This window comes from Actinacidiphila sp. bgisy167, from assembly GCF_965342175.1.
In the GTDB taxonomy this organism is placed as follows: Bacteria; Actinomycetota; Actinomycetes; order Streptomycetales; family Streptomycetaceae; genus Actinacidiphila.
On record NZ_CBDRBL010000049.1, the window covers coordinates 1 to 48,109 of the forward strand.

Sequence of the window (48,109 nt, forward strand, 5' to 3'; positions counted from 1 at the left end):
CCCGGACATGTCCAGGGGCCAGGATCGCAGAAGTCCGCGGGGCGTCACTCGTACTCGCGCAACAGGTCCTCGATGCGGCGGTTCGCGACCTCCTGCCGGCCGTCGATGCACTTGGCGTACCGACTCAGCAGCACTTCCACGCTGTTGCCCGCCCGTTCGGCAACCTCCGTGGCGTCCACGCCCGCGTTCAACCAGGTCGACAGCGCCGAGTGCCGCAGGTCGTACGGCCGCCGGGCGAGCGGCGACGCAGCCACGGCCGGCGGCAGCGCCAGTAGCCGAGCCTCCTGCCAGGCCCGGTAGTAGGAAGACGAGGAGACCACTCCCCCGCCCTCGCTGAAGAACAGGCGCCCGTCGCCGGCGGTCCCGAAGGTGTCGAGGTGTTCCCGGAAGATGCCTACCAGGTGCGGGGGAATCGGGACCCGCCGCACGTCCTCAGCCGGCCGGTTCTTCAGCCTGTGGTCGTCGTGGCTCTCCCCGGAGTCGGTCCACTGCTTTCCGACGCTGGGACGCGTACGGTGCAGCAGTGCGGAGCCCCAACCTGTAGCGGGCAAGGTGAGGTCCGTATCGGCGAGGCCGACCGCTTCGGCCGGACGCAGGCCCCCGAAGTACATCGCGGCGAACAGGCCCACCAGGCGCCGGCCGCGGGCACGCCGGTAGCCGCCGATGTACGACACGGCACACAGCAGGCCGCGCGCCTGGTGAGGGTTGGCGACGACCCGGGGATCTACCTCGCTGGAAACCTTGGGCTTTTGCCACCGGACGCCGGAGAGCGGATTCTCTGGAAACGCGCCCAGGTCGACCGCGTAATGCATGGCGTTGACGAGCGTCCGTCGCTTCCGGCGCACGGTCTCAGCCGCCGCGGCGGTACCGTCCAATTTGAGCTTGAGGGAATCGAGCACGGCACGGCCGATCACCGGGTCACCGAGATCTATTGCGGGCAGGCAAGGAGCCAGCCCGATTCGCGGCCAGCGTACGGGCCCCGATCTCTCGCCCCATGGCAGCTCCCGTGCAAAGCCGCTACACCGACCTTTCGCGCTTTACTGGCGGCCCAAGAATCCGGCGAGCTGAGCGTGACGCTTGAGAGTGACTCGAATTGCATCCTTAATTGACGATGGGCGCGTGTTTTCGGTAGAGAATGCTTTCAACTCCACGATCACCGAGTTTTGCTGACTGTTGGGGCGTGACACGAGCACATCCGCCCTGACCCGGCTACTTGGGGTTTTTACCTCTTGCTCGGACTTCGCCTCAAATCCGATGGATCGCAAACAGAGCGCGATGCGCGCTCCGAGCTGAGTGGGTTTGGTTGTGACACTCTCGTACCACTCCCGCGCCTTCGTGGCACGCTCCGATTCACGCTCGCGGAGTGGACTATAAGCGGAAGGGTCCCAATTCTCGCCGATGATGGAAGCGAAGTGGGACTTCTCGAAGCGCTCCAAGTATGACCTGCTCGGCTCAAATTTGGGGTCTTCGAGGTCCCGGCAGAGCGGATGGAGGTCTGCTGCGGCGATTGGGACGAGCCGAACATCGAAGTAGAGGCGGGCGCGGTTCAGTTCTGATAGGGGTAGCGTCTGCCGATCGTCCTCGTTCAATTCCCGGTAGAAGGCATTCCAGTCGAGCTTATAGCCGTCGCGGGCGTTGGTGAACCCAGCCACACGCGTGATCCGCAGTCCGTCTGTTACTGGCCAGAGCATCACGACCTGATACCGGGAAATATCGTGAAGCTGGGTCGTATATGAGGCCAACTTGTCGCCGACCATTTCGATGGATTTCCCAATGGTCGGCGCTCTGTCGGCGATTGCGTCAACGTCCGACTTGAGCACTTCATAGTCGGCTAGGGGCTGACTTTGATTGTGAAACGCAAATGTCTCTTCAAGAATATCCGCCCAGTCATCCCTGGAAGGGCCGGCGAGCTCGAAGTCTGGTCTTAGCAGTATTCTCTCGTTGCGCGAGGTTGCCTTCGCAAGGTCTTCTTGAAATTCTCGACTTGTGGTCAGCCACAAAAAGAGGATCGGCCGTTGCCGCAATTCTCCCCTATCGAGAAGACTTAGCCTTTCTACGAACTGGGAAGGCAGGGCTGTCTTTTCGGCTACGCGCTCTTCGAATTGGTCTACAACGGCAATGATGAGCTGACTCTTGTCGCGATACCCTTCAACTGCGCGCAGCTCTTCAAGTAGTGTGGCTTCGGATGCGATCGCTGCGCGAGTTAGTTCGATCACCTTGCATTCAGGTAGGTGCGTTGCCAATTCACGGGCTGCCGAACTCTTCCCTGACCCGCTTCGGCCAAATATGGGGAGGAAACGAATGCCGCCCGTGATCTGCATACTGGCGTGGGCCCGCTGCACTTGCTCAAGAAGCGGCCTATCGGGACGCAACCGGCCACGGAAAGCGGGGTCAAGGTCTTCGTAACGTGAGGGAAGGCGAGCCACCATGGCGGAAGTGTAGAGGACGGAGGACTCCATTGCTGGGCCGTCTATGGGCCGTCCGACGGCAACCGACGACGACAGATGAACAGTCGCCGACGCTCCTTCCCTGATCAGGGGAGGTGCTCCGAACGCCGGCGCAGGTGCTCATCCCCGCACATCAGTTGAGGAAGTACACGCGTCGCGTGACGACCGTCACCTACCGACGACATCGACATCCGCCAGGACGACGAAGGCCAGGTCTGGGCTGTCCACGAGCGAGATCAAGGACGCCCGAGGGAAACTGAACTGGAGAGCGCTTCTTCCGCGCGGACGGATGCTCGCGCGTCAGATCCCGAGGCCCTGAAGTGTGGCCTCCACGAGCTTGACCGCCTCGGCGCTCTTCTTCGCGGACGCTGACAGGTCGTCCCATGCGGCCTGGGCCGTCTTCGCGTCGACCGCGTCGAGCGGCGGGATCAGGACCCTCTCGAGGTCGGGCTCGTAGAGCGCGTCGACGACTGACCCGCAGGCCAGCGCAGCGATCTGCTGCTGGACGATATCCGAGGCCATCGAGGTCCAGATCCAGCCGGTGTGACCGCTGTCCTTCGGGATCGCGCGGCCGACGTGACCGGAGGCGAACCAGTCGGCCCGCTCCTCCAGTACCACGGAGGGGTAACCAAGGGATTCTTCAGCCCGACCGTCGGCCTGGAAGGTGATCCACCCCTTCCCTAGGCCGTACCCGGAGCCCTTGTCGACCGATCGAGCGGCGACGTTCTTCGCGCCGACGACGTCGAGCTGCAAAATCTGCCGGCCTGACAGGAACGGCGTTCCCTCATCGGGGCCGACGTAGTAGAGCTTCAGCCGCCCTCCCGGCTTGAGGATGTCGGCCGCCTGGCCAAGCTCGACCCCACCCTCGGCCGCGAGGCGGTCGCGGAGGTCGCCGACGTGCTGAGCGTGGTACGCCGCATCGAGCCGGGTTCCGAGGCCGCTGGCCTTCACCGTCCAGCCTTCCCGGAACGGCTTAGCCGGCTCGCTGGGGTACTTCTCGTTGATGCTCTCGATGACAGCGCGCAGCGCAATGCGGGCGGCCCCACGGGTGTCAACCGCCTCGCGCATCAAGCGAGCGACCTCGTCCCGGATCGAGTCGATGAACGGGATCGGGACGTTGGAGACCTGGTCGGTGGTGATGTGGTCGATGACTGAGCCGTTGAGGTCGCCCCGGAGCAGCGCCTGGCCGGTTGGGGACTGGAGCACAGCCAGCGTGTAATAGCGATCCACCTCATCGGCGATGGTCACTCGGATCATGTCGTGCGATAGGACGAAGCGCGCGAGGTAGTCGTCGGCAATGGTGAGCGGCCCGAGGTTCCGGCCGGAGCATGTCTGGAGCAGATCGCCGGCCTGGATCCGGTAGTCCTCCAGGTCCTCCGTGCGGGTGAGCGAGAGCCGGTCGGCCTCGGGCGGCAGGAACTCGAACACGTCATAGGGGCGCAGGTAGGACACGTACTCCTCGCCCGGCGCGGCGTAGGCCCGCTTGAACCTAGACGGGGCCCGCACGTCGGCGTAGTCGCCGACCGCGCGCAGGTCCACCTCGGACGCGTTCTGCAGCACGACCTTGATGCGTACGGCGGGCGCGGCGAAGTAGCGGGCATCAAGCCGATTTCCCTCGAGGAGGGCGGAGGAGCGGACGGGAGTGAGCTTCATCGCTGCTCCCCCAGCCACTTCCGGTAGGCATCGGCTACCTCGGGCAGCTCGTCGTCGACCTGGCGGTCGGTCAGCTCTACCTCGCGGAGAACTTCGCTGCCGGTCTCCTGGTCGATCTCGGCGATGGTCTCGATCCGCTTGACCAGCGCGTCGGAGCCGTCCGCGGTCCGCCGCCAGATGACGTTGCCGCGCTTGTCGTGACCGATCTTCTCCGCGACGGCCATGAACAGAGGATAGTCGAGGCCGTTGGCCTCCGCCGCAGCCTCCTCCTCGGCCGAAAGGCGGCGCATGAGCACCATTGAGGTCTGCGTGTCGTTGCCCGGTTGGAACAGGTCGCGGTGCATGTCGACTACGGCCAGGATTTGGGCCTTCTTCAGAAGCCAGTTGCGGACGTAGGCGGTGCTCGGGTTGTTGAGGATGCCGTTCGGGATGACCATCGCCATCCGGCCGGTGCCGGGGGCGAGCAGCTGCAGTGCGCGCTCGATGAACAGTATCTCCGGCGGCTGGGACTTCTGCAGGATCCGGTTGCCGTGCTTGTCGAGCCGGATCGACCAGATGCCATTTTCGTCCTGGTCCCACACGGCCGCGAGGTCGTACTGAGAGAGGATGTCTTCATCGTCAATCGGGATTTTCGCACCGAACGGCGGATTGGACACGATGACGTCAATCGAACCCAGGGGCACGGCCTCGCGCAGGTTCCTGGACCACTTGTGGGGGTTCTCGAGGGTGTTGGCCTGGAACAGACCGCCGGAGCCGTCGTTGTTCATGACCATGTTCATCTTCGCGGCACGGACGAGCGCGGGGTTCAAATCGACGCCGAAGACGCACTGGCGGAAGTACTCGTCCCTGCGGCGGTAGAGCTCCTCGCGCTCAAAGTCGGTGCCCTGCGCGGGGTCGTCCCACTGCTCGCGCTCCGTGCGCTCGATGTACTCGAGCGCGTGGTTCATCCCGGTGATCAGGAAGCCGCCGGTGCCGCAGGACGGGTCGAGGATTCGCTCCCCGGGCTGCGGGTCGAGCATGGTGACCGCCATGCGGCAGGCGTTGCGCGGCGTGAAGAATTCCCCTCGGTCACCGCGCAGGTTCGACCCTACGATCTCCTCGTAGGCGACGCCCTTGACGTCGACCGGTGACCGCAGCAGAGAGTAACCCTGCAGCTCGGTGACCACGTACGCGACGACCTCGGGCTTGAGGTCGATGTCGGTGTCTTTGGCATCAAATATCATCGGGTACTTCTTGACGACCCGCTGCTCGAAGAGCCCCTGGATGCGCTTCTTCGCGGCAGATGCGACCGTCGAGCTCCCGCGCTCGGAGGGCGTCGCGAAGAAGTTCAGTTTCGGTGCCCGCTCGTCCTCGATCTTGGTGAAGATCAGCTTGAGCAGCTCCCAGAACGCCTCAGTCTTCTGCTTGCCCTCGTGCGCCGCGATGTAGTTGTGGCAGCGCCGGAACGCGAACAGTAGGTTGTCGGCCGTGGCGACCTTCAGGTCCTTGCGGCTGGGCCGTTGGGCGTCAGCCTCAGTCTGGCCGAATGCGGGGATGTCGATGATCTCCTCGAACGTCCAGCCGCCCTTGCCGTCGCCACGCTTGGCGAAGCAGAACCGGTCGGTGCCGTTCGTCCACATCCCATACTGGGCGTTGAGGCACGAGGCCATGTACGACTGGAGCTGACCGACGCCCTCAGTGCGGTGGGTCGGCTTGACGTCGGCCTTCTTGGTCTCGACCAAGATGTACGCGTTCGCCTGGGTGTGGTCAGCGCCCTTGCCAAAGACTACGATGTCGACGCGCTTGCGCGCCGACCCGACTCTGATGGTGAACTCCGGGGCGCAGTTGGCCGGGGCGTACTTGTACTGCCGGACGAGGGCCTTCTCAATGTTCTGCCGGACATACTCTTCGGGCGTGTCGTTGACGAACTTCCCGGTCAGGAAGTCGGCAACCTTGCCGTCCGGGACGGACCCGACCGGTGTCACTGACGGGGTGGGCACGGGCGTCACGACTGACACGTGTTTCCCTTCTTGGAGTCGCCGGCTGCAAGCTCACATCTTGCCGTACGAAAGAGGTCGTGCGCACGAGGCCCCCCGAGAGCAGGTCGACGAGACCTGGCTCGACCAGCTCTGGGTCATCGTGGACTATGCGCGGACGGCTGAAGGTCGGACGAAGCTTACGAGCCTGCCGACCAGCAGAGATAGGCAAAGCAGAGAGGGCCTCCGGAGCCGTGTGCGAAGGTTCAAATTCTGCCGGTGGCCCCTCGTGCGAGGCGCCACCGGCCTTGAACGCGGTCCGTCGAGTTGACCCCCTGGAGGGAGCGGAGCGCGGCTTCGGTCGTCAGATGGCGACCACGTGGACGTCCGTCGGCGCGAGGGCCGTCAGGTAGGCCTGGATGTCCAACGGGTCGGTGGTGAAGATCAACAGCATCGTAATACGCGTATGACGACAGCGGCGAGTGGCGGTCGGCGGAGGTGCGGCGCGTGCGCCACTTCCGGCGGGGCCATGCACACGGGCGTTCGCCTCCCGCCCACGCAGCGGTTCTGCGGTCCGTCGGCATCTCGGGACTGTCCGTGGCGCCGAGGCTCTGATCAGCACGCGCTCGGCCTCGTCCAGCACCTGCGGGCTGCTGCCGTCCGCATCGACATTGCGCTGCTCACGGCCCACCCTCGCACGGCGCGTTGTTTCCTCCGTCAGTAGCGGATCTCGACGACGCGCCCGTCCGCATCCCGTTCAGGCGCCTCCGGGAGCCGCTTCGCTGCCCCCAGCGCGATCCGGTGGGCCGACCAGGCCGCGGCGGCTGCGTCGAGCACGTCGTCCACGGGGACGCGGTCCGCCTCGCCGAGTTCGTCCGGGAGCACGAGGCCGGCTTCGGCGAGCAGCGCGCGGCGCTGGTTCTGGCCGCGCCAGGTCTTCTTGGCGTACGCCGGCGGCACTCCGCCGGCCAGCGCGGAGAAGGACACCTCGGGGTGCACCTCGTGGATGCGCTCATCGGCGAGCCAGCACGCCCGCGCCTCCAGCAGCTTCGGTTTCAGCGCCCACGCCTGCTGGCTCAGCCGGTTACCGGTGAGCTCCTGGCACCGGCCGGCGGCTGCCCCGTAGTCCTGCTCCTGCCACACCAGCCTTGGCGCTACCGGGAACACGCTGCTGCGCCGCGCTCCGAGCAACGCCCTGGCCGCGCGGTCCGCGGCGCGCCAGCCCTTCTCGACCAGGCCCAACGCCATGTCCACCGCGACCGCGTCCACCTCGGCGGCGCGCTCGATCAGCCTCTCGAGCCGGAGATCCACCAGGCTCCCCGCGTACGCGCCATCCTTGAGCCTGATCCCCACCCACCCCTGCTTGCCGCAGGCGTCGACCCCGAGGACGTGCATCCGATCCCCTCCTGCGTTTCCTACGGTTTTACGCCCTACTGCCAGGCACGCACCAGATCCTCGGGCCCCCAGTGCGCCGCGAGCGGCAGGTCGGCGGCGACGCCGCTGCGGGACACCGCCACCAGCGGGGTGTCCGGGCCGGCGCCTGGTACCGCCAGTACGTCCCGGGCCAGCGCGTCGTACTCGCGCCGGCCGAACCGCCGGGACTCCAGCCACTTGATGGAGCCGACGAAGTACACAGCGCCCGCCGCCGGTGCGCGGTCCGCGCCGACCAGGTCGATCTCGGGGTTGTTCCGGCGGTTCCACCAGCCGCCGACGGCCTCTGTCCCCGGCCATCGCTCATCGGGCAGCAGCCGCAGCAGCGACTCCCGGATAAGCGGCTCGACCGCGCGCCCGCGCCAGGTCGTCCAGGACCGCTCGATGCGCTCCAGGGCCAGATCGCCCCGGCCGCGCTCGATGAGCGGAAACCCCCGTCGCAGGAAAGCCAGCCAGAAGCGCAGATACGGGTCGGCGATGCGGTAGCGCTTGTTCCTGGTGTCGGCCTTCGCGGACAGCGGCAGGTCGGCCGCGAGCACCCGCTTGGCCAGCAGTGTGTTCAGCAGCGGGGACAGCGTTCCCGAGGGCAGGGCATTCGTCCCCCCGGCCGCTGCCGCGATGGCGGAGAAGGTCCGCTCGCCGCTGCCCACCGCCTCCAGCACCGCCCGCGAGTGCGAGGCCTCGGGGAACTCCCCCAGCAGCGACAGCTCGCCCGCCACCAGCAGAGGGGACAGCGGATTCGCCACCGCCTCGCGCAGGAAGTCCGTCCTTCCCATCCCCGGCCGCCACGACTGGACGATCTCCGGGAAGCCTCCGGTGATCAGCAGCGCGTCCACCGCGTCCGCCGCACCGAGCCCGGTCATGGCCCGCACATCGCCCAGGTGCAGCGGCCGTACGGTCATCTTCGTCGCCCGCCCGAAGAACGGACGGCCGTGCGACTGCAGCGCCTCCATCACCGACATGTCGCTGCCGACCAGGATGAGCAGGACCGGCTTGGCGGACAGGTGGCGGTCCCAGACGGTCTGCAGAGCCCCCTCGAACTCCGCGTCCTGCTCGACCAGCCACGGCACCTCGTCGATCACGGCGATGCTGGGGGTGTCGTCCGGAACCGCGACGGCCAGTGAGCGCAGGGCCTGGTTCCAGTCCGCGGCCTGCAGTCCGGCCACCAGCTCAGCACCCGGCAGGGCGGACTGGGCGATCGCGGCGGTGAAGTCCGCCCGCTCGGCCACCGCGTTGCGGCCCCGGGTCGCCTGGAAGACCACGTACGGCACCCGGGACCGGTCGCAGAACTCCTGGACCAGGCGGGACTTCCCCACCCGGCGCCGCCCGGTGATGATCACGGCTCGTCCGCGGGTGGCGCCTGCGCCGTCGACCACTTGGCCGAGCTGCCGCGCCAGCAGATCCAGGTCGGCCGCCCTTCCTCTGAACTCCACGGGCATTCCCTCGTAGGGCAGTTTCGATGTTACGTAGATTGCATCTTACTTAGCTTGCCCGTTTCGGCTGCGGGTCATGCGGCAAGGTCGGCCAGCATCCGTTCCGGGGCCGCGAGGATCGAGAAGTGGCCCTCGCCCGGGTGGATGTGCAGGCGGGCGTCCGGGATCGCCTCCGCGAAGCGGCGGGCGTGCGCCAGCGGGACGGTGGTGTCGGCGTCCCCGTGGTGGATCCAGGTGGGGACGTCGACCGACTGCAGGTCGAAGCCCCACGGCCTGGTCAGCACCCGCAGGTCCTGCCCCACTCCCCCGCTCCCGCGCTCGAACGCCCGCACATAGTTGGCCAGGAGGGACGCACGCGCCTGCGGCCCCGCAAGGGCCCGGCGGTCGACGGCGGGCATGCCACTGGTCGCCAGCCGCACGAACAGCCCCGGCGCGCGGCGCGCCGGCACGGCCAGGCGTCCCAGGAACCAGCCGCCGAAGGCGGGGGCGTGCCGGGCGATCGCCAGCGACACGCGCTGCCCGCCCGTCATCCCCCGGGTCGTCCAGGACGGCGGGCCGAGCGGCGCGACGAGCAGCAGGCCGCGCACGCGGTCGGGCAGCAGGGACGCGCAGGCCGCCGCGAACGCCCCGCCGCCCGAGACGCCGAGCAGCGCCACCGTGCCGACGTCCAACGCGTCCATGACCAGGGCCGCCTCCTCGGCCCAGTCCGCGACCCGCCGCAGCCGGCGGGCGTCGGTGCCGCCGGTCCCCGGACGGTCCGGGGCGATGACGCGCAGGCCCAGCGCCCGGGCCGCGCCCGCGACGTCGTACGCGGACAGCCGGGAATCGGCCAGCCCGTGGCAGTACAGCACCGCGGGCGCGTCCGGCTCGCCCACCACCTCGACCGCGGTCACCCCGCCGTCGGCGCGGCGTACGTCGGTCCTCGTGCCGTCTCGCATGGGCGCCCGTCAGGCGGCCTCCACGATCTGCTCCGCCCAGATCGTCTTGCCGTCCGGCCCGTGGCGGGTCCCCCAGCGCTCCGCGAGCTGGGCGACGATGAACAGGCCGCGCCCGCCCTCGTCGAAGGTGCGGGCCCGGCGCAGGTGCGGAGAGGTGTCGCTGCCGTCCGACACCTCGCAGGTCAGGCTGCCGCGCTCCAGGATGACGCGCAGCCGGACGGGCGGCCTCGCGTAGCGGATGGCGTTGGTGACCAGCTCGCTGACGACGATCTCGGTGGTGAAGGCCGCGTCAGCCACGCCCCAGGCGGCGAGTTGGCGCGCCACGTGGTCGCGGGCCTCCGCGACCACCGAGGGGTCGGCGGGCAGGTTCCAGGTGGCGACGTGGTCCGCGTCCAGGACATGGGTCCGGGCGATGAGCAGCGCCGCGTCGTCGGTGGGCTGCTCGTCGCGCATGGCCTTCACCGCGGCTTCGCAGGTGGCGTCGAGGTACGCCTCGGGCTGTGCGAGCACGCTCAGCAGCCGCTGCAGTCCGCTGTCGAGGTCGCAGCCGTGGGAGCGGACGAGGCCGTCGGTGTAGAGGGCCAGCAGGCTTCCCTCGGGAAGGTCCATCTCGACCGACTCGAACGGCCAGCCGCCGAGGCCCAGGGGAGGGCCGGGCGGAAGGTCGATGATCCTGGTGCTGTGGTCGGGCATGACGACGGCGGGCGGGATGTGCCCGGCGCGGGCGAGCACGCACCGGTGGGCGACGGGGTCGTAGACCGCGTACAGGCAGGTGGCGCCGACCTCCCCCGCGCTGTGGCCGGTGCCCGGCGCGCCCGGGCCGGCTCCGTCGTCCTCGCCCTCGACGCGGAGCCGGAGCACGACGTCGTCGAGGTGGGTGAGGAGTTCGTCGGGCGGCAGGTCCATGTCCGCGAGGGCGCGCACGGCGGCGCGCAGCCGGGCCATGGTGGCCGAGGCCTGCAGCCCGTGGCCGACCACGTCCCCGACGACCAGCGCGACACGGGCTCCGGACAGCGGGATCACGTCGAACCAGTCGCCGCCCACGCCGACGCCGGACCCTGCCGGCAGGTAGCGGCTCACCACGTCCGCCGCCGCGATGTCGGGCAGGTGCCGCGGCAGGCAGCTGTGCTGCAGGGTCAGCGAGGTCTCCCGCTCGAGGGTGTAGCGGCGGGCGTTGTCGACGCACACCGCCGCGCGGGTCGCGATCTCCTCGGCGAGGACCAGGTCGTCGGCGTCGAACTGCTCGGCCCGCTGGTGGCGCAGGAACAACGCCGCTCCGAGAGCGCTGCCCCGGGCGCACAGCGGCACCGCGATCGCCGAGTGGATGCCGTACTCGCGCGCCAGGGCCCTTCGGTGCGCGTCGTGCACGAGCCACTCGTCCACCTCGTCGCCGTCCAGGAGCCGGGCCCGCACCGGCTGGACCGCGGCCAGGCAGCGGGCGGGCAGCGCCACCGGCGGATAGTTCTCTCCCTCCCCCGTCTTCAGCGCGCTCTCCGGACAGCCCTCGAGCACGGACCGCTGTGCGACGCGGCGCAGCGGAACGAAACCCGTCATGGGCGCCCTGGGGGGTTCCTCGCCCCGCAGGACGGCGTCGAACAGATCCACGGCGGCGTAGTCGGCGAACTGGGGGACGGCGACGTCAGCCAGTTCCTCGGCGGTGCGTGCCACGTTCAAGGTGCCGCCGATGCGTTTGCTGGCGTCGCTCACGAGGGCGAGCCGGTCTCGGGCGATCATGACGCGCTTCAGGCGCTCCTCACGGTCCAGCCGGAGCCTGCAGACCTCGAGGCTGACGCCGAAGGACACCGCCACCGCCGAGACGACGACGGCCCGGCCGCCCGCGGAGAGCCCGTCGAGCAGGAATCCGTAGATGACGACGACGGCCGCCAGGCTCAGCGCGCCCACGATCAGCGTGCGCCGGAACGAGAGCAGCGCCGCGGCCACGAGGGGGATCAGCACCGAGTATCCCGACCACCGTACGAGGCCGCGGCCGGCGGTTTCGAACTGCAGGACCGAGATCAGCCCGAGGGAGAGGACGAGAAGCCAGAACACGCCGCGCCCGTCCCGCCACAAGGAAGTCATATCGCCTCCCTTCCAGTTCTCCAGACTCCCACAGGCCGGGACGCCGCGCCTGCGCCGCCGGGCGGAGGCCTCCCAGGTCAGCGGGCGCAAGCGGCGCGGGCGGCGACCGCGACGGCCCCGTCCCGGGTGGGACGGGGCCGTCGGTGGCGGGGGGTCAGCCCGACCTGGGAGGCGGCTGGGCGGGGGACTTGGGGTGGGCGGGGGGCTGCTTGTGCTGGGGCTTTTCGCCCGTGCCGCCGCCCGAGTCGCCGCCCGGTCCGGTGGACTTGGGCTGGGCGGGGGGTTGCTCCGGCTGCTGCTGCTCTGGTTGCTGGGGCTGCTCAGGCTGCCGGGGCGCTTCGGGCTTCTGGGGCTCGGAGGACGGCTTCTGCGGCTGTTCCGGCGAGTCCGGGGACGCGGGCTCCTCCTGCTTCGGGGACTCCTCCTTGTCCGGGGACTTCTCCTTGTCCGGGGACTTCTCCTCGCTCTTGGGGGGCTCGTCCTTCTTCGGCTCCTCGCTCCTCGGGGACTTCTCCTTGTCCTTGGGCGTGTCCTTGTCCGGGGACTTCTGCTCGCTCTTGGGCGGCTCGTCCTTCGGCGACTCCTCCTTGGGCCGCTCCTCCTGCTTCTTCTCCTCCTCCGGCGGCGGCGCCGTCTTGCCGGGGGGCTCCAGCTGCGAGCCCGTGGAGGGCGCCGGCAGCACCGGAACCGCGGAGTCGGAGGGCTGGCCCCTTGGAGGCTCGACCTTGTGGTCGCTCTTGCCCTCGACCGTGCCGCTGGGCCGCTCGAACCAGCGCTTGCCGTCCTGGTCGTAGAGCGTGAGCGTCTTCATCGGCTTCTCGGACGGAACGACCGCCACGAGGCCCGCCGCGCGGAAGGTCTCCCACTGCCGGCCGCTGTACGTCGGCGTGCCGCCCACGGCGTCAGGAGCGCTCATCGGGTTGCCGCAGGTGCAGCGGACCACCGGAACGCCGTGGGCGTCCACCATGACGGGGGTGCCCGCCTGGAGGATGGCCTGGTACTCGGTGACCTCACCGTCCTTGAAGCCGTGGCTGGTGACGCGGGTGTCCCAGTTCAGCTGGACGGGCGTCAGCGAGCGCAGGTGCGAGGGGATGTCCTGCTGCCCGATCTTCAGGGTGTCGGCGAAGGCCTTGCCGCGTTCAGGGTCGCCCGTGAGGTAGGCGATCTGCTTCTCGACGTCGCAGGCGGACTCGTTCTGCTTGCCGCTGTAGAGCCCCGGGTGCGCGCCGCTGACCTTGAGGGTGCCGCCGGGGGCCGAGGACTCGTTGGGGGTGATGGTGGGGGTGACCGCCTTGCCCGGCTCGCCCGCCGTGGACGGTGTGAAGGGATCGGGCCCGGCCGCGGAGGCGTTCTGCAGGAAGATCTCACCGCCGCCCTTGGTGCCGCCGAGGAAGGAGAAGGCGAAGATCACGGCGACCGCGACGACCATCGCCGTGCCCGCGGTGAGGAGGGTGCGGCGCGTCCGCCACCACGGGGAGGGGGGTCCGCGGTGCCGGCCGGGTTCCCCTGGTTCGGCGCCGTGTCCCGTGCCGTCCGGTGGGCCAGGTGGCCCCGGTGGTCCGGCCGGTGGCGGCGGGGCCGGGGGTGGCGCGGCCGGTGGGGGCGGGAGCCCCTGTGCCGCCGGCGGGTGCTCTCCCGACGGCCTGCCGGACAGCGGTCCGGCCGGAGGGCCGGTGGGGCGTTCGGGCGGAGGAGGTATGGAACTCACGGCACTCTCCCCAGAGGTAGGGCTTCGGGAATGGAGACGGATTCCCGTACGCCCTCCCACCCATTATGTGCGGCCTCACCTGGAGAGTGAATCGGCTGCGGGAATTCGGAAGGGCCGATGGTTCACGGGCATTTCGGGAGTGCGGCATCCGCGAAGCGCCTGCTTTCGACCAGCGAACCGGGGACCTGCGCCGCGGCGCAGGTCCCCGTCCTTTCGCAGCGGGACGTCCGCACCGGCGCTGACCTGCTGCGCAGGTGGCTCCGCGGATCCGGGACGAGAATCGGTGCATGGAAGCAGTGGGATACAGCAGCGCGAACACCGGCCTGTTGCTGATCGACCCGTACAACGACCTCCTGTCCGAGGGCGGGAAGCTCTGGCCCCGCGCGAAGGCGGTGGCCGAGCAGGTGGGGCTGCTCGACCACATGCGGCAGGTGCTCGCGGCCACCCGTGCCCGGGGCATCCGGACGTTCTTCGTCGCACACCGCCGTACGGCCCCCGGGGACTACGCGGCGTGGGAACACCTCTCCCCCGCCCAGGAGGCGGCCGTCGAGCAGCAGGTCTTCGCGCTGGGCTCCTGGGGCGGCGAGTTCCATCCGGACTTCCAGCCGGTAGACGGCGAGATCCTGGTGCACGAGCACTGGTCGTCCAGCGGTTTCGCCAATACGGACCTCGACTTCCAGCTGAAGCAGCACCGGGTGTCGCGCATCGTGCTGACCGGCATGCGCGCCAACACCTGCGTCGACACCACGGCGCGCTTCGGGCAGGAACTCGGCTACCACGTCACCTTGGTGCGGGACGCGATCGCCGCCTTCAGCACGGCGGAGATGGAGGCGACCTTCGACGTCAACGCGCCGGCCTACGCGCACGCCGTCCTCACCACGGAGGAGTTCCTCACCGTGCTGCCGCCCTGCGCCGAGGAGTACGGGGCAGGGCGGTAGCGACGCCTGACGTCAGGGCTGCGGGGTGAGCCAGCGGTCGTACCAGGCCAGGCTGCGGCGCAGCAGGTCCAGCAGGTGGCCGCGTCCGCTGATGCCGTGGCCCTCGCCGGGGTAGACGGCGAACTCGTGCGGGACGCCGTGGTGGCGCAGGGCGCGGTGGAGGAAACGGCCCTGGGAGACGGGCACATTGGTGTCCTCCTCGCCGTGGAGGATCAGGACCGGGGTGCGGATGCGGGAGACGTACGAGATCGGGCTGACCCGGTCGTGGAGGTGGGGTCCCGGACCCTCCCAGCCGATGCTGCCGCTGCCCGCCGACTCGACGACGGGTCCCTGCTCGCCGGTCGCGCCCAGCATGCCCCAGTCGCTGATGCCGGCGCCCACGATCGCGGCCTTGAAGCGGTCGGTCTGCGTGACGGCCCAGGCGGCCAGGTAGCCGCCGTGGCTCCAGCCGCCGATGCCGAGGCGGTCGGGATCGGCGACGCCCTGGGCGACGAGGAGGTCGATGCCCTCGGTGATGTCGGTCCATTCGGCGCCGCCGACGGCTCCGTCCACCGCGGTGGCCGCGAAGGCGTGGCCGCGGCCCTCCCCGCCGCGGGGGTTGGGGAGGAAGACGGCGTAACCGGCGGTGGCGAAGAGCTGGCCGGGGGGCAGGTCGATGTGGAACTGCCATTCGTCGGTGTAGCGCCCGTACGGGCCGCCGTGCGCGATGGTGATCATCGGGAAGGGGCCGTCCGCGCGGGTGCGGCCGGGCGGCAGGAGGAGCAGGCCGTCGAGGGCGAGCCCGTCGGAGGCCTTGTAGGAGAGGCGTTCCTGGCTGCCCCAGGGGATGTCGCGGAGCTCGGGGCGGGTGTCGCTGATCCGGGTGAGCGGGCCGTCGGGCGGTCCGGCGTGGACGTTCTTGGGCTCGTACGCGGTGCCCGCGAGCACGGCGACCGTCTCTCCCGTGCGGCTCGCGGTGAGCGCGTGGACGATGCCGGGGCGGGTGTGCAGGCGGCAAAAGCGCCGCTCGCCGGGGTCCAGCCGGAACAGCGCGGTGTCCAGGCCGTCGGCGAAGACGGCCAGGGGCGGGCCGTCTTGGACCTGGAGGAGTTCTCTGGGGCAGACGGTCGTGCCGGCGGTCAGGTCGCGTGCCTCGGGCGGTGCCTGGTGTCCCGGGTCGGCGGGGACCGCGCGGTCCAGGACGGCCGGGGAGCCGACCAGCCCGGGCGGGGTGGTGGCCAGGTGGGCGAGGTGCCAGCCGTCCTCGGCCCGCCACCAGACCGGGCAGCGCGCCGCGTGCCCGGCGGGGCCGAGGTCGTGGACGGCGCCTGCGGCGGTCTCGACGAGATGGAGCCGTGCGGTCAGTGCGCCGGGGTCCTCCTCCGCGCAGTCCCAGCTGAGGACGGCCAGCATGCCGCCGTCCGGGCGCTCGGCCACCTCGACGACGTGCCGGTCGCCGAAGGCGTCGACGGTGCGGACGGCGCCGCTGTCGAGGTCGAGCAGGCGCAGGCGGGCGGAGGGCTCGGGACCCGTCCGCTCGGTCCACACCATCACGTCGTCGCCCCCGTCCTCGGCCTCGTCCGGTTCGCCGGCGGCGATCAGGGCGACGGTGCGGCCGTCGGCGAGCGGCAGGTGGTTCTCGATGCCGCCCGGCCAGGTGGTGAGGGCCTCGGCGGGGCCGTCCGGTCCGCCGTCGGCGGCGAGGCGTACGCGGTGCAGCTGCCCGGCGGTGGTGAAGAAGACGGACGCCGAGTCCGGGGCCCAGCGCGGCGCGCCGATCCAGGTCGTGCCGTCGGTCAGCTGCCGGGGCGGTGCGCCGCCGTCGGCGGGCACCGCCCACAGGACACTGGCCGGGCGGTCCGCGACGGCGAGGGGCCGCGCCGTGTGGACGACCGTGCGGCCGTCCGGGGAGACCGCCGGGAACATCGGTATGACGCTGTCCACGACCGCTCGTGCCACGACGTCGCTCTGCGCCGCCAACACGCCTTGTTCAAGGCTCATGTGATGTGCCGCCCTTTCCGTAGGCGGCCCCATCCTGCCCCAGGTCCCCGGCGCGGGCGGACGGGATCGAGGAACGCGCGTCGCGCCGCACGCCGGCGGGCGGCGCTCGCCGGCGTGCCCTTGCCGAGACGACTCCGGCTGCCGGGGGCGCGCTCGCGCGCGGGGACGCCGGCGGCACCGGACGCGGGTGCGGACGCCGGTGCGGGCATCGGCGGGCAGCCCGCGTGCGGCTTCAACCACGAGCCGGGTCGGCTCCCGAGCGGCTCGCCGGGCTCTCCGCCCAACCCGCTCGAAAATAGCTCGACTGTTCGATTAACGCGTTACCCTGGACGCATGACGGCACCGCTCCAAGGATCGCTCTTCGACCAGACCGACGAGTTGCTGCTCGGTCCGCTGGACGGCCTGCGGCGGACGGAGCTCGGCGGCGGGGCGTGGCTCGACCAGCTGCCCGGATGGCTGCACGGGGCCGACGCCCTGTTCGGGGAACTGGCCGGTTCGGTGCCGTGGCGGGCCGAGCGGCGGCAGATGTACGAGCGGGAGGTCGACGTGCCCCGGCTGCTGGCCTTCTACGGGGAGGGCGACCGGCTGCCGCACCCCGTGCTCGACGAGGCCCGGGCCGCCCTCGACGCCCACTACGCGGACGAACTCGGCGAGCCCTTCGTCACCGCGGGGCTCTGCTTCTACCGGGACGGCCGGGACAGCGTCGCCTGGCACGGGGACCGGACGGGCCGGTCGGCGACGCAGGACACGATGGTCGCCATCCTGTCCGTGGGCGACCCCCGCGACCTGGCGCTGCGCCCCCGCGGCGGCGGCGCGGCCGCGATGCGGCTGCCCCTCGGACACGGCGACCTCGTGGTGATGGGCGGCTCCTGCCAGCGGACGTGGGAGCACGCGATCCCCAAGAGCGCGCGCGCCGTGGGGCCGCGCATCAGCATCCAGTTCCGCACGCGCGGCGTCCGCTGAGGCCCCGACGCGGCCTGGGCCGCGTCGTCACATGAGCGGCGTCCGCCCACGCAGCGCGCCGTCGTCCCCGGTTTCCCCGGTCGCCGTGGCGGCGCCGACCGTCTCCGTGTGCGTGTCCCTGATCGAGCGGGCATGACGTTCCCCTCGGGATGCGGGTTCGCTGGCCGACTCACCACAAGGCAGTACGTTCGGGATGCAAACGGAAACGCGAAACCCGCCCGTCGCCGCGCCCACCACCCCCGACTGCGGGACGGTGACGCAACCAGCCCTTCCCGTCACGGACCGCGAACGGGGGTGGGCAGGGCACGCCTGCGAGCCAGGCATTCCGAGCCGCCCCAGGACGCGGACGCCGGCGGCCGGGCGCTCAGTGCGGCGTCGCGCGCGAGGGGGCGCCGAGGCGCTGATGCCCGCCCGTCGCCAGCATGCGGACTTCGCCGCGGTCGCTGATCTCCGCCTGGACGATGCCCGTGTCGTCGCTGTACACCGGATGCCCTCCGGCTCCCTTGCGCTCGGTGCGCTTGACGACCACGGTGTCGCCGGAGACGGGGAAAGTCAGCTCGTACGTTTCGGCGTGACTCATGAGGGGAACCTCCTGCCTCCGCCCCTATGACGGTTTATGCCCAGAGAATCCGTGGCCAATGACACCGGTCATGACATCCGCTGTGGCGCCGGATCGACTCCTTGGGGGAGCATGGAGCGGTGTCGATCATCAAGGGGGAACGCATGTCCCACCTCACCCACGTCGCCGCTCCCGAGGGCGTTCCCGCGGGCCGGGGCTACAGCCACGTCGTGTGGGGCGAGGGCCGCTTCGTCGCCGTCTCGGGGCAGATCGCGGTGGACGAGCGAGGCGGGATCGTCGGGCCGGACGACCCCGAGGCGCAGGCGCGCCAGGTCTTCGCCAACCTCGACCGCTGTCTGGCGGCCGCGGGGGCGGGCTGGGGCGACGTGGTCAAGTTGACCTTCTTCGTCACCGACACGGCCTTCCTGCCCGCGGTCCGCGAGGCGCGCGACGCCTACGTCGACACCTCGCGGCCCCCGGCCAGCTCCGCGGTGCAGGTGGCCGCGCTCATCCGGCCCGAACTGCTGGTGGAGGTCGAGGCGTTCGCGATCGTCCCGGTCCTGCCCACGACTGCGGCGGCCGGGTCGTGACGCTGGTCCCGGAGCGGTTCACCGTGGCGGCGGCCCGGCCGCTCACCCCGCCGGGGCCCGGCGACCCGCCGCGGCTGTGCCTGGTGGACACGGCGGCGAACGCGGCCGCCGCCGTCCACCTCGCGCCCGGGCTGCTGGACCGGCAGGAGCGCGAGCGTGCCTCGGCCTTCCACTTCGACCGCGACCGCGTCAGCTACATCACCGCGCATGTGGCGCTGCGCCTGCTGCTGGCGGCCTATCTGGGGACCCGTCCCGGCGCGGTGCCGCTGACCCGGGAGACGTGCCCGATGTGCGGCGGCCCGCACGGCCGGCCCGCGGTGGAGGGCGGCGCCCCGCACTTCTCGCTCTCCCACTGCCGGGAGATGACGCTGCTGGCCTTCGCCGCAAGCCCGGTGGGAGTGGACGTGGAGGCGCTGCCGGGCCGGGAGGCCGTGGACGGCGTGTGGCGTTCGCTGCACCCGGCCGAGGTGGACGAGCTCGCAGTGCTGCCCCTGGAGGAGCGCCGGGTGGCCTTCGCACGGACCTGGGCACGCAAGGAGGCGTACCTGAAGGGCCTGGGGACGGGCTTGGCCAGGGAACTGTCGGAGGACTACGTGGGCTCCGGTCCCGCCCCCGCCGGCGGCCCGAAGGGCTGGTCGCTCACCGATGTCGCGGTCGGCGACGGCCACCGCGCGGCTGTCGCCGTACGGCTGGGCTGAGGCCGTCGCCGGCCGGGGCGAGCGGGGACGCGGGGCGGACACGGCGGCAGCCCTCGGCGACCCGCGCGGTCCGCGGCGTGCGCGCGGGCGTGGACGCGGACCCGTACAACCCCCGGCGGCGGGGCGTGGGCCGCACCCCGCCGCGCCGCCGGACGCTTCGCCGCTGTTGCCGCTGTTGCCGCTCAGCGACGGCAGCGGCGGTACTGGCGGTACTGGCGCATCGCCGCGACGAGGGCCGCGCCGGCCACGAGGGCGAGGCTCGCGACGCCGCCCACGCTGGTGAGGAGCTTGTCCCGGGGGCCGGTGTCGGCGAGCGAGGGGCGTTCCCCGGTGCCGGAGGCGGTGCCGCCGGACGCGGCGTCCGAGGCAGTGCTGTCGGCGGCCTCGCGGATCATCCGGGCGACGGTGTCGGGGTGGGAGAGCATCGCGACGTGCGAGGAGGCGACCTCGGTGGTGTGCGAGCCCGCGCGCTTGGCCTGGAAGCGCTCCAGCGCCGGGTTGATGGCATGGTCGTCGGCGGCGACCAGCGCCCACGAGGGGATCGTCCGCCACGCCGCGCCGGGCGCCTTGTCGGTGAACGCCCGCAGCGCGATGGGTCGTTGCTCGGCAGCCATCAGCCGGGTCCGTGCCGCGGGCAGGTCGGCGGCGAAGACCTTCCGGAAGACGGAGTCGCGGATGTAGACGTCGGTGCCGCTGCCCGAACCGTCCTGGTACGGGACCAGGCGCTGCGCCGAGCCGAGGTCGCTCGGCGCGAACCGGGCCTGGAGCCCCTGCAGGGTCTCCCCCGCCTCGGGCATGAACGCGGAGACGTAGACCAGCGCTCTGACGTTCGGGTTGCCCGCCGCCGCGGCGCTGATCACCGCGCCGCCGTAGGAGTGGCCCGCGAGCACGACCGGGCCGTCGATGCTCTTGAGCACACTGGCCGTGTAGAGGGAGTCGCTGACGAGCCCGCGCAGCGGGTTCGCGGGGGCGACGACCTTGTAACCGGCGCCTTCCAGGCGCTCGATGACCGGGCTCCAGCTCGACGCGTCGGCGAAGGCACCGTGGACCAGCACCACGGTCGGCCGGGCCCCGCCGGCGGCGGAGCCGTCGCCGACTGCCGACGCGAGGGCCGGGCCGGCGGCGAAGCCCGTCGCGGCGAGCGCCGCGGCGAGGGCGCCCGCGCTGACTATGCGGCGCCGGTTCTGCGGACCGGGGGAGGACGCTTCAGCCATGCTGCTCTCTCTTCGGCAGGAGGGACTGCTGTCGCCTCCCACCCTTGGCCCGGCACAGCCCTCCTGCCTGCTCCCGGGGGACGTACGGGTGACGGCGGGCCGTCCACAGCTCCCCCCGCGCTGCGCGGCGTCGGACCGCGGGCGTCGGACCGCGGGCGTCGGACCGCGGGCGTGAAACACCGGCGTCATCGAACACGGATATGATCCGCCTCACATTCGATCCGGACGGCCGGACGGTGTGCGCTCGCGCACGCCCTCCTGCCGCGCCCCATGCATGAGGGGAGCGTCCGATAGCCCTCCGAATATGGCTCAGCAGCGCGGGGGTGGCCTCCACCCAGGTCATGCGGATGCTGCGCGGCAACCCCGACTCCGTGGACGTCCGTGTCTACGGGACCAACGTCGACCCCTCGGCGCCGGCCCTGGCCGCGTGCGACGTGGCCGAGGTCGAGCCCCGCCGCGTCGGCGACGACGCCTACGCCGAGTTCGCCCTCGACTTCTGCCGCAGGCACCGGATCGACGTGCTGGTGCCGCCACGCCGGCTGACCGCGCTGGCCGGGCGGGCCGAGGCGTTCGCCGCCGCGGGCACCCGGCTGATGTGCTCGCCCGCCGCCTCGGTGAAGGTGCTGACCAGCAAGCGCCGTACGTACGAGGAGGCGCTCGCCGCCGGCATCCCCGTGCCGCCGTGGCGGGTGGTGCGGGACGCCGACGGGCTGCGGGCCGCGGTGGACGAACTCGCGGCGACCGGCGAGACGCTGTGCATCAAACCCGCCGGCGAGTACTCGGCCTTCGGCTTCCGCATCCTGGAGGACCGGCCGATGGGCATCCGCGACCTGCTCGCCCCCGCCCGCCCCATGGCCTCCGTCGACGCCGTCGCCCAGGCGATGAAGCGCGCCGCGGACGAGGGAGAGCACGTCCCGAGCATGATCGTCATGCCGTATCTGGAGGGCCCCGAGATCAGCGTCGACTGCCTGTCCGCGCCGGGCGGCCGGTTGCTGACCGCCATCCCCCGGGCGAAGGAGGGCCGTTACCGGCGGCTGCTGGACGACCCCGGGATCACGGACATCGCGCGGCGCCTGGTCGAACACTTCGGCCTCGCCTACCTGTCCAACGTCCAACTGCGCCACCGCGGCGGCGAACCCGTGCTCCTGGAGGCGAATCCGCGCCCCTCCGCCGGGATCTTCCAGACCGCCTTCACCGGCGTGAACCTGCCTTGGGCCGCCGTCCGTCTGCTCACCCGCGGCGACGCCGGGCTGCTCACCGCCCCCCGCCTCGGCGGCCGCGTCGCCGTGACGGAAGCGGCGACCGAGGTGCCGGAGACTGCTGCCGTCCAGGAGGCCAGCGTGGCGTGAGCGCGGGGCAGGGGGCACGCTGGAAGGAGGAAGGCAGGTGGCAGCTCATGAGCAGACTCGAAGAGCAGATCGACCTGAACGTTCCGACCGAGGTGGCGTGGCAGCACCTGCATCGCCTGGACGACTACCCGCAGTTCGTCGAGGGCGTCCGGGAGGCGAGCGCCGCCGGGGGCGGCAAGGCCAGGCTCGGCGTGTCGGGGACCGGCGGCGGCTCCCTGGAGGCGGAGTTCTCCGACCGCACCAAGGCGCACAGCGACACCCGCGAGATGACCTGGCGCACCCGCGGCGGCGCCGAGATCACCGGAACGTGCTCGGTCCTCCCGATCGACGAGCAGCACAGCCGCGTCCAGGTGCGCATGGAGTACGACCCCGCCGAAGTCCATGACGCCTTCGGCGGGCCCAAGGGCTTCGCCCAGGTCAGCGCGATCGAGCGCACGGTCCGTCACGACCTCGAACGTTTCAAGGACTTCGTCGAGCGCGAGCACTAGCCCGGTGGATCGGTCACGGGAGCCGACGTGAACGAGGGCGGCGCCCACCGCGCGGTCAGGCGTGCGGCGCGCCGCCACCCGCTGCGAGGCGGGTGAGCCACTCCCGCAGCAGGAGCCGCTCGCCGTCGCTCAGGGCGACGGCGTCGCCGAGGGCGTCTTCGCCCTCCGGAAGGGCCGCGCGCAGGGCGCGTGCCGCCGAGGCGAGGCCGGACTCCGCGGCGGGGACCGTCGGTTGGGCGCGGGTGACGGCGGCGATCATGGACTCCCGGAGGACGGCCAGCAGCGCCGGGTCGCGGCGTCCCGGCGGGGTGGAGTTCCAGGTGGCGACCGCGCCGAGGCCGGTCGCCCGGATGATCTGCCCGGCCAGCTCCTCGTCGACGCGCAGCCACCCCCCGGCCGCCAGCCGGCGCACCCGGCCGCGGAGGATCTCCAGGCCCGCGCGGTGCGCGAGGTCCGAACCGCGGCCGGTGGCCCGGTTCATCACCGCGAACAGCTCGGGGCGCGAGATCCCGAACTCCACCACCATGTCCCAGCCGCGGCGCAGCTCCTCCACCGGATCCTCCGGCGCGGGATCGAGCTGCGCGCGCTTGCTCTCCAGGAACTGCGCGTAGCCGTGCTCGGCGACCGCCTCCAGCAGTCCCTCCTTGTCGCCGAAGAAGCGGTAGATCGCCGGGGGCTGCAGGCCCGCCGCGGCGGCGACCGCGCGGGTGCTGACCGCGCTCGGGCCGCCGCTCTCCAGCAGCTCGACGGCCGCCTCGACGATGCGGCGGCGTGGGTTGTCCGGGGTCTCTGAGGTAGGCATGAACCGATGATACCCAACGAATAGTTCCATCGTTATTTCCGGTGTTACCATCGCGTCGATATCATCGATACCCGGATGGGGAGAGCCCCGTGATCATCGTTACCGGAGCCACCGGAAAGCTCGGCCGCCGCATCGTCGAACGCCTGCTGGAGCGCGTCCCCGCCCAGCGCGTCGGCGTCAGCGTCCGCGACCCCCGCAAGGCCCAGGACCTCGCCGACCGCGGCGTCCGCGTCCGGCAGGGCGACTTCGACGACCCGGCCTCGCTCGTGCACGCCTTCGAGGGCGCCGAACAACTGCTCCTGGTCTCCCTCGACCGCACGGGCGAGGAGTGCGTGGCCGGGCACCGCGCCGCCGTCGACGCCGCCGTGAAGGCCGGCGTCGGCCGCATCCTCTACACGAGCCAGATGGGGGCCGCCCACGACTCCCGCTTCGCGGCGTGCCGCGACCACGCCAGAACCGAGGACCTGCTGCGCGCCACCGGCCTGCCCTGGACCGCGCTGCGCAACGGCTTCTACACCGCCAGCGCCGTGCAGTTCCTGCAGTCCGCCCGCCGCACCGGCGACATCGCCCTCCCCGCGGACGGCCCCGTCGCCTGGACCGGTCATGACGACCTCGCCGAGGCCACCGCCGCGATCCTCACCGACGAGGGCCGCTTCGAGGGGCCCACCCCGCCGCTCACCGGCCCGGCGGCGCTCGACTTCGACGCCGTCGCCGAGCTCGCCTCCCAGGTCGCCGGACGGCCCTTCACCCGCACCGTCGTCCCGGACGGCGCGTTCCACGAGCAGACCCTGGCGCACGGCGCCCCCGCGCCGATCGCCGACCTGCTGCTGAGCATCTTCGCGGCGGCGCGGGGCGGTGAGTTCGCCGCCCTCGACCCGACGCTGGCCGAACTGCTCGGCCGGCAGCCCGCCGACTTCGGCACGCTGCTGGAGCGCGCCTGGGCCGAGTAGTCCCGGCGCGGGCGCGCCCACCCGTCGTGCGCAGCGCTCACCGCCCTGCCGCCGCCCGTCCCGGCCCCGCCGGAACGGGCGGCGGCGCTGCGCGGCGGCGACGGCGCCGTCAGCCCATGCGCGGGGCCGTCGCGGTTCTCTGCGCGACAGCAAGCGCATCCGGGGCCTATGGCGCCGACTCGCCCACGGTTCCGGGCCACATGAGGTGTGCCCGAGCGGGACGGCGGCCGGGCCGGTCCAGGCGGTGGGCCGCGGAACGCGGCTCCGCACGGCCCGCCACCCCGCTGATCGCGGCCTCAGCGGATCGCGGCCGGTCTCGGCACCGGCTGGATGCCCTTCGCCGCCGCGGGCCGGGTGAGAGCGCGTGCCGAACTCCCACACGCGCTCCCGGACACGGTTCGGTCAGAGCCGCACGCCGTGCCGCCGCAGCCAGGCGACCGGGTCGACGTCGGAGCCGTACCCCTCGCCGGTGCGGACCTCGAAGTGCAGGTGCGGGCCGGTCGTGTTGCCCGTGGAGCCCGAGCGGCCGACCTGGCGGCCCGCGGCCACGAACTGGCCGGCCCGCACGGTCAGTGAGGACAGATGGCCGTACTGCGTGTACATGCCGTCCGGGTGACGGATCACCACCTGGTAGCCGTAGGCGCCGCCCCAGCCGGCCTCGACGACGGTGCCCGCCGCGACGGCCTTGACGGAGGTGCCGGTGGGCACGGTGAAGTCCTGGCCGGTGTGGTAGCCGCTGGCCCAGTGGGATCCGCTGCGGCGGTAGGGGGTGCCGAGCCCGCCGCTGACCGGTGCGACGAACGCCTGGGCGGCGGAGGCAGGTGCGGCGCGCCGCTCCGCCTGCTTCGCGGGCTTCGACGGCTTGGCGGGCTTCGACGGCTTCGCCGCGTTCACGGGCTTCGCGGACTTCGTGCCGGGCACGGACAGTTCCTGCCCCGGCAGGATGAGGTCCGGGTCGGCTCCGACGACGTGGCGGTTCGCGGCGTAGAGCCGCTGCCAGCCGCCGTTCACACCTCGTTCGTCGGCGATGCCGGAGAGCGTGTCTCCGCTGACGACCGTGTAGTCGTCCGCCTTCCCCGGGCGGTCTGGATTTTCCGGGCGGTGACGGTCCGTGCGCTGCCTCGTCCTCCGCTCGCCCTCGGCCGCGGCCTTCTGCCCGGCTTTCGTCCCGGTCTTCTGCCCGGTCTTCTGCCCGGTCTTCTTCCCGTCCCCCTTCGCGGCGTCCTTCGCGTGGGACGCCGCCTCGCCCCGGGTGAGCCCGGCCCGCTGCGAGCACACCGGCCAGGCCCCGGGTCCTTGGGCCTCCAGTACGCGTTCTGCTATCGCTATCTGCTCGGATCTCGTCGCCAGGTCGGCCCGTGCGGCGAACTTCGTGCCGCCGTACGCCTTCCACGTCGACTGGGCGAACTGCAGCCCGCCGTAGTAGCCGTTGCCGGTGTTGATGTGCCACGTGCCGCTGCTCTCGCACGCGGCGACCTTGTCCCACGTCCCGGCCGTCGCGGCGCCCGCTCCGGGGGCGGTGACGAAGGGCAGCGCGAGCCCCGCGCCCGAGGCGGCGGTGACGGCGACGGACACCGGCGAGAGCCGGCTCGGCGGCTGGGGTCTGCGGTGGCGACCGCGCGCGGCGCGTACGGGCATGGGGGACCGCCTCTCGGTTCCGGGCACACGGCCGTACAAGTACGACAGATGGATCTTGTCGCCGCAAGGGTGCTTTCAGGACTCTGTCGTCCCAAAACACGCGCCCCGGTGCCGGGTTGCCCTTCCTCCGCCCCTCAGGAGGTGCGGGGCGGCAGCGGAAGCGGCAGCCCGGGCAGACCATCGAGGCTGGTCCCGACGTGCGGCTTGCCCGCGCAGTAGTCGCTGAGAGGTCGCACGGATAGGCGGGGTGGAGAAAGGAGCGGGTCGAGGGCCGAGTCCGGCAAGGCGGAGAAGGGAGACGCAGCGGAGCTGCGGCGACCGACGACAACGCCGCCAGGCGAGAGCCCTCGACCCGCGACGCCGGCCCGCCTATCCGCGCGGCCTCTGAAGGACTCCTCCGTCTCCCGGGAGAAGCGCTGGGTGTGCAGCGGCCGTTCTGCCCGGAAGTCCATCTCGGGGACGGCGAACCCGCAGCTGTCGCTGATGCGTTCGGCGGTGACGACGATGACGGCGCGCAGGTCGGTGCGCCTGCGGATGTCCTCGGAGAAGTACGGAAGGAGGTCGCGCCAGCGCGGGTCGTCGCGGAAGACGGGCTCCCCCCGCCCGTGCACCCGCACCACGGTGGGCGGTCCGGTGAAGGCGCACCACATCAGGGCGATGCGGCCGTTCTCCCGCGGGTGGGCAATGGTCTCCGCACCGCTGCCCCCGAGGTCGGCGTAGGCGAAGGTGCGGTCGTCGAGGAGGGCGGAGGAACCGTCGAGCCCCTTGGGCGACACATTGACGTGCCCGTCGCCGACGAGCGGAGCGGTGGCCGTGAAGAAGACCTTCTGCTCCTCGATGAAGGCGCGCAGGCGCCCGTCGATGCGTTCGTACGTCTTTTTTCCCTTGCGGCCATTCTCCGTGCGGCCCCGCCGCCGCCCAAGGGTCAGGAAGCGGATCAGCCCCGCCGGGGACGGACCGCGCGGTCGTCCTCGCCGTCCCGGACGGCGATGCCCAGCGCGGCGGCGAGTGCCGGGGCCAGGTCGAGCAGCTGGGCGCTGCCGATGACGGCGCCGCGCAGCGAGTCGTGGCCGTCGGCGAGGTCGAGCCGGGTGGCACCGCGCAGATCCGTCGCGTCGAGTTCGGCGCGGCCGAGGCGCAGGCGCTCCAGTTGCGTGCCGGGGAAGGAGACGTCCTTCAGACGGGCGCCGCCGAGGTCGACGTCACGCAGCACGCAGTCCTCGAAGACGACCTGGTGCAGCCGGGCGCCGCGCAGGTTGACGGAGTCGAACTTGCAGCGCCGGAAGACGGCCCGGCGCAGCACCGCGCCGAAGGCCTCGACCCCGGCGAGCACACAGGAGTCGGCGGTAACGTCCATCCAGTTCGTCTCGGCGGCCGAGGTGCCGACGAGGCGGTCGCCCTGCAGCCAGACGTCGTTGAAGCGGGCCCGGCGCAGGCTGCCGCCCTCCAGGACGGTGTCGGTGATCGCGCACTCCAGGAAGACGGCGCCGCCCGCGTCCTGTCCGCCGAGGGTCAGGCCGTCGAAGTGGAGGGTGTCGTAGCGCTCCTCGACACCCAGCCCGGGCGCGTCGAAGGGCTCCAGCGCCTGCGCGTAGGGCAGCTCCGACAGGGACCGCGGTGCCGGGAAGGTCATGGCGGCCACGCTAGCGGCCCCCTGTGACAGCCGCCTTCCCGAAGATGAGCGATTTGTCCGTGATGTCTTGCTACGTTGCGTCCCATGACCGCCCCGGCCCCCGCCCCCCGGACCGCGCAGCCGGCCCTCGCCGTGCCCGCCGTCCCGGTGCCCCGGCGCCGGGGCGTCGAGCTGGCGCTGCTGGTCGGCGCGGTGCTGATCCCGGTGTACGGCTACTGCGCCGTGGGCCTGGCGCACGACGGCGCCGTGCCGCGGGGTACGGCCGGCTTCGGCGGGGCCCTCGGCGGTCTGGCGCTCGCCGCCCATCTGGCGGTCCGCCTGCGCGCCCCGTGCGCGGACCCGCTGCTGCTGCCGATCGGGGTGCTGCTCAACGGCCTGGGCCTGGTCCTGATCCACCGCCTCGACCTGGAGACCCCCGACGCCGCCGCCCCGGCGCAGCTGGTCTGGTCCGGGCTGGGCGTGGCCCTGTTCACCGCCGTCGTCCTGCTGCTGCGCGACTACCGCGCCCTCGCCCGGTACGCGTATCTCGGGGTCGTGGCGGCCCTGGTGCTGATGATCGTGCCGAGCCTGTTCCCCTCCGTGAACGGCGCGAGGATCTGGATCCGGGTCGCGGGCCTGTCCTTCCAGCCCGGCGAGTTCGCGAAGGTGCTGCTGGCGGTGTTCTTCGCTGCGTACCTCGCGGACAACCGCGCCGCGCTCGCGTACACCGGGCGGCACGTCCTGCGCTTCCGCCGGCTGCAGATGCCGACCGGCCGGGTGCTCGGCCCGGTGCTGGCGGTCTGGACGATCAGCCTGGGCGTGCTGGTCGTGGAACGGGACCTGGGGACCTCGCTGCTGTTCTTCGGTCTCTTCGTGATCCTTCTCTACGTCGCCTCGGGCCGCACCGGCTGGATCGCGGTCGGGCTGCTGCTGTCGGCGGCCGGGGCCTTCCTGGTCGGCTCCCTCGAGCCGCACGTCCACTCACGGGTGGCGGACTGGCTCCATCCCTTCGCCGGCGCCGGGACGGGGCAGGGGCCGGGCCAGCTGGCGCAGTCGCTGTTCGCGTTCTCCGCCGGCGGGCTGCTCGGCACGGGCCTGGGCGAGGGGCACTCGGTCCTGATCGGTTTCGCGGCCAAGTCCGACTTCATCCTGGCCACGGCCGGCGAGGAGCTGGGGCTGACGGGGCTGACCGCGCTGCTCCTGCTGTACGGGCTGCTGGTCGCCCGGGGCTACCGGGCCGGACTGGCGGTCCGCGAGCCGTTCGGCCGGCTGCTGGCCGTGGGACTCGCCTCGATCGTGGCGCTGCAGGTCTTCGTGATCGCGGGCGGGGTGACGGACCTGATCCCGCTGACCGGGATGGCGATGCCCTTCCTGGCGCAGGGCGGTTCCTCGGTCGTCACCAACTGGGTGATCGTGGCACTGCTGATCCTGCTCAGCGACGCCGCCCGCCGTCCGCTGCCCGCGGCGGACGCGGGCCGGGCCGCAAGCCCGACAGGCCGGGCCGCCCCCGGCCGGGCGGGCACCCCGTGATCCCGTACGCCCGCCGGGCCGCGGCGCTCTGCCTGCTGCTCCTGGCGGCCCTGCTGGTGAACGCCGTCCGCATCCAGGTCGTGCGGGCCCCGGCCTACGACGGCAACCCCGCCAACCGTCGGCTGCTGATCGACCGCTATGGGCAGCCGCGCGGCGACATCCTCGTGGGGAACCGGCCCGTGACAGGTTCGAGGTCCACCGGCGCCCAGCTGGACTTCGTCCGCACCTACGCCGACGGCCCGGTCTACGCCCCGGTGACCGGCTTCTCCTCGCAGACCTACGGCACGGCCCTGCTGGAGGCCGCCGAGGACGAGGTGCTCTCCGGCACCTCCCCCGGCCTGTCCGGGCTCGCGCTGTGGAACGCGGTCAGCCGGCAGCCGCAGCGCCCCGGCCACGTCCGCACCACCATCGACCCGGCCGTGCAGAAGGCCGCGTACAGGGCAATGAACGGCCGGAAGGGCGCGGTCGCCGCCCTCGACCCGGCGACCGGCCGGATCCTGGCCCTGGTGAGCACGCCCTCCTACGACCCGGGGACGATCGCCGGCACCGGCCCTGCGGCGCTCGGCGCCTGGCGCCGGCTGGTCGCCGCCGAGGACCAGCCGATGCTCAACCGGGCGCTGCGCCAGACGTACCCGCCGGGTTCGACCTTCAAGACGGTGACGGCGGTCGCGGCGCTGGTCTCCGGGGTGGTCGACGACGTCGACGAGCCCACCGACTCCCCGGACCCCTTCCCGCTGCCGGGTTCCACGACGGCGCTGCGCAACGAGTCGGCGTCCGCGGGCTGCGAGGACGCGCCGCTGCGGCACGCGTTCGTCGTCTCGTGCAACACCGTCTTCGGCAAGCTCGGGGACGACGTGGGGCTGCGGGCGATGCGGGAGACGGCCGAGGCCTTCGGCTTCAACGACCCTTCCCTCGCCGTGCCCTCGCGTCCCGCGGTGAGCGTCTTCGACCGCCGTATGGACCGGGCGCAGCTCGCGCTGTCGTCCATCGGGCAGTACGACACCCGGGCCACCCCGCTGCAGATGGCGATGGTGGCCGCGGCCGTGGCCAACGACGGCACGCTGATGTACCCGCACCTGGTCGACCGGACGACCGACGCGGCCGGCCTGCCGCTGGAGGTCACCGCGGAGCGGGCCTACCGGCAGGTGATGGACGGGGCCGTGGCGCACGTGATGCAGGATCTGATGGTCGCCGCGGTGCGGCACGGCACGGGCCGCGACGCGGACCTGCCCGGCGTGGTGGTGGGCGGCAAGACGGGCACGGCGCAGCACGGCGAGGACAACCGCGAGAACCCCTTCGCCTGGTTCATCGCCTGGGCGAAGGAGAGCCGGGGGGCCCCGGCGAAGGTCGCCGTCGCCGTCGTCGTGGAGGACGCCGCAGCCGACCGCGCCGACATCAGCGGCGGCGGCAAGGCGGCCCCCGTGGCCCGCGCCGTCATGCGGGCGGTGCTGGGGCGCTGACCCCGGGCCGGGCGGGGCCGCCGCCGTCGCCGCGGCCCCCTCCCCGCGTGGTCCCCCGAGGTCAGTCCTCGGCGCCCAGCGCGATGGCCGCCTCGACCTCGGCCGCCCGCTCGGTCTCCTCCCTCGCGAAGCGCTCGGCGTCGAGCTTCTCGGCGATCTCCTCGTCCTGCGCCATCAGGAGGTCGAGGTCGCTGTCGCCCATCTCCAGGACGCCCATGTCGACGTATGCGCGCTGCAGCCGCTCGCCCCACAGCCCGATGTCCTTCACACACGGCACGATGCGGCTGAACAGCAGCTTGCGGAAGAGCCGCAGATACTCCGAGCGCTCGCTGAGCTCCTCGGCCTCCTGCCGCGGGATGCCGAAGTCCTCCAGCACCTCGCTGCCGCGCAGCCGGTCGCGCATCAGGTAGCAGCCCTCGATGACGAACTCCTCGCGCTCGCGCAGTTCGGCGTCGGACAGCTGCTTGTAGTGGTCGCGCAGCGCCATCCGCCCGAAGGCGACGTGCCGGGCCTCGTCCTGCATGACGTAGGTGAGGATCTGCTTGGGCAGCGGCTTGTCGGTGGTGTCGCGGAGCATGCCGAAGGCGGCCAGCGCCAGCCCCTCGATGAGCACCTGCATGCCGAGGTAGGGCATGTCCCAGCGGGAGTCGCGCAGGGTGTCGCCGAGCAGGGCCTGCAGCGAGTCGTTGATCGGGTGGACCATGCCGACCTTCTCGCGCAGGAAGCGGGAGTAGATCTCGGCGTGCCGGGCCTCGTCCATGGTCTGGGTCGCGGAGTAGAACTTGGCGTCGAGGTCGGGCGCCGACTCCACGATGCGGGCGGCGCACACCATGGCGCCCTGCTCCCCGTGGAGGAACTGGCTGAACTGCCAGGAGGCGTAGGCGCGGCGCATGTCGCGCCGGTTCTGCTCGGACATCTTGTCCCAGTAGGGCGTGCCGTGGACGGTCATGTTCTGGTCGGGCACGCCGAGCGGGTCGTAGGGGTCGACCTCGATGTCCCAGTCGATGCGGGTGACCGCGTCCCACTGCTTGTCCTTGCCCTTCTGGTAGAGGGCGAGCAGCCGGTCGCGCCCGTCGTCGTACTCCCAGGAGAAGCGGGCGGCTCCGGAAGCCGGGATCTCCCACGCGGTGTCATGCGACGGCATCGGCGCCTCCTCGGCTCGTGACGGACGTGCTGACACACCGTCTCACAACACCGTGACCGCCGGTAACCCACGCGCGGCGCGCGAGAACGCGGCGGCGCGGCTGCCGGACGCCTGCGCGACGCACTCCTTCGATCCCGCGTCCGCGGGGTGGAGCAGGCCCGGCACATCCGCCGCGCCCGAAGGAGCCGCGCCGCCGGGCGGCTTCGGCGGGCGCCGGAGCCCGCCCTGACCCGGGGCTCCCCCGCCGACGCCGCCCGGGTGGGCGTTCGTCGCCGATCAGCCCGCGGGTCCACGCCCCCGCAGCCTCGCCTTCGTGGACGAGCGCGACGCCGCGTACTCCGCGCTGCCGCGCGGCGGCAGCGCGGCCGGGACCAGCCGGACCGACGCCAACGTGGACGGCGTCCGGCGCGGCGCGGCCGAGCAGATCCCGCGGCACCCGGGCGCCCCGCGCCCCGGACCGCGGCCGGCGATGACGGCGCGCTCCTGGATCGCCGGCGCCGAGGCCATGTCGCCGACCTGGCTGGACGAGGGGAAGCGGACTCCCGCCGAGGAGGTGCGCACCTGGCTGGTGGACCACTTCGCCGCCTTGCTGCCGGTCAGCTCCACCACCGGCCCCAAGACCGCCGGGGCGGCGCCGGCCGCGCTGGAGCGGGAGAGTGGCGGCGGCCCCGCCGGCGGGCCTGGCCCGCCGGGTGGCCCCGCCGGCTCGGACCGTCGCACATCTGCTCCCACCTGCCGTTTCGTGAACCGCCCGCCGTGGCAGGGCCTACCCTGAGTTCGTGAGGCATGAGGACACGGAATTTGTCGGGGGGCCGCTGGACGGCCGCGTGCTGGGGGTGCTGACCGGCATCACCGGGCAGCCCCCGAAGGTGTACGAGGTGCCGGTGCCGCAGGAGGACGGCGCGCCCCCCGTCGTGCACGTCTATCATCGCGAACCCAGTCCCGGCCCGCGCGCGCAGCGCCGTACGCGCTTCGTCTTCGTCTACGACCCGGAGGGGAACCGGCCGGACGGGCCCCGCTGGCCCTGGTCCAAGCCGCGGCGGTGACCGCCGGCGGGCAGGACGGCAGGCAGGCCCGGGCGGGCCGCCGCGACCCAAAGGGCAGGGCCGTAGCGCGGGGGGCTTGACGACGGCGTCGCCGGGGTGGCGGACGACCGGTTCTACCGGCGGGGCCTTCGCGGCGCGGCCGCGTGCCGTGCGCGGGGGCCTCGCGCCCCTCGCCGCGTTTCGTGCGTGGCCGTCGCCGCTGGGCCGTACCGGGGCACGAGGCGCGCTGACACCCCGTCATCTCGGGAGCAGTGCCTTCGGGGCGGTCCCGGAAGCGGAGGCAGAGCCCGCGCCGACCGAGGCGGCGGACCGCGATCCCTGACGGCCTGCGGGCGACTGCGCCGCCAAAGCACCCGTTTCTCCCGCGTGTTGCGACGGCCGGTCGGTGAGCCGGGACCGCCCGGCGCGGGCCAGTCCCAGGACAACACAGGCCGTCCCTTCGGCCGACCCCGGGCGAACGGGTGGCGCCGCGACCGGCGGAGCCCGTCGTTCCGGCCCGCCCCTCTGTCGCAGCCGACCCGATCATGTAAGGATCTACCCGCAGGTGTCGGCCGATCAGCAGGAGGTGACGGGATGTCAGCAGCACACCGGCCCAAGGAATGGGTGCGCAGGGCACTCGTCTGCGGGGCGCTGCTGGCCGCCGCGGCCCTGGGGATCCCCGGCCAGGCCTACGCCGCACCCGCCGACCCCCCGCCGGACAACCAGACGCTCGTGGTGCTGCTGGAGCAGCTGCAGGACCTCTACCAGAAGGCCGAACAGGCCACCGAGACCTACGTCCAGGCCAAGGTCGACCTCGAGGAGAACCAGAGCAAGGCCGAGCGCCTCGACCGGCAGCTCGCCGAGGAGCGCACCGCGCTGAGCGACGCCCGCAGCCTGGCCGGGCAACTGGCGCGCGAGCAGTACAAGTCCGGCGGTGTCTCCCCCTATCTCAGCCTGCTGCTCAGCCGCGACCCACAGGACGCCTTCACCCAAGGCCACGTGCTCGACCGCGCCGCGGGCAGCCAGGCCGACCTCGTCGCCCAGCTGGAGAACGGCGAGAAGCGCATCGCCGCGCTCAACCGGGCACAGCAGCACGCGCTGGACGGGTCCGCGCAGCTGGAGGAGAAGCAGCGCGAGGCCAAGGAGGACATCGAGCGGCAGCTCGCCGACGTCGAGCGGATCCTCGCCGGCCTGACCGGCTCCCAGATCGAGGACCTCCAGGAGCTCGAGCAGCAGGGCATCGACCGGGCGCAGGCGGCGTTCCTGCGCTCCGGGCGGCTCGGCAGCTCCGCGCTCGCGCCGTCGCTGGCCGGAAACCGGGCGCTGAGCTTCGCCTACGCCCAGCTCGGCAAGCCCTATGTGTGGGGCGCCGAGGGCCCGAAGGCGTACGACTGCTCGGGGCTGACCTCGCGGGCCTGGGAGCACGCGGGCACCACCATCCCGCGCACCAGCCAGGAGCAGTGGAAGCAGCTGCCGCGTGTCCCGCTGGACCAGCTGCGCCCCGGCGACCTGGTGGTCTACTTCCCAGGCGCCACCCATGTGGCGATGTACATCGGCAACGGCATGGTCATCCAGGCTCCGCGCCCGGGCGCCGTGGTCAAGATCTCCCCGATCGCGTCCAACCCGGTGCTGGGCGCCGTGCGACCGGACTCCGGCGCCCCGTCGATGACGCACTACGTCTCCCCGCCCGTCCCCCGCTCGGCCACCGACCCGACCCCGCTCGGCACCGCGCCGCGGCCCTGAGGCCGCGCCCGCGCCGTGGCCGACGCCGGGGCCCTGCGACCGCTGGTCGACCCGCGCCGCCTCGCGCCGCCTCGCGCCGGCCACGGTCGCCGAGGTCCACGGCGTGGTCGCGCGCGGCGAGGGCCGGGGCAGGGTCGTCGCGGACGTCACGGCCATCGCGGCGGCCATCGCGGCGGCCATCGCGGCGGCCATCCCGGCCATCCCGGCCATCGCGAACGTCACGGCCATCGCGGCCATCGCGGCCGCCACCGGGTGAGGGAGAGCCCGGCGGGAGACCGCGGGAGGCGGCCGGAGGCCTCGGTCCGCGCAGCTCAGCGGCGGTAGCAGTACGAGTCCGAGGAGGCGTCGCCGCCCTGCAGGCGCGTCTGGTGCACCCGCAGGCCCCGGAAGTCGGGCCCGTGCGGGAAGAAGCCGCCGTCGACGCCGAGCCCGCCGCCGGAGGTGTCCGCGTCGAGCTTGATCATCCACGGGTCGATGCCTCCGGGATAGAACTGCTCGTCCCAGGCGGCGTACAGGGAGTTCGTCACATAGACGCGCCGTCCGTCGCGGCTGAGCTCGACCATCTGCGATCCCCCGGACAGCGGGACGTCCGGGGCCGCGGGGTGCGCCTGCCGGCCGGCGATGCCGCCCAGCCGCACGGACGCGGTCAGCCTCGGCCGCAGGGGGTCGCCCACGTCGTACTGGAGGAGGTCGCCGGTCCCCCACGCGGACACGTACAGCCACCGGTCGTCGACCGACAGGTCGATGTCGGTGATCAGCGGCGGCACCGCGCCGAACGGCCGCAGCGCCGGGGGCAGGTCCTCCGCCGGGGCGGGCTCGGCGGGCAGGGTGATGACCTTGCGGACCGTGAACTCGCCGTCCTCCGCCGTCCACAGCCACACGGACGCCGACAGGTCCTCGACGTCGACGACGGTGTTCACGAAACCCCAGGTCGCCTCGGGGTCGTGGGAGGGGCGCAGCTCCAGCGCCATCTGGTTCCGGTCGCCCAGGTCGACGCGTTGCAGGTGCCGGCCGGTCCCCAGCTCCCAGAAGTGGATCGCGTGGCCGTAGCGGCGGTCCAGCAGCAGGTCGGGCACGAGCCCGTCCTCGATCATCGAGGGGCTGCCCCACTCGCTCGTCACGGCGATGTCCTGGCGCAGGTGCCACCAGACGTCGTAGGCGAGGTGCTGCGGACCCCGCTCGCTCTCCCACGCGCGCAGCACCTCGAAGGTCTCGTGGTCCAGCAGCGCCACGCCGCCGGGGCCGTCCGCGCCGTTCGAGCCGTTCGCTCCGTTCGCGCCGCCCAGGCAGGACAGGAACACCCCGTCGGGGCCGCAGTGGAGGGTGTGCGGCCGCGAGTAGCCGGCCCTGGCGGCCAGTTCCCCGGCCTGCACCACCTTGACCAGGCGGGGGCGGACCGGGTCGGGGGTGGTGTCGAGGATGTGCAGCCGGGAGGAGCGCAGTCCCGGGACGATGAGATAGCGCCGCTCGGCGTGGTGGTGGCCAGGGTGTGCCAGGGCGCTGGAGCAGGCGTTCCAGCCGAAGTGGTGGAGTTCGTTGCCCCGGTCGGGCAGCTCGACATGGGCGGCCACCCGGCCGTACTGCGGGGACCGCGGATCGGTGACGACGGTGAACAGGGCGTCCGGGCGCTCGCCGGCCGGGTCGAACCCGACGACGTAGGCGAGCTCCTCCGGTGGCGCGGCGACCGCGTCCGCCGGGGTGCGGTACAGGGTGGGGTCCAGGTGGCCGTCGCGGTCGTGCTCGGTCGTCGTCATGGCCGTCCCCTTTGCGGACGCCGGACAGATGCCCCGTACCACGAGCGTTTCACAGCCCCGCGGACCTGCCAAGGCGGGACGGCGCGTGCCCGGTCGCCGGGACGCGGACCGGGCACGGCGGGCTGGCCGGCGCCGGCGGTGTGCACCGCCGGCGCCCGCTGCCGTCAGGCTCCGGCGGCCGAGGCCAGGTAGGCGGCGGTCGCCTCGGGGTCGTAGAAGTACGCCTCATAGTCCGACGGGTCGTCGAAGCCGTTGGCGAAGCGGTTCGCCACGGCCGGCAGCTGCCCGGCGGCGCCGATCAGGCCCAGGATGTGCTCCGGCGGCGGGCCGAGCAGGGCGTTGGTCCACTTGGTGACCGGCTCCGCGGTGGCCCAGAAGCGGGCGAAGGCGGACTCCATCCAGTCCCGGTCGAAGACCTTGTCGCCGTGCTCGACGATGGCGTCGAGGTAGGCGGCCGCGCACTTGGAGGCGCTGTTGGAGCCCTGGCCGGTGATCGGGTCGTTGGCCACGACGACGTCGGCGACGCCCAGCACCAGTCCGCCGGAGGGCAGTTCCGCGACGGGGTGCCGGACGACCGGCGCGAACCGCCCGGCCAGGGTGCCGCCGGCGTCCGCCAGCTCGACGTCACGTGCGCGCTCGTACTCCCATGGAAGGTGCTGCTTCATCAGTTCCAGGGTGATCCGCAGGTGTTCGCGCGGGTCCTTCACCCCGTCGAAGACGTCGAGCGGACCGCCCGGCAGCCCCTCCCAGAAGAGGATGTCGCAGGGTCCGGAGACGGTGAGGGCCGGGATCACGATCAGCTCGCCCGCACCGGGCACCATGTTGAGCCGCACCGCGTGCACATCGGGGTGCTCCGGTCGCGGGGCGAGGCCGTGCACATAGGCGACGGCCAGCGCGCGCTGCGGGCGGTCGTAGGGGGAGCGTTCCGCGTTCCGTCCGAACAGGGAGACCAGCTCGCCCTTCCCGGCCGCGACCAGCACCAGGTCGTAGGCACGGGCGAAGTAGTCCAGGTCCCCGACCGTGACACCGTGCACGACGAGCCGGCCGCCGCGCTCGACGAAGGTCTCCAGCCAGCCGGCCATCTTCACCCGCTGGTCGACGGACTGCGCGTACGCGTCCAGCCGTCCCATCCAGTCGATCGGCCGTGATCCGTCGGGCGCGGCGACGGAGACGCCCAGACCCTCGATCCGGGGGGTCTGCTCCTCCCAGAAGTTCAGGCCCAGGTCGCGCTCGTGCGCCAGCGCCGTGCCGAACATGCACTGGGTGGACATGACACGCCCATGGCGTATCTCGTCCGCCGTGCGGTTGGACATGACGGTGACCTCGTATCCCCGGGACTGCAGGCCCAGGGCCAGTTGGAGCCCGGACTGTCCGGCTCCCACGATCAGTATCTTGGGCAAGGCGGCATGCTCTCTCGTACGGTGCGGCATGGTTGCGTCCGGCGGGCGTCCCCACGACTCCCCCGGAGGACTGCTACTCCGGCTGGCCCACGAGCGCCTGCTTGACCAGGGCCAGCAGCACCTGGATCACCGACTGGCGGTCGCGGGCGTCGCATATCACCACCGGGACCTCGTCGGGCACGGCGAGCGCCTCGCGGACGTCGAACTCCTCGTAGGCGGTGGTCCCCTCGAAGTGGTTGACCGCCACGGCGTAGGGCAGGCCGCTGCTCTCGAAGTAGTCCAGCGCCGGAAAGGCGTCGGCCAGCCGGCGGGTGTCGGCGAGGACGACCGCGCCGATCGCCCCGCGCACCAGGTCGTCCCACATGAACCAGAAGCGCTGCTGGCCGGGGGTGCCGAACAGGTAGAGCACCAGCTCACGGTCGAGGGTGATGCGGCCGAAGTCCATCGCCACCGTGGTGGTGGTCTTGTCCGGGGTGGAGCCGAGGTCGTCGATGTCCTCGCTGGCCCGGGTCATCACCGCCTCGGTGGTGAGCGGGGTGATCTCCGAGACCGCGCCGACGAAGGTGGTCTTGCCCACGCCGAAGCCGCCCGCCACCACGATCTTGGTCGACGTGGGGGCGCGGCTCACGTCGAGCTGCCACTCCTGCAGGCCGTCTTCTTCCGCGAGGGACGACATGTCAGAGCCTGCGAAGTCCACTGAGCACCCTCTCCAGCAGCGCGTGATCGGGGGCCCCGGGCCCGTGCCCGGTCCCGAACACGCGGATTCTCCCCTGATCGGCCAAGTCGCTGAGCAGCACCCGGACCACGCCGAGCGGCATGCGCAGCAGCGCCGAGATCTCCGCCACCGAGCGCATCCGGCGGCACAGTTCCACGATGGCCAGCATCTCCGGCATGACGCGCTCGGCCCAGCTGCCCGCGGTCAGCTCCCGGCGCTCGGTGGGGCCGTCGATCGTCGCGACGAAGGTCTCCACCAGCAGCACATGGCCGAACGAGGTACGTCCACCGGTCAGCGCGTACGGCCGGACGCGGGCGGCCCGGCGCCCGGCACCGCGCACCGGGAGGGCGGCGGCTGCCTGGGCGGCGGGGATCACCGGAGCGCTCATCAGTGGCCCTCCTCACTCGCGTGCCGCAGCTCCGTGCGGAGCGCGGGGGTGAGCGCGTGGCCGGCCCGGCCCACGAACAGGGCCATGTGGTAGGCCACGACGCTCATGTCGCAGTCGGCGTCCGCGTGGACGCCGAGCAGCGAACCGTCCCCGATCGTCATGACGAACACGCTGCCGTTCTCCATCGACACGCCCGTCTGGCGCACACCGCCGCCGTCCATCAGACGCGCGACGCCGTCGGTCAGCGAGGCGATGCCGGAGACCACCGTGGCCAGGTCGGCGGAGGTGCCCGCCGGGCCCCTGGGCCGGCCGGCCGCGCGCTTCACCGCCGCCGGCCCGGCCGCGCCCTCGTCCGCCGGCGTCTCGTCCGCCGTGCCGGCCGCGTCCTCAGGGTCGGCCGCGTCCTCAGGGTCGGCCGCGTCCTCGGGGTCCGAGGACAGCAGCAGCAGTCCGTCCGAGGAGACGACGGCCACGGAGCGGATTCCGGGCACGTCCTCCACGAAATTGGTCAGCAGCCACTGGAGGTTGCGTGCCTCGCGGCTCAGGCCCCGTTCACTCTCTGTGTCCGTACCGGCAGACATCAACTGCGTGCCTCCTCGACGCCTTCGGCTTCGACTTGTCGGTGCCCCCCTGGACCACTGCCTTCTTCTGCGGCCGTGTCGGCGGCCTTCCTCGGCGCGGGCAGGCCGCGCCGGATCTCCTGCGTCTCGGCCTGGGCGTCCGCCCGGCCCTCGCGCAGGCCCTGGGCGAAGCCGCCGAGCTTGCGCCGCAGCTCCTCCGGGTCCACCCCGCCGCCTTGCCGGGCCCGCGCCCTGACCTGCGGTTCACCCGAGAGACCCGTGGACCGCGGCACCCGCTGCGGAAGCCCCTTGGCGGTGAGCGCGACGCCGTCCGGCGCCTCCGCCGGGGCCGGACCCGGAGCCGCTGCCGGAGCAGCGGCCGGCGTGGCTTCGTGCTGCGGCGCCACGGCGGGGGCGGGCTGGTCGGCGCGGGCGTGCTCGACGGCCTCGTCGGGCTCTGGTTCCGCCTCGGACGCCGCCTCAGGCGCTTCCCCGGACGACGCCGTCGCCGGCTCCGCGACCGCCGGCGTCGTCCGCGCCTCCTTCGCGGGCTGCTCCCCCGCCCGCTCCTCCCCCTCCTGCTCCTCGCGCGCCCGCCGCAGCGTCGTGCGCGGCTGCCACGGCTCGCCCGCGACGGCCGCCTCCACCGGGGTCTGCGGTCCGTCCGGGTCCTCCGCGGGCGCGGTGAGCGCCGCGGGGACGAGCACCACGGCGGTGGTGCCGCCGCGCTTGGCGTCGCGGAGCTGCACACGGATGCCGTGCCGGGCGGCGAGCCGCGCGACGACGTACAGGCCCAGGCCGGCGGCCTCCGCGGAGACGGAGAAGTGCTCCGCGGCGTCGGCCTGCGTCAGCAGCGCGTTGAGCTCGTCCAGCCGGGCCGTGGGCACTCCTATCCCCTGGTCCTCCACCGACAGCATGAGTTCGCCGCTCTCCAGCGCCCAGCCGGACAGCTGCACCTCGGACTGCGGCGGGGAGAACGCGGCCGCATTGTCGAGGAGTTCGGCGATCAGATGGCTGAGGTCGTCGGCGGCGAAACCCGCGATGCGCCCCGCGGGCAGCTGTTCGATGCGGACCCGCTCGTACGTCTCGATCTCGGAGACCGCCGCGCGCGCCACGTCGACCAGCGGGACGGGCCTGGGGTGCCCGTGGCCGTGCTCCGCACCCGCGAGCAGCAGCAGGTTCTCGCTGTTGCGGCGCATACGGGTGGCCAGGTGGTCGAGCTTGAACAGCTGGGCGAGCTCGTCCGGGTCGTGGACGAGCTCCTCCAGCCGCTCGATCAGCGTCAGCTGGCGTTCGACCAGGCCGAGGGTGCGCAGCGTCAGGTTGACGTAGGTGCCGTGCACATTGCCCTGCAGTGCGCCCAGGCGTGTGGTGAGCTCCTCCTGCCGGGCGTGCAGCTCGTCGCGCTCCGCGGCGAGGGCCTCGCGCACGCCGTGCAGCCTGGTGTGCTCCGCGTCCTGCTCGGCCACGCGCCCGCGCAGCCCGGCGACCTCGGCGCGGAGCGCGTTGATCGCGCGGGCCGTCGCCGCGAACTCGTCGGAGCCGACGACGTCGACCGGCTCGCCCGTGGGCACGTCCCCGCGGGCGAAGCGGCGCAGGGCGGCGGCCGGACGGGTGATGGAACGGGCCGTGGACACTCCGGTGCCGAGGACGAGGAGGAAGCACACCGAGGCGAGGGCGACGCGCAGTTCGAGCGCCGTCACGTCATCGTCGCGCAGCGCGGCGAGCCGGTCGGCGGCCGCGGCCGCGAGGGAGGACTCGACGCCGCGCATCATGTCGATCCGCGCGGAGAGCGCCGCCTGGACGGACGCCGGCTTCAGCGCGCGGTCGGCGGCGGAGAGCGAGGAGCCCTTCAGCAGCTGCTTCAGCCGCTTCTCGGCGGTGCTGACGTCGGAGCCGGTGACCGTCTGGTCGTACTGCTCGACCGCGGCCCGCGTGGCCGTGGCGCGGAAGTCGGCGAGCGCGGACCGCTCGCCGACCGCGGCGGTCTGCGCGGCGGCGACCAGCCGGGACTGCCGGCCGTCCGCGGTGAGCGCGCCCACCAGCAGGCCGCGCTGGACGGAGGCCTCGTCGACGGCGCGGGCGAGTTCGGGCAGCGCGGCGGTGTCGGCGGAGGCGCCGCGGGCGGGCAGCGAGCGGGCGACCGCGCCGGTGACCCCGTTCAGCGCCCGGATCACCGGGTCGTAGGCGGCGACGACGGCCTCGGCGGAGCCGGGTCCGGCATCGGCCTTGCGCCGGAGGGCGGGGAGTTCGCCGAGCTGCCGGACGACCTCGGCGGTCGCGTCGGCGAGGGCGGGGGCGTCGTCGGTGTCGGCGTCGGCCACCGCCGCCAGCACCTCCGCGACCTGGCGGTCGACCCGCTCGCGCCGGCTCGCCGGAACGCCGGTGCCGTCCTCGGCGGAGCGGTCCCCCGCCACGAAGGCGGTCATGGCGTCCCGCTCGTCGGCCAGGGCATGCGACAACGCCACCGCCTGGGTCCCCAGTCGCGCCATGCCGACCAGTCGCTGCGACTCGGCCAGATCCCGCACGCCCGCGGCAACGCCCGGAGCGGAGGCCGCCAGAACCGTGACGGCGCAGATCAACAGGGCGACCAGCAGTCTCTGCCGGACGCGCTTGGTCCGCGGGTTACGTCGTGTTCGCACCGGTGCTCGCTATCCCGTCTCGCCTGATCCACTGGTCCCGAGATGACGACACATCGGCCGAGCGCCGAGCACGGCAACGACTGGCCTCATCCCGGCATCGTCCCGACCTTCTCAGGCCGACCCGGACTGCAGATGTGCGTCCCCCGACCCGACACCTGAACGAGTGAATCGCACCCGCAAGTTGGCGTTCAACTCGCCCGCCGGACCGCCCCACGCGCGTCCCCCCGCCGCCCGGTCCCGGAGGTGGCATGACGGCCGCCGCCCTGGCAGTATGCGCACCTTCACTCGCCGGTAATCGGCGCCGGGACTCGAACAGGGTCCCGGGGCGGCTGCTGCAGACTGGGCGCATGCGCATCGAGACGGCGACCGAGTCCGGAAGCCCGGGCCGCCCCAACGAGGACTTCGCGGCGGTGGCCATGCCCGCGTCAGGCGGCGGCGGTGCACTGGTGCTCCTGGACGGCGTCACCCCTCCCGACGGCCCCACGGGATGCCGTCACGACGTGCCCTGGTATGTCGCCCGGCTGGGCGGATCCATGATCGAACTGTCCGTTTCCCCCACCGGCCGGAGCCTGGCGGAGTGTCTAGCGGAATCCGTCCGCCGCACCGCCGACGCGCACCGCGACACGTGTGACCTTTATCACCGGCACACCCCTCAGGCGACCGTGGTGGCGGTCCGGTGGAATGCGGACACCGTGGAACATCTGGTGCTGTCCGACTCGGTGCTGCTCATCGAGGACACCGCAGGCCAGGTGTCCGCCGTACGCGACGACCGGCTGGACCGGCTGCCCGCGCCGCTGCTCGCGCGGCGGGCCGAGGTACGCGCGCTGCCGCGCGGTACGGCCGCCCGCGCCGCGGCCGCCGCGGAGTACGGACGGGCGGTGGAGGCCCTGCGCAACGCCGAGGGAGGCTTCTTCACCGCGGCGGCGGACCCCGCGGTCGCGGCCCGCGCCGTCACCGGCACCCGGCCGCGGTCGCGGGTCCGCGCGGTGGCGGCCCTGACGGACGGCGCCGCCCGGCTGGTCGAGGTCTTCCACGAGCTGGACTGGCAGGGCGTGTTCACCCTGCTGGACGAGGCGGGACCGGAGGAACTGCTGCGCCGGGTGCGCGCGGCGGAGTCCGCGGACCCGGAGGGCGCCCGCTTCCCGCGCGGCAAGGTGCGCGACGACGCGACCGCGGTGATCGCGCGCTGGTGAGCGCGACCGGCACACAGGAGCGCTCGCGGCCAGCACGCGGTGACGCGCCGTCAGGCGCGGCCGCGCACCTGTTCCGCGCGCGGTGTGCGGGCGCGGCGCTGACGGCCGCTCCCGGCGTACCCGGCCCTTAAGGCCCGCGCGGCTACGCGCCGTCCTGCTCCTGCGACGCGTTGAGCTGACCGAGCAGACGGGCCAGTTCGCGCAGCTCGTCGCGGTCCCACCCCCTGAGCCGGCTGACGTAGCGCGCGCGACGTGCCTGCCGGACGCGCGAGAAGCGAGCGGCGCCCTCGTCGGTCAGCTGGATGAGGAAGGCCCGCCCGTCGGCGGGGTCGGGCTCGCGCCGGATGAGCCCGAGCTCCTCGAGCGCGCGCAGTTGACGACTCATCGTCGCCTTGCCGACGCCGAAGTAGCCGGCGAGCACGGTGGCCCGTTCGGGACCGGTCTCGGCCAGCCGGGCGAGGATCGCGTACGCCGCGGGCTCCAGGTCCGGGTGCACCTCGCGGGCCATCTCGCCGGAGGACGCGCGGGCGCGCCGCAGAAGGACGGTGAGCTCGCGTTCGAGCGCCTCCATGACCGGGTCTTCCTCCCTGGGGGAGCCGGCGGTTCCGGCCACCTGGTCACCCGCTTTCCGTCGTGAACGTCTCGTCTCCGGCTGTCGCGTGAGCGGCGGTTCCAGTATTTCGCAGCGGTGCGCCGACGGCGTGACCAGGGGCCCTGCCCGTCGTGTCCCGCTTCGCCGTCCGCCCGACCCGCACGGCCGCGCGTGCGGCAGGTACGGAGTGCGAGGACGTCCCGTGTGGCCGCCGCCGGAGCCGGACGCACAGGGGCGGCCCCTCCCCGCCCGTTCTCGGGCCGGGAAGGGGCCGCTCGGCGTGCACCCGGTGGCGTCCCGCCGTCAGGCCGCGACCGTGGGCTCCTGCGCCGGGGAGCCGGGCTCCAGGCCGGAGTCCGCGCCGGTGACGGCGGGCTCCAGCGCCAGCTTCAGCACCTGCCGGACGTCGGAGACCGCGTGCACCTCCAGCTTCTCCAGGACCTCGGCCGGGACGTCGTCCAGGTCCGCCTCGTTCCGCTTGGGGATCACCACGGTGGTGATCCCGGCGCGGTGCGCCGCCAGCAGCTTCTGCTTGACGCCGCCGATCGGCAGCACCCGCCCGGTCAGCGACACCTCGCCGGTCATCGCCACGTCGGCGCGGACCCGGCGCCCCGACAGGAGCGAGGCCAGGGCGGTCGTCATGGTGACGCCCGCGCTCGGGCCGTCCTTCGGGACGGCGCCCGCCGGGACGTGCAGGTGGACGCCGCGCTCCTTCAGGTCGCCGACCGGCAGCTCCAACTCGGCCCCGTGCGAGCGCAGGAAGGAGAGCGCGATCTGCGCGGACTCCTTCATCACGTCGCCCAGCTGCCCGGTGAGCTGCAGCCCGCTGCCGCCGGTCTCCGGGTCGGCGAGCGACGCCTCGATGTAGAGCACATCGCCGCCGGCGCCGGTCACCGCCAGGCCCGTGGACACGCCCGGCACCGCCGTGCGCCGCTCCTGCGGGTCCTGCGCGGACTCCGGCACATGGTGCGGGCGTCCGATCAGCTCCCGCAGGTCCTCCGGCGTCACGGTGTACGGCAGTTCGCGCTCCCCCAGCTCGTGCTGGGCGGCGACCTTCCGCAGGATGCGGGCGAGCGACCGCTCCAGGGTGCGCACGCCGGCCTCGCGGGTGTACTCCCCGGCCAGCTTGCGCAGGGCCGCCTCGTCCACCACCACCTCGTCCTCACCGAGTCCGGCCAGCTCGCGCTGGCGCGGCAGCAGGTGGTCGCGGGCGATGACGACCTTCTCGTCCTCGGTGTAGCCGTCCAGCCGCACCAGCTCCATGCGGTCCAGCAGCGGCTCCGGGATGGCCTCCAGGACGTTGGCGGTGGCGAGGAACACCACGTCGCTCAGGTCCAGCTCGACCTCCAGGTAGTGGTCCCGGAAGGTGTGGTTCTGCGCCGGGTCCAGCACCTCCAGCAGGGCGGCGGCGGGGTCGCCCCGGTAGTCGGAGCCGACCTTGTCGATCTCGTCCAGCAGCACCACCGGGTTCATCGACCCGGCTTCCTTGACGGCGCGGACGACGCGGCCGGGCAGCGCCCCGACGTAGGTGCGCCGGTGGCCGCGGATCTCCGCCTCGTCGCGGACGCCGCCGAGCGCGACGCGCACGAACTTCCGCCCCATCGCGCGGGCCACGGACTCGCCCAGCGAGGTCTTGCCGACGCCCGGCGGGCCCACCAGGGCCAGCACCGCGCCTCCGCGGCGGCCGCCGACGACCCCGAGGCCGCGGTCGGCGCGGCGCTTGCGCACGGCCAGGTACTCGGTGATGCGTTCCTTCACGTCCTCCAGGCCCGCGTGGTCGGCGTCCAGCACCGCCCGCGCGCCGGGGATGTCGTAGGAGTCCTGGGTGGTGTTGTTCCACGGCAGCTCCAGGACGGTGTCCAGCCAGGTGCGGATCCAGCTGCCCTCGGGGGACGCGTCGCTGGACCGCTCCAGCTTCTCGACCTCCTTCAGGGCGGCCTCGCGCACCTTCTCGGGCAGGTCGGCGGCCTCGACGCGCGAGCGGTAGTCGTCCGCCTCGTCCTCCGGGTCGCCGTTCAGCTCGGCCAGCTCCTTGCGGACGGCCTGCAGCTGCTGCCGCAGCAGGAACTCGCGCTGCTGCTTCTCCATGCCCTCCTGGACGTCCTTGCGGATGCTCTCGGCGACGTCCTGCTCGGCGAGGTGGTCGCGCAGCCACTGCGTGGCCAGCCGCAGGCGGGCGGCCGGGTCCAGGGTCTCCAGCAGCTCGACGCGCTGGCTGGTCGTGAGGAAGCCGGAGTAGCCGGCGTTGTCCGCGAGCTGCGAGACGTCCTCGATCTGCTGGACGCGGTCCACGATCTGCCAGGCGCCGCGCTTGCGCAGCCAGCTGGTGGCGAGGGCCTTGTACTCCTTCATGAGCTCCGCGACGCTGCCGGGGGCCTCGGCCGGCGCGGGCTCGGCGAGCTCGGTGCCCTCCACCCACAGGGCGCGGCCGGGGCCGGCCGTGCCGGCGCCGATGCGCACGCGGCTGACACCGCGGATGACGGCGCCGGGATCGCCGTCCGACAGGCGTCCCACCTGCTCGACGGTGCCCAGCGTGCCCACGCCGGCGTAGTCGCCGTCCACCCGGGGAACGAGCAGCACCCGCGGCTTGTTGCCGGAACCGGGCTGCGGCTGCCCGGACCGGTGCGCGGCCTGCGCCGCCTCGACCGCGGCGCGCGCTTCGGCGTCGGTCAGGTCCACCGGCACGACCATGCCGGGCAGGACCACCGCGTCGTCGAGGGGCAGCACGGGCAGGGTGAGCGGCGCGAACGCCGACGAAGACGACTGAGCCATTATCTCTCCCTAAGCAATGAAGTTGAGCTACGCAGGCTCAATGCATCTGAGGCCCCTCGTGTTCCCCGCGGTGTGTTCGCTGTGAGCGATCGGCCGCGGCGCACCGTGGGGGAGACGCGGCGCCCACTGAGCGGCGACTTCGGGGTCCGCTCCGAAAAGCCCCGCCGCGGACCCGCCCTCCCGTGAACCGCGCGCGGCAGCGGCGGCGATAGAGGGGTGTGAGACTCTTCCGGCCCATGACCCACGAGCCGCCCGGGGACGACGCGCTGCTGCGCGCGGTCGCCCGGGGCGACACCCAGGCCCTCGCGGATCTCTACGACCGCCACTCCGGCTGGCTGCACGCCCGGCTCACCCGGCGCTGCGCCGACCCCGAGACCGTGCGTGAGGTGCTGCAGGACACCTTCGTCACGGCCTGGCGCTCGGCAGGCGCCCACAGCGGCGGCGGCGCGGGCGGCTGGCTGTGGGTGATCGCGGTCCGGCGGCTGGCGGACGCGCGTCGCGCCGCCGCGCGGGCCGGCACCCGTGACCTGCTCGCCACCCAGGAACCCGGCACCGTCCCGTCCGCCGAGGAGGACGTCCTCGCGGGGCTGGCGTACGGCGACGTGGGGGCCGCGCTCGACCGGATCTCCCCCGAGCTGCGTGACGTGCTGCGGGCCACCGTGGTCGACGGCCTCACCACCCGTGAGACCGCGCGCCTGCTCGGCATCCCCGAAGGCACCGTCAAGACCCGGGCCCAGCGGGCGCGGCGCGAGCTGCGCTCGATGCTGGCCGCCCTCGATCCCGCGGGAGGCACCGCATGACCGGTTCCGTGCGAGGGCGCCTTCGGCGCCTCCCGCTGATCCGCCGCCCCGACCCGGCCGCCTGGCACGTGCCGGACGCGGTGGCCGCCGCCTACGCGGACGGCACACTGCCGGAGACCACCGCCTGGTCCGTGGACAAGCATCTGGAGCAGTGCGCGGCCTGCGCCGACCGGGTGTCCACGCGGGCCCGTACGGGCCCGCATGGAGCGACACTGGCGCAGGTACGCCAGGTGGTGCTGGCGCAGGTGGCGAGTGCCCCTGTCCGAGGCGCCGCGGCCCTCCCGGCCGTACGGTCGCGCCCGTGGCCGGCGGCGCTGCGGTCCGCGTACGCGCCGCGCGCGCCCTGGATGGCGTCGTTGCTGCTCGCGGTGGTGGCGGCCGTGGCGCTCACCCGTTTCGTCGCCGTCCCGGGCGCCGATCCGTGGCTGCTGCTGCTCGCGCCGCTGCTGCCGCCGACCGGGGTGGCGCTCGCATACGGGAGGCATGCCGACCCGGTGTACGAGCTGGCCGCCTCGACACCGTCCGGGGGGCTGCGTCTGCTGCTGGTGCGCACGGGTGTCGTGCTGGCCGCCTGCGTACCGCTGCTCACAGCCGCCGGAGGGCTGCTGGCGGGGGCGGGCGCCGCCGTCGCCTGGCTGCTGCCGGGACTCACACTCACCGCGGCCACCCTCGTCCTCGGCAGTTGGACCGGCTGCCACCGGGCCGCCGCGATCGTGGCGACCGGGTGGGTGACGGCGGTGGTCCTGTGCGGGCCGCCGGCCACCGCCAGGAACCTGCTGTTCTCCGGTGCCGCACAGCAGGCGTGGGCGGCGGCGGGCGCCTCCTGCGTCCTCCTGCTCGCCCTGCGCCGTACCGCCTTCGACCACATGGAGCGCCTTTGACACCTCCCCTCCCTGAAGGGAGGGGATTCCTGGCTCAGGCTGCCTCCGGGAGCAGCGCCCCCGGAGGTCTTACGCCCTCGACACC

Annotated in this window: 40 protein-coding genes and 1 pseudogene; 16 read left to right on the forward strand and 25 right to left on the reverse strand. The window is 72.8% G+C overall.

The window, feature by feature from the left end:
• Positions 1-44 precede the first annotated feature (44 nt).
• From ACRWND_RS19075 to ACRWND_RS19115, 9 genes and pseudogenes are all read right to left on the reverse strand, one after another.
• Positions 45-938, reverse strand: a pseudogene (locus tag ACRWND_RS19075) (tyrosine-type recombinase/integrase); the annotation flags it as partial.
• Between the two features lie 99 nt (positions 939-1,037).
• Positions 1,038-2,429 carry a hypothetical protein gene (locus tag ACRWND_RS19080; RefSeq protein ID WP_431950904.1) on the reverse strand — a complete coding sequence of 464 codons (1,392 nt, stop codon included), beginning with the start codon at positions 2,427-2,429 and terminating at the stop codon, positions 1,038-1,040.
• A 318-nt stretch (positions 2,430-2,747) separates the two neighbouring features.
• Positions 2,748-4,100, reverse strand: coding sequence for a hypothetical protein (locus ACRWND_RS19085; protein WP_431950906.1), 1,353 nt, complete (start codon positions 4,098-4,100; stop codon positions 2,748-2,750).
• Positions 4,097-6,097, reverse strand: coding sequence for an N-6 DNA methylase (locus tag ACRWND_RS19090; RefSeq protein WP_431950908.1), 2,001 nt, complete (start codon positions 6,095-6,097; stop codon positions 4,097-4,099). Before ACRWND_RS19090 ends, ACRWND_RS19085 begins: the two co-directional genes overlap by 4 nt.
• 675 nt (positions 6,098-6,772) lie before the next feature.
• Positions 6,773-7,450: a DUF429 domain-containing protein gene (locus ACRWND_RS19095; RefSeq protein WP_431950910.1), complete on the reverse strand. Its 678-nt coding sequence runs from the start codon at positions 7,448-7,450 to the stop codon at positions 6,773-6,775.
• A 35-nt stretch (positions 7,451-7,485) separates the two neighbouring features.
• Positions 7,486-8,919: an ATP-binding protein gene (locus ACRWND_RS19100; RefSeq protein WP_431950912.1), complete on the reverse strand. Its 1,434-nt coding sequence runs from the start codon at positions 8,917-8,919 to the stop codon at positions 7,486-7,488.
• Between the two features lie 74 nt (positions 8,920-8,993).
• Complete coding sequence (locus tag ACRWND_RS19105; protein ID WP_431950914.1) at positions 8,994-9,857, reverse strand: alpha/beta fold hydrolase; 864 nt, start codon at positions 9,855-9,857, stop codon at positions 8,994-8,996.
• Between the two features lie 9 nt (positions 9,858-9,866).
• Positions 9,867-11,936, reverse strand: a complete 2,070-nt coding sequence (locus ACRWND_RS19110) for an ATP-binding SpoIIE family protein phosphatase (RefSeq protein WP_431950916.1) — start codon at positions 11,934-11,936, stop codon at positions 9,867-9,869.
• A gap of 154 nt (positions 11,937-12,090) precedes the next feature.
• Positions 12,091-13,365: a DUF6777 domain-containing protein gene (locus tag ACRWND_RS19115; RefSeq protein ID WP_431950918.1), complete on the reverse strand. Its 1,275-nt coding sequence runs from the start codon at positions 13,363-13,365 to the stop codon at positions 12,091-12,093.
• Positions 13,366-13,931: 566 nt separating this feature from the next.
• Between ACRWND_RS19115 and ACRWND_RS19120 the strand changes: the two genes are divergently transcribed.
• Positions 13,932-14,582: an isochorismatase family cysteine hydrolase gene (locus ACRWND_RS19120; RefSeq protein ID WP_431950920.1), complete on the forward strand. Its 651-nt coding sequence runs from the start codon at positions 13,932-13,934 to the stop codon at positions 14,580-14,582.
• A 12-nt stretch (positions 14,583-14,594) separates the two neighbouring features.
• On the opposite strand, the gene ACRWND_RS19125 is transcribed toward ACRWND_RS19120, so the two are convergent.
• Positions 14,595-16,562, reverse strand: coding sequence for a S9 family peptidase (locus ACRWND_RS19125; RefSeq protein ID WP_431950922.1), 1,968 nt, complete (start codon positions 16,560-16,562; stop codon positions 14,595-14,597).
• Positions 16,563-16,895: 333 nt separating this feature from the next.
• Here ACRWND_RS19125 and ACRWND_RS19130 point away from each other — a divergent pair, with 333 nt between their 5' ends.
• A complete protein-coding gene (locus ACRWND_RS19130; RefSeq protein WP_431950924.1) occupies positions 16,896-17,525 on the forward strand; it encodes an alpha-ketoglutarate-dependent dioxygenase AlkB in 630 nt (209 codons plus the stop codon).
• 364 nt (positions 17,526-17,889) lie between these two features.
• On the opposite strand, the gene ACRWND_RS19135 is transcribed toward ACRWND_RS19130, so the two are convergent.
• A complete protein-coding gene (locus ACRWND_RS19135; protein WP_431950926.1) occupies positions 17,890-18,105 on the reverse strand; it encodes a DUF6296 family protein in 216 nt (71 codons plus the stop codon).
• Positions 18,106-18,248: 143 nt separating this feature from the next.
• Between ACRWND_RS19135 and ACRWND_RS19140 the strand changes: the two genes are divergently transcribed.
• Together ACRWND_RS19140 and ACRWND_RS19145 are read left to right on the forward strand one after the other, a co-directional pair.
• The gene (locus ACRWND_RS19140) at positions 18,249-18,674 is read left to right on the forward strand and encodes a RidA family protein (RefSeq protein ID WP_431950978.1); all 426 of its coding nucleotides are present in this window, start codon (positions 18,249-18,251) and stop codon (positions 18,672-18,674) included.
• The gene (locus ACRWND_RS19145) at positions 18,671-19,372 is read left to right on the forward strand and encodes a 4'-phosphopantetheinyl transferase family protein (RefSeq protein ID WP_431950928.1); all 702 of its coding nucleotides are present in this window, start codon (positions 18,671-18,673) and stop codon (positions 19,370-19,372) included. The genes ACRWND_RS19140 and ACRWND_RS19145 overlap by 4 nt, the downstream gene beginning before the upstream one ends.
• Before the next feature lie 182 nt (positions 19,373-19,554).
• Here ACRWND_RS19145 and ACRWND_RS19150 read toward each other — a convergent pair whose 3' ends face one another.
• Positions 19,555-20,586 (reverse strand): alpha/beta fold hydrolase, encoded by a 1,032-nt coding sequence (locus ACRWND_RS19150; RefSeq protein WP_431950930.1) that lies wholly within the window; start codon positions 20,584-20,586, stop codon positions 19,555-19,557.
• A 323-nt stretch (positions 20,587-20,909) separates the two neighbouring features.
• On the opposite strand from ACRWND_RS19150, the gene ACRWND_RS19155 reads away from it, so the two are divergent.
• The gene (locus ACRWND_RS19155; RefSeq protein WP_431950932.1) at positions 20,910-21,935 is read left to right on the forward strand and encodes an ATP-grasp domain-containing protein; all 1,026 of its coding nucleotides are present in this window, start codon (positions 20,910-20,912) and stop codon (positions 21,933-21,935) included.
• 47 nt (positions 21,936-21,982) lie between these two features.
• Complete coding sequence (locus ACRWND_RS19160) at positions 21,983-22,423, forward strand: SRPBCC family protein (RefSeq protein ID WP_431950934.1); 441 nt, start codon at positions 21,983-21,985, stop codon at positions 22,421-22,423.
• A gap of 55 nt (positions 22,424-22,478) precedes the next feature.
• Here the strand turns inward: ACRWND_RS19160 and ACRWND_RS19165 are convergent, their stop codons facing one another.
• Complete coding sequence (locus ACRWND_RS19165) at positions 22,479-23,255, reverse strand: TetR/AcrR family transcriptional regulator (protein WP_431950936.1); 777 nt, start codon at positions 23,253-23,255, stop codon at positions 22,479-22,481.
• Positions 23,256-23,314: 59 nt separating this feature from the next.
• On the opposite strand from ACRWND_RS19165, the gene ACRWND_RS19170 reads away from it, so the two are divergent.
• On the forward strand, positions 23,315-24,175 hold the full coding sequence (locus ACRWND_RS19170) for an SDR family oxidoreductase (RefSeq protein WP_431950938.1): 861 nt from the start codon (positions 23,315-23,317) through the stop codon (positions 24,173-24,175).
• Between the two features lie 402 nt (positions 24,176-24,577).
• Here ACRWND_RS19170 and ACRWND_RS19175 read toward each other — a convergent pair whose 3' ends face one another.
• The 3 genes from ACRWND_RS19175 to ACRWND_RS19185 form a co-directional block, all read right to left on the reverse strand.
• A complete protein-coding gene (locus ACRWND_RS19175) occupies positions 24,578-25,813 on the reverse strand; it encodes a transglycosylase family protein (RefSeq protein ID WP_431950940.1) in 1,236 nt (411 codons plus the stop codon).
• A 134-nt stretch (positions 25,814-25,947) separates the two neighbouring features.
• Positions 25,948-26,754 (reverse strand): pyridoxamine 5'-phosphate oxidase family protein, encoded by an 807-nt coding sequence (locus tag ACRWND_RS19180; RefSeq protein WP_431950980.1) that lies wholly within the window; start codon positions 26,752-26,754, stop codon positions 25,948-25,950.
• Complete coding sequence (locus ACRWND_RS19185) at positions 26,751-27,446, reverse strand: pentapeptide repeat-containing protein (RefSeq protein ID WP_431950942.1); 696 nt, start codon at positions 27,444-27,446, stop codon at positions 26,751-26,753. Before ACRWND_RS19185 ends, ACRWND_RS19180 begins: the two co-directional genes overlap by 4 nt.
• Before the next feature lie 84 nt (positions 27,447-27,530).
• Between ACRWND_RS19185 and ACRWND_RS19190 the strand changes: the two genes are divergently transcribed.
• Both ACRWND_RS19190 and ACRWND_RS19195 read left to right on the forward strand, forming a co-directional pair.
• Positions 27,531-28,955 (forward strand): FtsW/RodA/SpoVE family cell cycle protein, encoded by a 1,425-nt coding sequence (locus tag ACRWND_RS19190; protein ID WP_431950944.1) that lies wholly within the window; start codon positions 27,531-27,533, stop codon positions 28,953-28,955.
• A complete protein-coding gene (locus ACRWND_RS19195; RefSeq protein ID WP_431950946.1) occupies positions 28,952-30,415 on the forward strand; it encodes a penicillin-binding transpeptidase domain-containing protein in 1,464 nt (487 codons plus the stop codon). The genes ACRWND_RS19190 and ACRWND_RS19195 overlap by 4 nt, the downstream gene beginning before the upstream one ends.
• A gap of 61 nt (positions 30,416-30,476) precedes the next feature.
• Here the strand turns inward: ACRWND_RS19195 and ACRWND_RS19200 are convergent, their stop codons facing one another.
• On the reverse strand, positions 30,477-31,559 hold the full coding sequence (locus ACRWND_RS19200) for a ferritin-like domain-containing protein (protein WP_431950948.1): 1,083 nt from the start codon (positions 31,557-31,559) through the stop codon (positions 30,477-30,479).
• Positions 31,560-31,872: 313 nt separating this feature from the next.
• On the opposite strand from ACRWND_RS19200, the gene ACRWND_RS19205 reads away from it, so the two are divergent.
• The 4 genes from ACRWND_RS19205 to ACRWND_RS19220 all read left to right on the forward strand — a co-directional run bounded on the left by ACRWND_RS19205 (position 31,873) and on the right by ACRWND_RS19220 (position 34,583).
• Positions 31,873-32,334 (forward strand): hypothetical protein, encoded by a 462-nt coding sequence (locus tag ACRWND_RS19205; protein ID WP_431950950.1) that lies wholly within the window; start codon positions 31,873-31,875, stop codon positions 32,332-32,334.
• 4 nt (positions 32,335-32,338) lie between these two features.
• Positions 32,339-32,605 carry a hypothetical protein gene (locus ACRWND_RS19210; RefSeq protein WP_431950952.1) on the forward strand — a complete coding sequence of 89 codons (267 nt, stop codon included), beginning with the start codon at positions 32,339-32,341 and terminating at the stop codon, positions 32,603-32,605.
• 573 nt (positions 32,606-33,178) lie between these two features.
• A complete protein-coding gene (locus tag ACRWND_RS19215; RefSeq protein WP_431950954.1) occupies positions 33,179-34,327 on the forward strand; it encodes an NlpC/P60 family protein in 1,149 nt (382 codons plus the stop codon).
• 103 nt (positions 34,328-34,430) lie between these two features.
• A complete protein-coding gene (locus tag ACRWND_RS19220) occupies positions 34,431-34,583 on the forward strand; it encodes a hypothetical protein (RefSeq protein ID WP_431950956.1) in 153 nt (50 codons plus the stop codon).
• Positions 34,584-34,638: 55 nt separating this feature from the next.
• Here ACRWND_RS19220 and ACRWND_RS19225 read toward each other — a convergent pair whose 3' ends face one another.
• From ACRWND_RS19225 to ACRWND_RS19250, 6 genes are all read right to left on the reverse strand, one after another.
• Positions 34,639-36,081, reverse strand: a complete 1,443-nt coding sequence (locus ACRWND_RS19225) for a selenium-binding protein SBP56-related protein (protein WP_431950958.1) — start codon at positions 36,079-36,081, stop codon at positions 34,639-34,641.
• Positions 36,082-36,245: 164 nt separating this feature from the next.
• Positions 36,246-37,481, reverse strand: a complete 1,236-nt coding sequence (locus ACRWND_RS19230; protein ID WP_431950960.1) for a styrene monooxygenase/indole monooxygenase family protein — start codon at positions 37,479-37,481, stop codon at positions 36,246-36,248.
• A 73-nt stretch (positions 37,482-37,554) separates the two neighbouring features.
• Positions 37,555-38,157 carry a GTP-binding protein gene (locus tag ACRWND_RS19235; RefSeq protein WP_431950962.1) on the reverse strand — a complete coding sequence of 201 codons (603 nt, stop codon included), beginning with the start codon at positions 38,155-38,157 and terminating at the stop codon, positions 37,555-37,557.
• Position 38,158: 1 nt separating this feature from the next.
• On the reverse strand, positions 38,159-38,584 hold the full coding sequence (locus ACRWND_RS19240; protein ID WP_431950964.1) for a DUF742 domain-containing protein: 426 nt from the start codon (positions 38,582-38,584) through the stop codon (positions 38,159-38,161).
• Positions 38,584-39,165 carry a roadblock/LC7 domain-containing protein gene (locus ACRWND_RS19245; RefSeq protein ID WP_431950965.1) on the reverse strand — a complete coding sequence of 194 codons (582 nt, stop codon included), beginning with the start codon at positions 39,163-39,165 and terminating at the stop codon, positions 38,584-38,586. Before ACRWND_RS19245 ends, ACRWND_RS19240 begins: the two co-directional genes overlap by 1 nt.
• Complete coding sequence (locus ACRWND_RS19250) at positions 39,165-41,786, reverse strand: sensor histidine kinase (RefSeq protein WP_431950966.1); 2,622 nt, start codon at positions 41,784-41,786, stop codon at positions 39,165-39,167. The genes ACRWND_RS19245 and ACRWND_RS19250 overlap by 1 nt, the downstream gene beginning before the upstream one ends.
• A gap of 347 nt (positions 41,787-42,133) precedes the next feature.
• Between ACRWND_RS19250 and ACRWND_RS19255 the strand changes: the two genes are divergently transcribed.
• Positions 42,134-42,979, forward strand: a complete 846-nt coding sequence (locus tag ACRWND_RS19255) for a hypothetical protein (protein WP_431950968.1) — start codon at positions 42,134-42,136, stop codon at positions 42,977-42,979.
• A 142-nt stretch (positions 42,980-43,121) separates the two neighbouring features.
• Here ACRWND_RS19255 and ACRWND_RS19260 read toward each other — a convergent pair whose 3' ends face one another.
• On the reverse strand, positions 43,122-43,550 hold the full coding sequence (locus ACRWND_RS19260) for a MarR family winged helix-turn-helix transcriptional regulator (protein WP_431950970.1): 429 nt from the start codon (positions 43,548-43,550) through the stop codon (positions 43,122-43,124).
• Positions 43,551-43,874: 324 nt separating this feature from the next.
• Entirely contained in the window at positions 43,875-46,343 is a 2,469-nt protein-coding gene (lon, locus tag ACRWND_RS19265; RefSeq protein WP_431950972.1) for an endopeptidase La, read from the reverse strand.
• 236 nt (positions 46,344-46,579) lie between these two features.
• Between lon and ACRWND_RS19270 the strand changes: the two genes are divergently transcribed.
• A complete protein-coding gene (locus ACRWND_RS19270) occupies positions 46,580-47,143 on the forward strand; it encodes an RNA polymerase sigma factor (protein ID WP_431950974.1) in 564 nt (187 codons plus the stop codon).
• Entirely contained in the window at positions 47,140-48,024 is an 885-nt protein-coding gene (locus ACRWND_RS19275) for a zf-HC2 domain-containing protein (RefSeq protein ID WP_431950976.1), read from the forward strand. Before ACRWND_RS19270 ends, ACRWND_RS19275 begins: the two co-directional genes overlap by 4 nt.
• Positions 48,025-48,109 lie beyond the last annotated feature (85 nt).

Bases quoted from the DNA above. Each gene is read 5' to 3' on its own strand.
- ACRWND_RS19080 (WP_431950904.1), bottom strand. From the start codon at position 2,429: ATGGTGGCTCGCCTTCCCTCACGTTACGAAGACCTTGACCCCGCTTTC.
- ACRWND_RS19085 (WP_431950906.1), bottom strand. From the start codon at position 4,100: ATGAAGCTCACTCCCGTCCGCTCCTCCGCCCTCCTCGAGGGAAATCGG.
- ACRWND_RS19095 (WP_431950910.1), bottom strand. From the start codon at position 7,450: ATGCACGTCCTCGGGGTCGACGCCTGCGGCAAGCAGGGGTGGGTGGGG.
- ACRWND_RS19105 (WP_431950914.1), bottom strand. From the start codon at position 9,857: ATGCGAGACGGCACGAGGACCGACGTACGCCGCGCCGACGGCGGGGTG.
- ACRWND_RS19110 (WP_431950916.1), bottom strand. From the start codon at position 11,936: ATGACTTCCTTGTGGCGGGACGGGCGCGGCGTGTTCTGGCTTCTCGTC.
- ACRWND_RS19115 (WP_431950918.1), bottom strand. From the start codon at position 13,365: ATGGTCGTCGCGGTCGCCGTGATCTTCGCCTTCTCCTTCCTCGGCGGC.
- ACRWND_RS19120 (WP_431950920.1), top strand. From the start codon at position 13,932: ATGGAAGCAGTGGGATACAGCAGCGCGAACACCGGCCTGTTGCTGATC.
- ACRWND_RS19125 (WP_431950922.1), bottom strand. From the start codon at position 16,562: ATGAGCCTTGAACAAGGCGTGTTGGCGGCGCAGAGCGACGTCGTGGCA.
- ACRWND_RS19130 (WP_431950924.1), top strand. From the start codon at position 16,896: ATGACGGCACCGCTCCAAGGATCGCTCTTCGACCAGACCGACGAGTTG.
- ACRWND_RS19135 (WP_431950926.1), bottom strand. From the start codon at position 18,105: ATGAGTCACGCCGAAACGTACGAGCTGACTTTCCCCGTCTCCGGCGAC.
- ACRWND_RS19140 (WP_431950978.1), top strand. From the start codon at position 18,249: ATGTCCCACCTCACCCACGTCGCCGCTCCCGAGGGCGTTCCCGCGGGC.
- ACRWND_RS19150 (WP_431950930.1), bottom strand. From the start codon at position 20,586: ATGGCTGAAGCGTCCTCCCCCGGTCCGCAGAACCGGCGCCGCATAGTC.
- ACRWND_RS19160 (WP_431950934.1), top strand. From the start codon at position 21,983: ATGAGCAGACTCGAAGAGCAGATCGACCTGAACGTTCCGACCGAGGTG.
- ACRWND_RS19165 (WP_431950936.1), bottom strand. From the start codon at position 23,255: ATGGAACTATTCGTTGGGTATCATCGGTTCATGCCTACCTCAGAGACC.
- ACRWND_RS19175 (WP_431950940.1), bottom strand. From the start codon at position 25,813: ATGCCCGTACGCGCCGCGCGCGGTCGCCACCGCAGACCCCAGCCGCCG.
- ACRWND_RS19185 (WP_431950942.1), bottom strand. From the start codon at position 27,446: ATGACCTTCCCGGCACCGCGGTCCCTGTCGGAGCTGCCCTACGCGCAG.
- ACRWND_RS19190 (WP_431950944.1), top strand. From the start codon at position 27,531: ATGACCGCCCCGGCCCCCGCCCCCCGGACCGCGCAGCCGGCCCTCGCC.
- ACRWND_RS19200 (WP_431950948.1), bottom strand. From the start codon at position 31,559: ATGCCGTCGCATGACACCGCGTGGGAGATCCCGGCTTCCGGAGCCGCC.
- ACRWND_RS19215 (WP_431950954.1), top strand. From the start codon at position 33,179: ATGTCAGCAGCACACCGGCCCAAGGAATGGGTGCGCAGGGCACTCGTC.
- ACRWND_RS19225 (WP_431950958.1), bottom strand. From the start codon at position 36,081: ATGACGACGACCGAGCACGACCGCGACGGCCACCTGGACCCCACCCTG.
- ACRWND_RS19235 (WP_431950962.1), bottom strand. From the start codon at position 38,157: ATGTCGTCCCTCGCGGAAGAAGACGGCCTGCAGGAGTGGCAGCTCGAC.
- ACRWND_RS19240 (WP_431950964.1), bottom strand. From the start codon at position 38,584: ATGAGCGCTCCGGTGATCCCCGCCGCCCAGGCAGCCGCCGCCCTCCCG.
- ACRWND_RS19245 (WP_431950965.1), bottom strand. From the start codon at position 39,165: ATGTCTGCCGGTACGGACACAGAGAGTGAACGGGGCCTGAGCCGCGAG.
- ACRWND_RS19255 (WP_431950968.1), top strand. From the start codon at position 42,134: ATGCGCATCGAGACGGCGACCGAGTCCGGAAGCCCGGGCCGCCCCAAC.
- ACRWND_RS19260 (WP_431950970.1), bottom strand. From the start codon at position 43,550: ATGGAGGCGCTCGAACGCGAGCTCACCGTCCTTCTGCGGCGCGCCCGC.
- lon (WP_431950972.1), bottom strand. From the start codon at position 46,343: ATGGCTCAGTCGTCTTCGTCGGCGTTCGCGCCGCTCACCCTGCCCGTG.
- ACRWND_RS19270 (WP_431950974.1), top strand. From the start codon at position 46,580: ATGACCCACGAGCCGCCCGGGGACGACGCGCTGCTGCGCGCGGTCGCC.
- ACRWND_RS19275 (WP_431950976.1), top strand. From the start codon at position 47,140: ATGACCGGTTCCGTGCGAGGGCGCCTTCGGCGCCTCCCGCTGATCCGC.